General features: G+C 66.1%; 55 protein-coding genes and 1 tRNA gene (2 of these 56 cut by a window edge). 23 read left to right on the top strand and 33 right to left on the bottom strand.

Going from position 1 to position 55,397, the window contains the following annotated elements:
- The 4 genes from HZF05_RS17375 to HZF05_RS17390 form a co-directional block, all read left to right on the top strand.
- Nucleotides 1–218: the 3' end of a TraB/GumN family protein gene (locus HZF05_RS17375; protein WP_160363044.1), read on the top strand. The gene continues 694 nt to the left of window position 1, outside the view; the window shows 218 of its 912 coding nt (coding positions 695–912); its start codon lies off the left edge, out of view; it ends in the stop codon at nt 216–218.
- Between the two features lie 113 nt (nt 219–331).
- Nucleotides 332–964: a 50S ribosomal protein L25/general stress protein Ctc gene (locus HZF05_RS17380; protein WP_160363045.1), complete on the top strand. Its 633-nt coding sequence runs from the start codon at nt 332–334 to the stop codon at nt 962–964.
- A 102-nt stretch (nt 965–1,066) separates the two neighbouring features.
- Nucleotides 1,067–1,636 (top strand): aminoacyl-tRNA hydrolase, encoded by a 570-nt coding sequence (pth, locus tag HZF05_RS17385; RefSeq protein WP_160363046.1) that lies wholly within the window; start codon nt 1,067–1,069, stop codon nt 1,634–1,636.
- Nucleotides 1,637–1,705: 69 nt separating this feature from the next.
- A complete protein-coding gene (locus HZF05_RS17390) occupies nt 1,706–2,014 on the top strand; it encodes a hypothetical protein (protein ID WP_160363047.1) in 309 nt (102 codons plus the stop codon).
- Between the two features lie 9 nt (nt 2,015–2,023).
- Here the strand turns inward: HZF05_RS17390 and HZF05_RS17395 are convergent, their stop codons facing one another.
- A complete protein-coding gene (locus tag HZF05_RS17395; RefSeq protein WP_160363048.1) occupies nt 2,024–2,782 on the bottom strand; it encodes an energy transducer TonB in 759 nt (252 codons plus the stop codon).
- Nucleotides 2,783–2,886: 104 nt separating this feature from the next.
- On the opposite strand from HZF05_RS17395, the gene ychF reads away from it, so the two are divergent.
- Entirely contained in the window at nt 2,887–3,984 is a 1,098-nt protein-coding gene (gene ychF / locus HZF05_RS17400) for a redox-regulated ATPase YchF (protein WP_160363049.1), read from the top strand.
- 108 nt (nt 3,985–4,092) lie between these two features.
- Here the strand turns inward: ychF and HZF05_RS17405 are convergent, their stop codons facing one another.
- Nucleotides 4,093–4,338 carry a hypothetical protein gene (locus tag HZF05_RS17405; protein WP_160363050.1) on the bottom strand — a complete coding sequence of 82 codons (246 nt, stop codon included), beginning with the start codon at nt 4,336–4,338 and terminating at the stop codon, nt 4,093–4,095.
- A gap of 115 nt (nt 4,339–4,453) precedes the next feature.
- Between HZF05_RS17405 and HZF05_RS17410 the strand changes: the two genes are divergently transcribed.
- Nucleotides 4,454–4,900 (top strand): MaoC family dehydratase, encoded by a 447-nt coding sequence (locus tag HZF05_RS17410; protein WP_160363051.1) that lies wholly within the window; start codon nt 4,454–4,456, stop codon nt 4,898–4,900.
- Nucleotides 4,901–5,650: 750 nt separating this feature from the next.
- Here HZF05_RS17410 and HZF05_RS17415 read toward each other — a convergent pair.
- From HZF05_RS17415 to petA, 4 genes are all read right to left on the bottom strand, one after another.
- Nucleotides 5,651–6,190, bottom strand: coding sequence for an adenine phosphoribosyltransferase (locus tag HZF05_RS17415; protein WP_160363052.1), 540 nt, complete (start codon nt 6,188–6,190; stop codon nt 5,651–5,653).
- A gap of 261 nt (nt 6,191–6,451) precedes the next feature.
- Entirely contained in the window at nt 6,452–7,312 is an 861-nt protein-coding gene (locus HZF05_RS17420) for a cytochrome c1 (RefSeq protein ID WP_160363053.1), read from the bottom strand.
- A 16-nt stretch (nt 7,313–7,328) separates the two neighbouring features.
- Nucleotides 7,329–8,597 carry a cytochrome b gene (locus tag HZF05_RS17425; RefSeq protein ID WP_160363054.1) on the bottom strand — a complete coding sequence of 423 codons (1,269 nt, stop codon included), beginning with the start codon at nt 8,595–8,597 and terminating at the stop codon, nt 7,329–7,331.
- Between the two features lie 11 nt (nt 8,598–8,608).
- A complete protein-coding gene (gene petA / locus HZF05_RS17430) occupies nt 8,609–9,202 on the bottom strand; it encodes a ubiquinol-cytochrome c reductase iron-sulfur subunit (protein ID WP_160363055.1) in 594 nt (197 codons plus the stop codon).
- Nucleotides 9,203–9,401: 199 nt separating this feature from the next.
- On the opposite strand from petA, the gene HZF05_RS17435 reads away from it, so the two are divergent.
- The 3 genes from HZF05_RS17435 (at nt 9,402) to HZF05_RS17445 (ending at nt 11,423) form a co-directional block, all read left to right on the top strand.
- Nucleotides 9,402–9,851 carry a tRNA (cytidine(34)-2'-O)-methyltransferase gene (locus tag HZF05_RS17435; RefSeq protein ID WP_160363056.1) on the top strand — a complete coding sequence of 150 codons (450 nt, stop codon included), beginning with the start codon at nt 9,402–9,404 and terminating at the stop codon, nt 9,849–9,851.
- Nucleotides 9,848–10,702: an oxygen-dependent coproporphyrinogen oxidase gene (gene hemF, locus HZF05_RS17440; protein WP_160363057.1), complete on the top strand. Its 855-nt coding sequence runs from the start codon at nt 9,848–9,850 to the stop codon at nt 10,700–10,702. Before HZF05_RS17435 ends, hemF begins: the two co-directional genes overlap by 4 nt.
- Before the next feature lie 121 nt (nt 10,703–10,823).
- A complete protein-coding gene (locus HZF05_RS17445; RefSeq protein ID WP_160363058.1) occupies nt 10,824–11,423 on the top strand; it encodes a GNAT family N-acetyltransferase in 600 nt (199 codons plus the stop codon).
- Here HZF05_RS17445 and HZF05_RS17450 read toward each other — a convergent pair.
- Complete coding sequence (locus HZF05_RS17450; protein ID WP_160363059.1) at nt 11,387–12,187, bottom strand: hypothetical protein; 801 nt, start codon at nt 12,185–12,187, stop codon at nt 11,387–11,389. The genes HZF05_RS17445 and HZF05_RS17450 overlap by 37 nt on opposite strands.
- A 69-nt stretch (nt 12,188–12,256) precedes the next feature.
- Between HZF05_RS17450 and lipB the strand changes: the two genes are divergently transcribed.
- From lipB to HZF05_RS17465, 3 genes are all read left to right on the top strand, one after another.
- Nucleotides 12,257–12,925, top strand: a complete 669-nt coding sequence (gene lipB / locus HZF05_RS17455) for a lipoyl(octanoyl) transferase LipB (RefSeq protein WP_160363060.1) — start codon at nt 12,257–12,259, stop codon at nt 12,923–12,925.
- 50 nt (nt 12,926–12,975) lie between these two features.
- Entirely contained in the window at nt 12,976–13,218 is a 243-nt protein-coding gene (locus tag HZF05_RS17460; protein ID WP_160363061.1) for a hypothetical protein, read from the top strand.
- Between the two features lie 222 nt (nt 13,219–13,440).
- Entirely contained in the window at nt 13,441–14,121 is a 681-nt protein-coding gene (locus tag HZF05_RS17465; protein ID WP_160363062.1) for a hypothetical protein, read from the top strand.
- 27 nt (nt 14,122–14,148) lie between these two features.
- On the opposite strand, the gene queE is transcribed toward HZF05_RS17465, so the two are convergent.
- The 6 genes from queE to HZF05_RS17495 form a co-directional block, all read right to left on the bottom strand.
- A complete protein-coding gene (gene queE, locus HZF05_RS17470) occupies nt 14,149–14,778 on the bottom strand; it encodes a 7-carboxy-7-deazaguanine synthase (protein WP_160363063.1) in 630 nt (209 codons plus the stop codon).
- The gene (queC, locus tag HZF05_RS17475; RefSeq protein WP_160363064.1) at nt 14,775–15,473 is read right to left on the bottom strand and encodes a 7-cyano-7-deazaguanine synthase QueC; all 699 of its coding nucleotides are present in this window, start codon (nt 15,471–15,473) and stop codon (nt 14,775–14,777) included. The genes queE and queC overlap by 4 nt, the downstream gene beginning before the upstream one ends.
- A 39-nt stretch (nt 15,474–15,512) precedes the next feature.
- Nucleotides 15,513–16,415 (bottom strand): Hsp33 family molecular chaperone HslO, encoded by a 903-nt coding sequence (gene hslO, locus HZF05_RS17480; RefSeq protein ID WP_160363065.1) that lies wholly within the window; start codon nt 16,413–16,415, stop codon nt 15,513–15,515.
- A gap of 154 nt (nt 16,416–16,569) precedes the next feature.
- Nucleotides 16,570–17,499 carry an ornithine carbamoyltransferase gene (gene argF / locus HZF05_RS17485; RefSeq protein ID WP_160363066.1) on the bottom strand — a complete coding sequence of 310 codons (930 nt, stop codon included), beginning with the start codon at nt 17,497–17,499 and terminating at the stop codon, nt 16,570–16,572.
- Nucleotides 17,500–17,665: 166 nt separating this feature from the next.
- Nucleotides 17,666–18,850 carry an aspartate aminotransferase family protein gene (locus tag HZF05_RS17490; RefSeq protein WP_160363067.1) on the bottom strand — a complete coding sequence of 395 codons (1,185 nt, stop codon included), beginning with the start codon at nt 18,848–18,850 and terminating at the stop codon, nt 17,666–17,668.
- Nucleotides 18,851–18,988: 138 nt separating this feature from the next.
- Complete coding sequence (locus tag HZF05_RS17495; RefSeq protein ID WP_160363068.1) at nt 18,989–19,834, bottom strand: ABC transporter permease; 846 nt, start codon at nt 19,832–19,834, stop codon at nt 18,989–18,991.
- A 59-nt stretch (nt 19,835–19,893) separates the two neighbouring features.
- Between HZF05_RS17495 and HZF05_RS17500 the strand changes: the two genes are divergently transcribed.
- Nucleotides 19,894–20,586 carry a GcrA family cell cycle regulator gene (locus tag HZF05_RS17500; RefSeq protein ID WP_160363069.1) on the top strand — a complete coding sequence of 231 codons (693 nt, stop codon included), beginning with the start codon at nt 19,894–19,896 and terminating at the stop codon, nt 20,584–20,586.
- A gap of 42 nt (nt 20,587–20,628) precedes the next feature.
- On the opposite strand, the gene HZF05_RS17505 is transcribed toward HZF05_RS17500, so the two are convergent.
- Nucleotides 20,629–21,330, bottom strand: coding sequence for a hypothetical protein (locus tag HZF05_RS17505; RefSeq protein WP_160363070.1), 702 nt, complete (start codon nt 21,328–21,330; stop codon nt 20,629–20,631).
- A 134-nt stretch (nt 21,331–21,464) separates the two neighbouring features.
- On the opposite strand from HZF05_RS17505, the gene parE reads away from it, so the two are divergent.
- The 3 genes from parE (at nt 21,465) to HZF05_RS17520 (ending at nt 26,087) form a co-directional block, all read left to right on the top strand.
- Nucleotides 21,465–23,453 (top strand): DNA topoisomerase IV subunit B, encoded by a 1,989-nt coding sequence (gene parE / locus HZF05_RS17510; protein WP_160363071.1) that lies wholly within the window; start codon nt 21,465–21,467, stop codon nt 23,451–23,453.
- 70 nt (nt 23,454–23,523) lie between these two features.
- Complete coding sequence (locus tag HZF05_RS17515; protein WP_160363072.1) at nt 23,524–25,416, top strand: NAD(P)-binding protein; 1,893 nt, start codon at nt 23,524–23,526, stop codon at nt 25,414–25,416.
- Nucleotides 25,413–26,087, top strand: a complete 675-nt coding sequence (locus tag HZF05_RS17520) for a GntR family transcriptional regulator (RefSeq protein ID WP_160363159.1) — start codon at nt 25,413–25,415, stop codon at nt 26,085–26,087. Before HZF05_RS17515 ends, HZF05_RS17520 begins: the two co-directional genes overlap by 4 nt.
- Nucleotides 26,088–26,099: 12 nt before the next feature.
- Here HZF05_RS17520 and HZF05_RS17525 read toward each other — a convergent pair whose 3' ends face one another.
- The 7 genes from HZF05_RS17525 to HZF05_RS17555 form a co-directional block, all read right to left on the bottom strand.
- Nucleotides 26,100–28,502 (bottom strand): TonB-dependent receptor, encoded by a 2,403-nt coding sequence (locus HZF05_RS17525; RefSeq protein WP_160363073.1) that lies wholly within the window; start codon nt 28,500–28,502, stop codon nt 26,100–26,102.
- Between the two features lie 153 nt (nt 28,503–28,655).
- Nucleotides 28,656–28,732: transfer RNA gene (locus HZF05_RS17530), tRNA-Arg, on the bottom strand.
- Between the two features lie 53 nt (nt 28,733–28,785).
- A complete protein-coding gene (locus HZF05_RS17535; RefSeq protein WP_160363074.1) occupies nt 28,786–29,166 on the bottom strand; it encodes a hypothetical protein in 381 nt (126 codons plus the stop codon).
- A 53-nt stretch (nt 29,167–29,219) separates the two neighbouring features.
- Nucleotides 29,220–29,873 carry an endonuclease III gene (gene nth / locus HZF05_RS17540; protein ID WP_160363075.1) on the bottom strand — a complete coding sequence of 218 codons (654 nt, stop codon included), beginning with the start codon at nt 29,871–29,873 and terminating at the stop codon, nt 29,220–29,222.
- A 112-nt stretch (nt 29,874–29,985) separates the two neighbouring features.
- Nucleotides 29,986–30,720, bottom strand: coding sequence for a 4-hydroxy-tetrahydrodipicolinate reductase (dapB, locus tag HZF05_RS17545; protein WP_160363076.1), 735 nt, complete (start codon nt 30,718–30,720; stop codon nt 29,986–29,988).
- A gap of 188 nt (nt 30,721–30,908) precedes the next feature.
- The gene (locus HZF05_RS17550; RefSeq protein WP_160363077.1) at nt 30,909–33,404 is read right to left on the bottom strand and encodes a TonB-dependent receptor; all 2,496 of its coding nucleotides are present in this window, start codon (nt 33,402–33,404) and stop codon (nt 30,909–30,911) included.
- Between the two features lie 93 nt (nt 33,405–33,497).
- A complete protein-coding gene (locus HZF05_RS17555; RefSeq protein WP_160363078.1) occupies nt 33,498–34,811 on the bottom strand; it encodes an NAD(P)/FAD-dependent oxidoreductase in 1,314 nt (437 codons plus the stop codon).
- Between the two features lie 74 nt (nt 34,812–34,885).
- On the opposite strand from HZF05_RS17555, the gene HZF05_RS17560 reads away from it, so the two are divergent.
- Both HZF05_RS17560 and HZF05_RS22200 read left to right on the top strand, forming a co-directional pair.
- Nucleotides 34,886–35,965, top strand: a complete 1,080-nt coding sequence (locus tag HZF05_RS17560; RefSeq protein WP_160363079.1) for an ABC transporter substrate-binding protein — start codon at nt 34,886–34,888, stop codon at nt 35,963–35,965.
- Between the two features lie 83 nt (nt 35,966–36,048).
- Nucleotides 36,049–36,177: a hypothetical protein gene (locus HZF05_RS22200; RefSeq protein WP_281367532.1), complete on the top strand. Its 129-nt coding sequence runs from the start codon at nt 36,049–36,051 to the stop codon at nt 36,175–36,177.
- A 7-nt stretch (nt 36,178–36,184) separates the two neighbouring features.
- On the opposite strand, the gene msrB is transcribed toward HZF05_RS22200, so the two are convergent.
- Together msrB and HZF05_RS17570 are read right to left on the bottom strand one after the other, a co-directional pair.
- On the bottom strand, nt 36,185–36,634 hold the full coding sequence (gene msrB, locus HZF05_RS17565) for a peptide-methionine (R)-S-oxide reductase MsrB (protein ID WP_160363080.1): 450 nt from the start codon (nt 36,632–36,634) through the stop codon (nt 36,185–36,187).
- A gap of 58 nt (nt 36,635–36,692) precedes the next feature.
- Nucleotides 36,693–37,463 (bottom strand): response regulator, encoded by a 771-nt coding sequence (locus HZF05_RS17570; protein ID WP_246332061.1) that lies wholly within the window; start codon nt 37,461–37,463, stop codon nt 36,693–36,695.
- 160 nt (nt 37,464–37,623) lie between these two features.
- Between HZF05_RS17570 and HZF05_RS17575 the strand changes: the two genes are divergently transcribed.
- The 4 genes from HZF05_RS17575 (at nt 37,624) to HZF05_RS17590 (ending at nt 43,381) form a co-directional block, all read left to right on the top strand.
- Nucleotides 37,624–39,765, top strand: coding sequence for an ATP-binding protein (locus HZF05_RS17575; protein ID WP_160363081.1), 2,142 nt, complete (start codon nt 37,624–37,626; stop codon nt 39,763–39,765).
- Nucleotides 39,766–40,179: 414 nt separating this feature from the next.
- Complete coding sequence (locus tag HZF05_RS17580) at nt 40,180–42,096, top strand: TadE/TadG family type IV pilus assembly protein (protein ID WP_160363082.1); 1,917 nt, start codon at nt 40,180–40,182, stop codon at nt 42,094–42,096.
- Nucleotides 42,097–42,101: 5 nt separating this feature from the next.
- Nucleotides 42,102–42,677: a TadE/TadG family type IV pilus assembly protein gene (locus HZF05_RS17585; RefSeq protein ID WP_160363083.1), complete on the top strand. Its 576-nt coding sequence runs from the start codon at nt 42,102–42,104 to the stop codon at nt 42,675–42,677.
- The gene (locus tag HZF05_RS17590; RefSeq protein ID WP_160363084.1) at nt 42,674–43,381 is read left to right on the top strand and encodes a TadE/TadG family type IV pilus assembly protein; all 708 of its coding nucleotides are present in this window, start codon (nt 42,674–42,676) and stop codon (nt 43,379–43,381) included. The genes HZF05_RS17585 and HZF05_RS17590 overlap by 4 nt, the downstream gene beginning before the upstream one ends.
- A gap of 9 nt (nt 43,382–43,390) precedes the next feature.
- Here the strand turns inward: HZF05_RS17590 and HZF05_RS22335 are convergent, their stop codons facing one another.
- From HZF05_RS22335 to paoA, 9 genes are all read right to left on the bottom strand, one after another.
- A complete protein-coding gene (locus HZF05_RS22335) occupies nt 43,391–44,077 on the bottom strand; it encodes a winged helix-turn-helix domain-containing protein (protein ID WP_181638905.1) in 687 nt (228 codons plus the stop codon).
- A 418-nt stretch (nt 44,078–44,495) separates the two neighbouring features.
- Nucleotides 44,496–46,790, bottom strand: coding sequence for a xanthine dehydrogenase family protein molybdopterin-binding subunit (locus tag HZF05_RS17600; RefSeq protein ID WP_160363086.1), 2,295 nt, complete (start codon nt 46,788–46,790; stop codon nt 44,496–44,498).
- Complete coding sequence (locus HZF05_RS17605; RefSeq protein ID WP_160363087.1) at nt 46,787–47,761, bottom strand: FAD binding domain-containing protein; 975 nt, start codon at nt 47,759–47,761, stop codon at nt 46,787–46,789. The genes HZF05_RS17600 and HZF05_RS17605 overlap by 4 nt, the downstream gene beginning before the upstream one ends.
- Nucleotides 47,758–48,285: a 2Fe-2S iron-sulfur cluster-binding protein gene (locus tag HZF05_RS17610; RefSeq protein WP_160363088.1), complete on the bottom strand. Its 528-nt coding sequence runs from the start codon at nt 48,283–48,285 to the stop codon at nt 47,758–47,760. The genes HZF05_RS17605 and HZF05_RS17610 overlap by 4 nt, the downstream gene beginning before the upstream one ends.
- Nucleotides 48,286–48,378: 93 nt before the next feature.
- Nucleotides 48,379–48,942: a nucleotidyltransferase family protein gene (locus HZF05_RS17615; protein WP_160363089.1), complete on the bottom strand. Its 564-nt coding sequence runs from the start codon at nt 48,940–48,942 to the stop codon at nt 48,379–48,381.
- Nucleotides 48,939–49,865, bottom strand: coding sequence for an XdhC family protein (locus HZF05_RS17620; RefSeq protein WP_160363090.1), 927 nt, complete (start codon nt 49,863–49,865; stop codon nt 48,939–48,941). Before HZF05_RS17620 ends, HZF05_RS17615 begins: the two co-directional genes overlap by 4 nt.
- Nucleotides 49,866–49,901: 36 nt before the next feature.
- A complete protein-coding gene (gene paoC / locus HZF05_RS17625; RefSeq protein ID WP_160363091.1) occupies nt 49,902–52,112 on the bottom strand; it encodes an aldehyde oxidoreductase molybdenum-binding subunit PaoC in 2,211 nt (736 codons plus the stop codon).
- Between the two features lie 3 nt (nt 52,113–52,115).
- A complete protein-coding gene (locus HZF05_RS17630; RefSeq protein WP_160363092.1) occupies nt 52,116–53,066 on the bottom strand; it encodes an FAD binding domain-containing protein in 951 nt (316 codons plus the stop codon).
- Nucleotides 53,063–53,698 carry an aldehyde dehydrogenase iron-sulfur subunit PaoA gene (gene paoA, locus HZF05_RS17635; protein ID WP_160363093.1) on the bottom strand — a complete coding sequence of 212 codons (636 nt, stop codon included), beginning with the start codon at nt 53,696–53,698 and terminating at the stop codon, nt 53,063–53,065. The genes HZF05_RS17630 and paoA overlap by 4 nt, the downstream gene beginning before the upstream one ends.
- 374 nt (nt 53,699–54,072) lie before the next feature.
- Here paoA and HZF05_RS17640 point away from each other — a divergent pair, with 374 nt between their 5' ends.
- Nucleotides 54,073–54,711 carry an MOSC domain-containing protein gene (locus HZF05_RS17640; protein WP_160363094.1) on the top strand — a complete coding sequence of 213 codons (639 nt, stop codon included), beginning with the start codon at nt 54,073–54,075 and terminating at the stop codon, nt 54,709–54,711.
- A gap of 167 nt (nt 54,712–54,878) precedes the next feature.
- Here HZF05_RS17640 and HZF05_RS17645 read toward each other — a convergent pair whose 3' ends face one another.
- Nucleotides 54,879–55,397, bottom strand: the 3' portion of a protein-coding gene (locus tag HZF05_RS17645; RefSeq protein WP_160363095.1) for an efflux RND transporter permease subunit. The gene runs 2,619 nt beyond the window's last position; only the last 519 of its 3,138 coding nucleotides appear in the window; its start codon lies off the right edge, out of view — the gene reads right to left on this strand; it ends in the stop codon at nt 54,879–54,881.

Raw genomic sequence — 55,397 nt, forward strand, 5'->3', positions numbered from 1 at the left:
GCATCGCCCGGAGCTTCGACAAGGACATGAAGAAGTCGGACGCGCTGCGGACCGTCCTGATCGCGCGGCGAAACGCGCATTGGGCGGACGCGATCGTGGCGCGGCTCAACCAGCCCGGCACGCAGCTGGTGGCGGTGGGCGCCGGGCATCTCGTCGGCCAGGATTCGGTGCAAGCGATGCTGGCGAAGCTGGGCTATCAGGCGGTGCGGATCGAATAGCCACGCAGCGCTTGCCGAATCCCGCAATCTCCCCTATGCGCGCCCGCTTGCCGTGCAGGGTCATCCCTGGAGGCCTGTTCGGCATGTCACACTGTTATATTGGAGATTGAGCGATGAGCGATCAGCTGACGCTGTCCGCCGAAACGCGCGATCGGGCTGGCAAGGGAGCCTCCCGTCATCTGCGCCGTGAAGGCCGCGTCCCCGCCGTGATCTACGGCGACAAGAAGGATCCGATCGGGATCAGCGTCAACGAGCGCGAGCTCGCCAAGATGCTGGGTACCGGCCACTTCATGAACTCGATCGTGATGATCGAGGGTGCCGACAAGGCCGCGATCCGCACGCTGCCGAAGGACGTGCAGTTCCACCCCGTCACCGATCGCCCGCTCCATGTCGACTTCTTCCGCGTCGGCGAGCATTCGACCATCCATGTCAACGTGCCGCTCGTCTTCGTCGACGAGGAGGCCTCGCCGGGGCTGAAGCGCGGCGGCGTGCTCTCGATCGTCCGTCATGACGTCGAGCTGATCGTCGATGCCGCCGAGATTCCCGACCAGATCACCGTCAGCCTCAAGGGCTTCGACGTGGGCGAGTCCATCCACATCTCGGCCGTGACGCTCCCCAAGGGCGCCAAGGCCGCGATCGACGATCGCGACTTCACCGTCGCCACGATCACCGCTCCGTCGGCGCTGAAGTCGGCCGAGGGCGCTTCCGAGGCCGAAGCGGAAGCCGAGGGCGGCGAGGAAGCTTAAGCGACCTCCGTCCAGCCTGAGCGAAGTCGAAGGCCACGCGATGCTGTGGCTGCACTTCGACTTCGCTCAGTGCGAACGGATACTGGAACCGGGAACCGGCTGATGCAGATCTGGGCGGGCCTCGGCAATCCTGGTGCGCAATATGCGATGCACCGGCACAATGTCGGCTTCATGGCGGCGGACGCCATCGCCGAAACCTACGATCTTTCTCCGGAGAAGAAGGCCTTCCACGGCTGGGTGCGCGAGGGTCGCGTGGGATCGGAGAAGATTCTGCTGCTGAAGCCCGGCACCTTTATGAACGAGAGCGGCCGCGCGATCGGCGAGGCGATGCGCTTCTATAAGCTCGATGTCGGCGACGTGACGGTTTTCCACGACGAGCTGGATCTGGCCGCGTTCAAGGTGAAGGTGAAAACCGGCGGCGGCACCGCCGGTCATAACGGCCTTCGATCGACAGAGGCGCATATCGGAAACGCCTTTCGCCGCGTGCGCCTGGGCATCGGCCATCCCGGGCACAAGGATCGGGTCACCGGTCATGTCCTTGGAAACTACGCGAAATCTGAGATGGACGATCTTGCCGACATGCTCGGCGCGATCGCGGCCGAGGCTCCCCGCCTCGCGAGCGGTGACGATGTCCGCTTCATGAACGAAGTTTCGTTACGCCTGCAAAACTGAATGGCGGTTCAGAGAGAAACCGTTATGGCTGTTCTTCGTTGATCCGGCGCAACGAAGGAGAGTTCCGTCATGAAGCGTAAGTTCATCCTGGCCGCTATGGCCGCTGTCGTCGCCACCCCGGTCGCGATGCCGGCCCCGGCGCTCGCCCGCCATCATCACGATGACTATTATGGTCGCGACGGCCGCTATCGCTATCACTGCAAGCGTTCGAGCGGCACCACGGGCCTGATCGCCGGCGGCGCGGGCGGCGCGCTGGTCGGCAACGCGCTGGGCGGCGGTACGCTCGGCACGGTGGCCGGCGGCGTCGGCGGCGCCCTGCTCGGCCGCCACCTCGACAAGAAGCACGACGCCGCGCAGAACCGCCGCAACGGCTGCTGAGCGGGTTAGCTAGGGTCCGGACCGCGAGGATTCATCGGAATCCTCGCGGTCCATCTGCCATCCGACACTGTCTATAATCTGGGTCCGAAACGGCGTTCCGTCCTGATCCTTCGCCGGCTTATAGCGGAAATGCTGCTGGATCGCGACGCATGTCGCTGAGTCGAGCGCTGCATTGCCGCTCGTTCCCGTCACCTGGCACGTCCCGATATGCCCGTCGGTTTCGACGCTGTAACGGACATGGACGATCCGCATGGTCGCATCGATCATGTGGCGGACGTCCGGTGGCAGCCACGATATCTTCATGCGGTCTTGGATCGCGCGAGGCGGCGTATCCCCGCCGTCGCCGTCGCCCCCTCCGCCATAGCCGCTGCCCTCGCCGCCAGCGCCCTGGCCGGGGCCGGCACGATCAGACGCGCCGGTTTCCGAGGCCATCCCGACGTTCGGCTTGGGTGCGGCGTTGACCGGCGGCGGGACCGGCGCGGGCAGCGGCGGCGGGGCGACGATGGGCGTCGCCTTGTTCTTGAGATTCGGGGGCGACGGTTTGCCCTTCGCCCGGTCCGTCATCGGGCGGACGATCTTCACCTCGGGCTTCGGCTTGGGCGGCGGCGGTGCCATAATGTCGATCATCCGCAACGCCCGCTGCACGCGCACGAACGGCGAGACCTTCAGCCCGGAGACCAGGCCATAGCCCACCAGTGCGACGATCAGTGCCGAGCCGCCGGCCGACCAGGCCCGCTCCTTGACCGGTGTCTCCGTGACGAAGCTCATGAAGTGCCAACGCCCCATGCGGCTGGCATATCCATCGCACACTCGCTATCTGGCCGGCACGATATGGGCACCCCGCCCTCCTCACGCAAAGGCACGAGCATAATATGGGTTTCCGCTGCGGCATCGTCGGCCTGCCCAACGTCGGCAAGTCGACCCTCTTCAACGCGCTGACCGAGACGGCCGCCGCGCAGGCCGCCAACTACCCCTTCTGCACGATCGAACCAAACGTCGGCAACGTCGCGGTCCCCGATCCACGCGCCGACAATCTCGCAGAAATCGCGCATTCCGCCAAGATCATCGAGACGCAGTTGGGCTTCGTCGACATCGCCGGGCTGGTGCGCGGCGCGTCCAAGGGCGAGGGCCTCGGCAACCAGTTCCTCGCCAACATCCGCGAGGTGGACGCGATCATCCACGTGCTGCGCTGCTTCGAGGGCGAGGTGACGCACGTCGAGGGCAAGGTCGATCCTATCGCCGATGCCGAGACGGTGGAGACCGAGCTGATGCTCGCCGATCTCGACAGCCTCGAGCGGCGCGTGCCGAACCTGCTCAAGAAGGGCGCGCAGGGCGACAAGGAGTCCAAGGCGCAGGCCGCCGTGCTGGCGCCGGTGCTGGACCTGCTGCGCGACGGCAAGCCCGCCCGCCTCGGCCGACCGTCCGATCCGGAAGAGGCCGCGATCTTCGATCAGGCGCAACTGCTGACCGGCAAGCCCGTCCTCTACGTCTGCAACGTCGACGAGGGCGCAGCGGCCGACGGCAATGCGCTGTCCGCCCGCGTGTTCGAGAAAGCCAAGGCCGAGGGTGCGCAGGCGGTGGTCGTCTCCGCCGCGATCGAGGCCGAGATCGCCACCATGGCGCCCGAGGATCGCGGCGAGTTCCTGTCCGACCTTGGCCTTACCGAGACCGGCCTCGCCCGCGTGATCCGGGCGGGTTACGCGCTGCTCGACCTCATCACCTTCTTCACCTGCGGCCCGAAGGAAACCCGCGCCTGGACGCTCGCCAAGGGCAGCAAGGCTCCGCAGGCGGCGGGCGTGATCCACTCGGACTTCGAGCGCGGCTTCATCCGCGCCGAGACGATCGCCTATGACGATTATGTCGCCTGCAACGGCGAGACCGGCGCGCGCGACGCGGGCAAACTGCGATCGGAAGGCAAGGATTATGTCGTCCACGACGGCGACGTGATGCTGTTCCGCTTCAACGTCTGAAAACAGCGCCTAAAATATCCCGTTCGTCCTGAGCGAAGTCGAAGGACGTGCTGCAAGCAACATCGCCTGCGGCACGCACTTCGACAGGCTCAGTGCGAACGGGTTAGGTTACTTCGAGTTCGAATCCACCGCGTCGCCCACCTTGTCCGCCGTGTGGCTGACGCTGGTGGCGGCGCCGGTGATCGCCTTGTCCTTGGCGGTCTGCGCAGGCGCCACGGTGAACAGGTACCAGGCGCCGACGATCACCGCCGCCAGCAGCACGATGGCGAGGATGATCGTCCCGCCGCCGCCGCGCTTCTCGATGATGGTGGTGTGGGTGCCAGGCTCGGCATCCGTGGTGCGATAGTCGGTCATATTCATACTCCCTCGTCCGGCCCCGTAGCGGCGCATCAACCTGCGGCGGACGACGCTTGTTCCGGATTGGGTAGTCCGTTGCGATCTGCTACGCAGTCGCCAAAGGAGATGCAGGATGCCCTATCTGGAGGATTTCGAGGTCGGCCAGACCCACCGTTTCGGCCGCTACGAGGTAACCCGCGACGAAGTGCTGGACTTCGCCCGCCGCTGGGATCCGCAACCCTTCCATCTCTCCGACGAGGCAGCCGCGAAGACCCATTTCGGCTCGCTCTCGGCGAGCGGGTGGCACACCGCCGCGATGACGATGGCGATGACGGTGGCCGAGGCGGACACCCGCGAGGGCGGCACGCTGGGCGCGGTGGGCATCGACGCCTTGCGCTGGCTGAAGCCGGTGAAGCCCGGCGACGTGCTGCGCGTGGAGAGCGAAGTGCTGGAGGTTCGTCGATCCGAAAAGCGCCCTGCAATGGGGTCGGTCCGCAGCCGCACCACCGTGTTCAACCAGCAGGACGAGCCGGTGATGCGCTTCGAGCCGATCGTGCTGTACCGGCGGCGAGCGGGCTGATCGGCCGCTCCGGCGAAGTTGACAAAGTTGACGGGTTGATGGGCAAAAAAAAGACCTTTTGGGTGTTCGAGCCGACGCTGAGAAAGAGTAGCCGCCCGAAGGCGAGTCGGGCAAAGCGTGACAGACGAAATCCTACATTGAAAGGGTCTTTCCCCTCCCTTTCAGGGAGCGGTATAGGGATAGCCCAGCAAATTACATTTAGCGACTACACCCGGCCTCGATGTGGTGAGGGGGAGCAACCGACTCGAAATGCGGACGGCCGGCAATCGCCCCAGTTGTAGCCGTGGAGCGTTCTGTGGCACGCTCCTGAAAGCGGACGAGGAGATCGGCTTGTTTGGGCTTCTCACTATGGCGGCGGCAAGCGCCGTTCAGCCTATGACCTTCAAAGAGGTTCGCAGCCAAACCAAAATATGCGGGCTCATCTTCAACGTTGATGGACCCGGCCCAGCGGGAGATGGCGTCTTTCTCGACAAAGACATGCTCGGCTTGACCCTTAGTAGCACTCGCCCGAAGGATGGCATGGTGTGCATGGCTCGTTGGGCGAAGCAGCGCGGACTGCTCGTGCGATGGAAAGCCTTCTAACGGCCGTTATCCTGCCAAGCCGCGACGAAACCCGCCTGTCGCCAAACCAACCATTCCCGTAATTGCGAGCGCAGCGAAGCAATCCATGCGATAGCCTTTGGATCGCCACGGCGCGTTCCGCGCCTCGCGATGACGGTGGAGGTGCGACGGCCCGCAAGGTCCGCCCCCTCAATCCCCCTCGAAGCTCACCAGCGTCGTCACCGGCACGCCCTCGGCCCGCAGCTTCTCCGCGCCACCCAGATCCGGCAGGTCGATGACGAAGCTCGCGCCGACCACCTCGGCGCCCGCCTGTCGCAGCAGCCGCACCGCCGCGAGCGCGGTGCCGCCGGTGGCGATGAGGTCGTCGACCAGCAGCACCTTCTGGCCGGGCACGCAGGCATCCTCGTGCATCACCACGCGGTCGGTGCCGTATTCCAGCGCATAGTCGACGCCGATCGTGGCGCCGGGCAGCTTGCCGTCCTTGCGGATCAGGACGAGGCCCTTGCCCACATGCGTCGCCATCGCCGAGGAGAAGATGAAGCCCCGCGCCTCGATGCCGGCGATCAGGTCGATGTCCGTGGGCGCAGACGCCGCGAGGCGCTCGATCGAGGCGTGGAAGCCCCTGGCGTCGAGCAGCAAAGTGGTGATGTCGCGAAACTGGATGCCCGGCTTGGGGAAGTCCGGGATCGTGCGGATCAGGGCGGCAAGATCGGGGTTGGCGGTGGTCATGCTGCGTTGCATCGCAGGGAGTGGTGCGGAAGGGAAGCGGCTTTCGTGTCCCCAACCCCGTTCGCCCTGAGGAGGGGCTGAGCGAAGCGTAAGCGCAGTCGAAGGCCCGCCTCGAAGGGTATGCGGCGCATATGCTTCGAGACGCCACTTCGACAAGCTCAGTGGCTCCTCAGCACGAACGGCTTTTCGGAAAACCTTTTGCAAAGAAAAAGGCCGGCCACCTTGCGGCAGCCGGCCCCTTGTCTCAGCCTGAGGCTGGTCTCAGTGCTTCTTGCCGTGCCAGATGTTCCGGTAGGCACCGAAAGCCAGCAAAGTCGCGATCACCAGATAGGCCAGCACCGCGAGGCCGGTGCGATGGCGGTTTTCCAGCTTCGGCTCGGCGGCCCACATCAGGAAGGCGGACACGTCGGTCGCCATCTGCAGCTTGGTCGCCTTCGTGCCGTCGGCATAGGTCACCTGACCGTCGGCGGAGAGCGGCGGCGGCATCGCGATGTTGAGGTTCGCGAAATAGGGATTGAAGTGGAGGCCCGTCGGCGTGTTGAAGTCCGGGAATTCCTTCATCAGCGACTTGCCGTCCTTGGTGAAGGTCTTGGCGTCGGCATAGCCCGTCACCAGCGAGGCGATATAGGCCGGTCCGCCCTCGCGCGCCTTCGCCAGCAGCGACATGTCCGGCGGCAGCGCGTTGTTGTTCGCGGCGCGCGCGGCGGTCTCGTTGGCATAGGGGCCGGGGATGAAGTCCGACGGCAGCGACTTGCGGGTCGCGGGCTCGCCGGTGTCCGGGTTCACCGAGGGCGTCTCGGTCGCCCAGCCCTTGGCCAGCGCCTTCACCTCGGGCTTGCTGAAGCCGATCTCCTCCAGGTCGCGGAAGGCGACGAGGCGCATCGAGTGGCAGGCCGAGCAGACTTCCTTGTAGACCTGGAAGCCGCGCTGCAACTGCTGGTTGTCATATTTGCCGAGCGGCCCTTCGAAGGAATAATGGATGTCCTTCGGCGGCAGGTGAAACTCCTCGGACGCCAGATGGGCGGCCGGCGCGCTCGGTGCGGCGATTACCGCGTAGAGCAGCGCGCAGACGAAGAGCAGGCCGACCAGCGGCGCGATCAGCGGAGCGAAAAAGCGAAGCATCGGTTCGTCTCCCTGATCAGGCCGCGGCCGGTGCGGGATGGCCCAGCACGGCTTCGGTGATGGAATTGGGCAGCGGCAGCGGCTTCTCGAACTTCGAGATCAGCGGGATGATGATCAGGAAGTGGGAGAAATAATAGCCGGCGCAGAGCTGGCTGAGCAGCACCACCGTCGGCGTCACCTCGGCCTGGCCGAGATAGCCGAGGAAGAGCACGTCGGCGACCAGCACCCAGAAGAACCATTTGTACATCGGCCGGTAGCTGGCCGAGCGAATGGGCGATCGATCGATCCACGGCAGGAAGAACAGCAGCAGGATCGATCCGAACATCGCCATCACGCCCCACAGCTTCGCGGCGATGCCGAGGAAGTTGCCGGTGAAGGACTTCAGGATCGCGTAGAAGGGCAGGAAATACCATTCCGGCACGATGTGCGCGGGCGTCGAGAGCGGGTTGGCCGGGATGTAATTGTCCGGATGGCCGAGCGCGTTCGGCGCGAAGAACAGCAGCAGCGAGAAGACGATCAGGAAGACGCCGAGGCCCATGCCGTCCTTCGCCGTGTAATACGGATGGAACGGGACGGTATCCTGCGGGCCCTTCACGTCGACGCCTGTCGGGTTGTTGGAGCCCGGAATGTGCAGCGCCCAGATGTGCAGCACGATCACCGCGGCGATCACGAACGGCAGGAGGTAGTGGAGCGAGAAGAAGCGGTTGAGCGCGTCGTTGTCCGGCGCGAAGCCGCCGAGCAACCACATGCGGATCGGATCGCCGACCACGGGAATGGCGGAGAAGAAGCCAGTGATCACCTGCGCGCCCCAGAAGCTCATCTGGCCCCACGGAAGCACGTAGCCCATGAAGGCGGTCGCCATCATCAGCAGGAAGATCACGACGCCGAGCAGCCACACCATCTCGCGCGGCGCCTTGTACGATCCGTAGTAAAGGCCGCGGAAGATGTGGGTATAGACGACGATGAAGAACATGCTGGCGCCGTTGGCGTGGGCGTAGCGGATCAGCCAGCCCGAGTTCACGTCGCGCATGATGTGCTCGACGCTGTCGAACGCCACCGTGCCGTTGGCGGCATAGTGCATCGCCAGGATCACGCCGGTGATGATCTGGATCGCGAGCGCCGCGCCGGCGAGCACGCCGAAATTCCAGAAGTAATTGAGGTTGCGCGGCACCGGATAGCCGGCGCCCACCGCGTTATAGACGAGGCGCGGCAGCGGCAGCTTTTCGTCCAGATAGCGCATCAGCGGGTGCTTCGGCGCGTAATGCTCAGCCCAGGGGAAGCTCATCTGTTCTTACCTCAACCGATCTGGACGCTGGTGGCGGACTTGAAGCTGTATTCCGGCACGACGAGATTCTTCGGCGCCGGCCCGGCGCGGATGCGGCCCGCCGTATCGTATTGCGATCCGTGGCACGGGCAGAAATAGCCGCCGAACTGGCCGCGATTCTCGCCGGGCGTGATGCCGAGCGGCACGCAGCCGAGATGGGTGCAGACTGCCATGGTGATCAGCCAATTCTCGTGGCCGGGCTTGGTGCGCGCGTCGAGCGTCTCGGGATCGCGCAGCGAATCCACGGGGACCGCCTTCGCCTCCTTGATCTCGGCGGGCGTCAGGTTGCGCACGAAGACGGGCTGCTTGCGCCAGGCGACCTTGATGCCCGATCCGGCCTCGATCTTCGCAAGATCGACCTCGATCGAGGCGAGCGCCAGCACGTCGGCCGACGGGTTCATCTGGTTGACCAGCGGGATCACCACCGCCACGCCGCCCACGCCCGCGAAGGCGACGGCGGCGATGTTCAGGAAATCCCGACGGCGGGGCCCCTGCCCCTCGTCATGCTCCGGGCCGATGACCGGGGGGCGCTGGTTGGGATCTTCGGCAGTCTCAAGCGTCGCCATGCAATCAACCCTCGGCAGTCAGACCTAGTCTCTGCCTGGAGGATGACCCCGAAAACCGGCGCTTTGACCCCCAAGCCTAACCGCGCACCGGTGTACCCCGGATTACGCTGCATGGCCTGATAGCCTCCGATTCCAAGGTTTGCCAACCACGTTTTTGTGGCGCTTGCGAAACAGGGGCCGAATGGCCTAGCGGGCGGGCATGCGGATCGCGCTCTTCCAGCCCGAGATCGCCGGCAATGTCGGCGCCGTCCTGCGGCTGGGTGCGTGCCTGGGATTGCCCGTGGACGTGATCGAGCCGTGCGGGTTCGCCTTCTCCGATCGCGCGATGGCGCGGTCCGGCATGGACTATGCTGAACGCCATGCCGCCGTCCGCCACGCCGACTGGGACGCCTTTCTGGGCGTCAGGACCGGCCGGCTGCTGCTGTTCACCACCCGGAGCGCCGTCCGCCTGCCCGAGGTCGCGTTCGAGCCGGACGACGTGCTGCTGTTCGGCTCCGAAAGCTCGGGCGCGCCGGATCACGTGCACGACGTGGCGGACGTGCGCGTCCGCATCCCGATCGCCGCCGACGCGCGATCGCTCAACCTATCCACCGCCTGCGCGATCGCCGCCGGCGAAGCGCTGCGACAGACCGGAGGCTGGCCGACATGATCCCACTCGATTCGGAACAGCAGGCGGCGCGCGGCTGGTTCGAGAGCCTGCGGGATCGCATCTGCGACGTATTCGAGCAGATCGAGCGCGATGTCGGATCGAGCGCCGCGTTCGAATATACGCCGTGGTCGCGGGTCGACACCTCAGGGGAGGATGGCGGCGGCGGGGTGCGCGGCGTCATGAAGGGCCGCGTGTTCGAGAAGGTGGGCGTCAACGTCTCCACGGTCGGCGGCGCGCTCGAGGGCGAGTTCGGCAAGACCATCCACGGCGCCGGCGACGACCCGCGCTTCTTCGCGACCGGCATCAGCCTCGTCGCGCACATGGCCAACCCGCATGTGCCGGCGGTGCACATGAACACGCGCTTCCTCGTCACGACCAAGCGCTGGTTCGGCGGCGGGGCGGATCTCAACCCGCCGATCCCCTACGCCGCGGACACCGCCGATTTCCACGCGGCTTTCCGCGAGGCTTGCGACGCGCACGCCCCGGTCGGCGACTATCTGCGTTTCTCGCAATGGGCGGAGGATTATTTCTTCATCCCCCACCGGAACGTGGCGCGCGGCGTCGGCGGCATCTTCTACGATCATCTCGATGCCGAAGGGCCGGCCTTCGATCCCGCCTTCGCCTTCACCCGCGCGGTGGGCGAGGCCTTTCTGGCCATCTACCCGCAAATCGTCCGCCGCAGGCTGGGCCTGCCCTTCACCGAGGCGGAGGAGCGGCAGATGCTGGCTTGGCGTGGCCGCTATGCCGAATTCAACCTCGTCTATGATCGCGGCACGCTGTTCGGCCTCAAGACCGGCGGCAATATCGACGCGATCCTGATGAGCCTGCCGCCGAGGGCCATCTGGGAATGACAGCCGAACCGACCACGCCGTTCGCACCGAGCGAAGTCGAGGGACGCGCAGCAGGCGCGGGGCTTGGAGCCCGCACTTCGACTTCGCTCGGTGCGAACGGAGTTCTTTGGACTGGCGGAGTATGAGCCTCACCCGCGTCACCGACGGCGAGATCGCCACGATCGTCACCTCGCTTCAGATGCTGGAGCGGCCGAAACCCCGCCCGATGGCGCCCTCCAATCTGCGCCTCGATCGCTGGCGCGAGCCGGCACCGGATCGCTACCGCACGCTCTTCCGCCGGATCGGCGAGCCGTGGCTGTGGTTCTCGCGGCTGGTGATGGACGAGGCGGCGCTGCTGAAGATCATCCACGATCCGACGGTCGAGATCTATGCCGTCACCGACCGTCAGGGCATCGAGATCGGCCTGCTGGAGCTCGATTTCCGCGAAGCGGGCCAGGCTGAGCTATCGTTCTTCGGCCTGGTTCCCGAACTCACCGGCAAGGGCGAAGGCCGCTGGCTGATGGGCCAGGCGCTGGCGCTATGCTGGCGCAAGGGAATCGAGCGGGTGTGGGTCCACACCTGCACGCTGGATCATCCCAAGGCGCTCAATTTCTACCGCGCGCAGGGCTTCGTGCCCTATGCCCGCGCGATCGAGACCTTTCCCGATCCCCGCGTCATCGGCATCCTGCCTCCAGAGGCCGCGCCTCAGGTGCCGCTGCTGAAACCCGCCAGCCTGCGCTGAAGCATCGCCACGAAAACGGTCCACACCGCCCCGAGCGCGGCGCCTATGCAGGCGCTGACCAGCAGGAGAATAAAATCGGTGACCCGGCCCGCGCCGGTGACGCGGCCGACCACCCTGAGCACGGCACCCACCGGCATCGTGATCGCCATCCAGACGAGCGCCTCGCTGATCCAGGCGATCAGGCGTAGCACGAGCATCAGCGGCGCGCGCTCCCGCGTCGCCGCAAGCGTGGCGCGGACGGTCTCCGCGCTGCCGACCTGCCCTGTCGCGATCGTCGCCCAGACCGGCAGGAGCCTCAGCGACACCCAGATCAAGCCGACGAGCGCGGCAAGATACGCGATCAGGGTGAACGGCCCCGGCTTGCCGTGCACAGACATCTCCACGACGCCCACGACGATCACCGGGACCAGCGCGACGACGACGAGGCCAAGCGCCATGAGCGCGACGGCGATACCCGTCGGCACCCGCCGCAACCCGATCTGCAGCGCCTCGCTGACGCTGATCCCCGGACGCGAGGTCAGCGCCGAGATCGACAGCGTGCCCAGCATGCTGAACAGCGCATAGGGCACGATCCACAGCATCCAGGCGCCAAGCTGGGGCTGGCTGCCGATGACCAGCTTGTCAGGCATCAGAAGCGAGAGCACGACCGCCGGCAGCGCGAAGCCCAGCAGCGCCAGTGGGGTGAGGAGCGCAGCCTCCGCCTTGCAGAAAGCCATTGCCTCTTCCCACACCACACCGAGCGGGATCGTCTTGCGTACCGTCATTCTCCCCCTCTAGCAGAGCGCTGCGCGCCGCCAAGCCGCTTGATCGCGGGCGCATCCCACGCCATCTGCATGCGCGACATGCTGGGCGACGACATCGAATGGCGGGTTTCCGAAGGCCTGCTCCCCTATCCCGAGACGCTGGCCGAGATGGAGGCGCGCGCCTCCTCCGTCCACGAGCGGAGTGCGCGCGAGCTGGTGTGGCTGCTGGAGCATCCGCCGCTCTACACCGCAGGGACCAGCGCCGTGGCGGACGAGTTGATCGCACCGGATCGCTTCCCGGTCTATCCGGTCGGACGCGGCGGGAAATACACCTATCACGGCCCCGGCCAGCGCGTCGGCTATCTGGTGCTCGATCTCGACAGACGTGGCCGCGACGTGCGCTGCTTCGTACACAAGCTGGAAACATGGCTGATCGACGCGCTGGCGGAACTGGGCGTTGAGGCGTGGATCGCGGAAGGCCGCGTCGGCGTCTGGACCAGCGCGCACGGCCGCGAGGCGAAGATCGGCGCGATCGGCGTGCGCGTGCGGCGCTGGGTTACACTGCACGGCTTTTCCGTCAACATCGCGCCCGATCTCACCCACTTCGGCGGTATCGTTCCCTGCGGCCTGCCCGACTATCCGGTGACGAGCCTCTCCGACCTCGGAATGGTTGCCGACGTGAAACAGTTTGACGAGGCGCTGCGATCCGGCTTTGAATCCTTCCTGTCTGGCCTCGGTTCGGCGTGCCCCGCCGCCTGACGCGCCGGGCGCCAACCAGGGGCTGACGCCCGACACAGGAACCTTGTCCCATGCGCATTCTCACCAAGATCGCCACCTCCTCGATCGTCATCGTCGGCGCACTGCTGGTCGCCGCCTGCGGCCACAGCGACAACACCGCCACCGCCGACACCAACATGACCAACATGGACACGATGGACAGCTCGACTGGCATGGCCAACGATGCCAGCGCGCTCGATGCGACCGCCAACGACGCGACCGCGACCGACATGAACGGCGCGGCCCCGGCGGATAATGCCAGCAACGCCATGTAAGCATTGCGAGATTTCGCGGTGACGGCGGGGCCGTCCGGGATGCCGGACGGCCCCGTTCGCATATGTGCCCGACCGGCTTTTCCACAGTTTTGCGAGCCTCTGCTGCGCAGCATGGAACCCCTGATCTTGTGGAGCGTCCCCAAATGGTTAAGGCTGTGTGCAGGCGATCCGCCGTTGATGGCGGCCCTGCATCGGCCCTGAGGGCCTGTCGGAGAGATGATGATGAAGTTCGCTTCGCGCCGTGTATCGGTGGCGCTGCTTGGCATTTCGGGATTGCTGTCCGCCCCCGCTTCGGCCCAGCTCTATTGGAAATCGCCCGACTTCCGGGGATTGCCGGTGACGGGCACGGAACCTGGCATCGTCATCCCGCTGCCCGGCGCGACCTCCCAGGAGGTGAATGCCGAGCTGGTCTGGACTCTGCGCGCCGGCCTCAATTTCGCGGCGCTCCAATGCCAGTTCGCGCCGTCGCTGATGACGGTGGCGAACTACAACCAGCTGCTCACCCATCATTCCAAGGAACTGGCGACCGACTACAAGCTGCTCCAGGGCTATTTCAAGCGGACCGCCGGCAAGGGCGCCACGCAGAACGCGATCAATGCGGCCTTCGACAGCTTCAACACGCGATCGTACAGCAGCTTCTCGACCGTCTATGCGCAGCGCGGCTTCTGCCAGACGGCATCGAGCATCGGCCAGTCGGCGCTGATGGAGCCGAAAGGCTCGCTGCAGATCACCGCGCACGCGCGATTGCGCGAGCTGCGCAACAGCCTGCAATATGTCGGCGACATCGATGCCCGCAAGGCGCCGCCGATCCAGCTGGCGATCGATCCGCAGGTGCCCGCCTTTCCACCCACCTGCTTCGACAGGCGCGGCGATCTCAAGAAGAAATGCATGAGCCGGGATTGAAGCCCCGCTCCCCAAGCGGGAGAAGGCTCAGGGAATGCCCAGCATCTTGTGGGTCTGGACCGAAAGCCGCCAGCCGGGATGCTCCATGACATAGCGCAGTGCCTCGGCGCGCCAGGCATCGCGTCCGGCGCCGTCCATCGGCTGGATTAGGAAGTGATCGAAGGCCCAGCCGCGAAAGGCCTCGGGGTCGATCCCTTTCTGCGGCCAGACCAGCTTGAGCTCCTGCCCGGATCGCTGCACCACCTCGGTGCCCGCCTTCGGGCTGACGGTCAGCCAGTCGATCCCGGGCGCGGCGGGCAGCGTGCCGTTGGTCTCCATCGCCACCTCGAAGCCGGCGCCGTGGAGCGCATCGACCAGCGCGTCAGTAACCTGCAGCATCGGCTCGCCGCCGGTCATCACGATCAGCCTGTCGTCGCCGATGTCGCCCCACAGCGCCGACACCTTCGCCACCAAGGCGCCCAGTTCGTAGCGGCCACCCTCCTCACCATCCAGCCCCACGAAATCGGTGTCGCAGAAGGTGCATTGCGCGATCGCGCGATCCTCCTCGCGGCCCGACCACAGGTTGCAGCCGGCGAAGCGCAGGAAAACCGCTCTACGCCCCGCATTGATCCCCTCGCCCTGCAGCGTCAGGAAGATTTCCTTGACCGCGAAGCTCATGGAATCGTGGCGTAGGAGGTCGGGTCCAGCACCCCCGCCTCCTCGAAGCCCTTGTGGCGCAACCGGCAGCTGTCGCACAGGCCGCAATGCTGGCCGCCCTGCGGATCGTAGCAGGACCAGCTCATGCCCGCGTCGAGGCCCAGCCGCATCGCCTCCCTGACGATATCCGCCTTGGTCATGTGCTGGAGCGGCGCGTGAACCTTGAAGCGATCGCCTTCGACGCCCGCCTTGGTGGCCTTGGCGGCGAGGTTCTCGAACGCCTCGACGAACTCCGGCCGGCAATCGGGGTAGCCCGAATAATCGAGCGCGTTGATGCCCAGAAACAGATCGCGCCCGTCGCAGGCTTCCGCCCAGCCCAGCGCCAGCGACAGGAAGATCGTGTTGCGCGCCGGCACGTAGGTGACGGGAATGCCGGGCTGCACGCCCTCCTTCGGGACGTCGATGTCGTCGGTGAGCGAGGAGCCCCCAAAGGCACGCAGGTCTATCGGCAGGACGATGTGGCGATCCGCCTCCAGTGCGGCGGCGATGCGCCGCGCCGACGCAAGCTCGACGAGATGGCGCTGGTTGTAGTTCACGGTGAGCGCGAGCAACTTGTAGCCCTGCTCCTTCGCGATCGCGGCGGTAACCATGGAATCGAGGCCGCCCGAAAGGAGGACGACCGCCCGGCGCGCGCCATTGCTGTGCATGTCTGTCATACCCTTGCGCTACTCCAGAAAGCCCCTCCCCGAAAGGGATCAGGCCGGCGGCATTGCCACCGGGAAGCTTCTGGCACAAAATTCGCAGTCGACGTGGACGAAGCCATGCCCGTCGGACATCTCGGCGCGCTCCTCGGGCGGGAAGCGGGCGATCACCGACTGGATGTGATCGGGCGAGCAGCGGCATCCGCGCGACAGCGAGGCCACCGGCAGGATGCGCACCTCTTCCTCCTCGTGGAACAGGCGCCAGAGCAACTGGTCAAGGCCAAGCCCGATGTCGGTCAGCTCGTCCGCCTGCGCCGTGTTCGCCAGTGCCTCGACATGCTGCCATTCGGGATGATCGAGCTTGGCGTGCAGCCGCTCGCGCCCTTCCTCGCCCTCGGGCAAATGCTGGACGAGAATGCCGCCGGCGACGTGCGTGCCGTCGCCGAGCGTCTTCACCGCCACGCGCACGAGGCTCGGCAATTGCTCGGACTGGGCGAAATAATGCTCGGCGGCATCGGCCAGCGATCCGCCCTCCAGCGGCACGATGCCCTGATAGCGCTCGCCGGTCGTCTCCTGATCGAAGGTGATCGCCAGATAGCCCTTGCCAAACATGGCGAACAGGGAAGGTTCGGCGGGCATCTCGGCAACCTTGTCGGCATCAAACCGCAGATAGCCGCGCATTTCCCCGCCGCGATAGTCGACGACCAGCAGATCGACCGCACCGCCCTGGGTCTGGGCCTGCAGGGTGAGCTGGCCCTCCTCGTTCTTGAGCGTCGAGCCGAACAACGCGGCCAGCACCAGCGCCTCGGCCAGGACCTTGGCCAGTGCGGGCGGATAGGCGTGCGCGGCGAGGATCGCGTCTAGCGCAGGCCCCAGCCGCACCACGCGCCCGCGCGCATGGCGCGACGCGATGGTGAAGCCGAGCGCGGTATCGAGCGTGGCGATTTCGGTGGTCATTCCATCAACATCCCAAAGTCTCAGCCGTTCGGGCTGAGCTTGTCGAAGCCCTGCCCTTCCCTTCACCAAGGAAGGACAGCACTTCGACAAGCTCAGTGCGAACGGTTCAGGGAAAGTCCGGCCGGATATTGGAAGCGAAGGCCGGAATGTCCACTCACAGCTTCCCGAAGCACCACAGCAGAACCGACTTCTGCGCATGGAGGCGGTTCTCCGCCTCGTCCCAGATCGCGGACTGCGGCCCATCGATCACCGCATCCACCACCTCCTCGCCGCGATGTGCGGGGAGGCAGTGGAGGAAAGTGGCGTTGGGCTTTGCCTTCGCCATCAGCTCGGCGGTGACCTGATAGGGCATCATCGCCGCCAGCTTCGCCTCGGCATGCTTCTGGCCCATCGAGATCCAGGTGTCGGTGACGACGATGTCCGCCCCCGCTGCTGCTTCGGCGGCATCGCGGGTGAGCCTGACCTTGCCGCCCCGGTTGGTGGCTGCACCGATCACGTCGACGTCGGGATCGTAGCCCTCGGGGCATGCGGCGACGACCTCGAAGCCCATCAGGCTGCCCGCCTCGACGATCGAATGGAGCACGTTGTTGCCGTCGCCCAGCCACGCCCATTTGGAGCCGGCCAGCGATCCGCGCCTCTCGATCACGGTCTGCATGTCCGCCATGATCTGGCAGGGATGCGAGGCGTCGGTGAGGCCGTTGATCACCGGCACCGTCGCGTGGCGCGCCATCTCGACGATCTTGGCGTGATCGTCGGTGCGGATCATGATCGCGTCGACCATGCGGCTGAGCACGCGCGCGGTGTCCGCCACCGTCTCGCCCCGGCCGAGCTGGGTGGTGCCGGCATCGAGGATCAGCGTGGTGCCGCCGAGCTGGCGCATCGCCATGTCGAACGAGACGCGGGTGCGGGTGGAGTTCTTCTCGAAGATCATCGCCAGCGTGCGGCCTTCGAGCGGGCGATCGGGGTCCGGCGCGCCCTTGGGCAGCGTGGCCCGGGCGGCCTTGCGGGCCTTGGCATCGGCCAGCATCGCGGTGATCGCGGCGGTACCGGCATCGGAGAGGTCGAGGAAATGGCGGATGGTCATCTCAGGCCACCTTCAAAAAGCATCCCGTTCGCGCTGAGGAGCCGCTGAGCCTGTCGAAGCGGCGTCTCGAAGCATGTTACGCAACACCCTTCGAGACGGGCCTTCGACTTCGCTTACGCTCCGCTCAGTCCCTCCTCGGGGCGAACGGGGTGGGGTTTCGTTCAGGTCAAGCCGGCGGCGTGTAGCTCCGCGCGGCTTCGGACATCAGCCCGGCGAACTCGTCGATATGGCTCTGCTCGATGATCAGCGGCGGCAATACGCGCACGACATTGTCGCCCGCCGCGACCAGCAGCAGCCCGTGCTTGTCGCGGGCGTGGGCTACGAAGGCGCGACTGTCCGACTTCATCTTGACGCCGAGCATCAGGCCCATGCCGCGCACGCTCTCGAACAGATGATCGTGGTTGGGGATCAGTTGCTCCAGCGTCGCGCGCAGGCGCTCGCCGGTGGCCTTGACCTTCTCCATGAAGCCGGGTTCCAGGATAACGTCGAACACCGCCTGCCCCGCCGCCATCGCCAGCGGGTTGCCGCCGTAGGTGGAGCCGTGGGTGCCGATCACCATGCCCTTGGCCGCCTTCTCGGTAGCGAGGCAGGCACCCATCGGGAAGCCGCCGCCGATGCCCTTGGCGGATGCGATGATGTCCGGCTCGATGCCGTATTGCTCGTAGGCGTAGAGAGTGCCGGTGCGGGCGACGCCGCACTGCACCTCGTCCAGCACCAGCATCAGATCGCGCTCGTCGCAGATCTTGCGCAGGCCCTGCAGGAACTCCTTCGAGGCGGGACGGATGCCGCCCTCACCCTGCACCGGCTCGACCAGGAAGCCGGCGGTGTTGTCGTCGACCAGCGCCAGCGCCGCCTCGAGATCGTCGAAGGGCGCGTATTTGAAGCCGGGCAGCAGCGGCTCGAAGCCGTCGCGCATCTTCTCCTGGTTGGTCGCCGAGATCGCGCCCAGCGTCCGTCCGTGGAAGGCGTTGTTGAAGCAGATCAGCGTGTTCTTGTGCGGGTTGCCGCTGGCGAAGTGATAGCGGCGCGCAGTCTTGATCGCGCACTCCACGGCCTCCGCGCCCGAATTGGTGAAGAACACCGTGTCGGCGAAGCTGTTGTCGACCAGCCGCTGCGCGAACGCCTCGCCCTGCGGGCTGCCGTAGAGATTGGAGACGTGCATCAGTGTCGCCACCTGGTCCTGCAGCGCCCTGGTGTAGCTCGGATGGCCGTGGCCGAGCAGGTTCACCGCGATGCCGCTGGCGAAATCGAGGTAGCGCTCGCCATTCTCGCCGAACAGATAGGCGCCTTCGCCTCGGACCGGACGCACGCCACACCGCGGATAGACCGGCATGAGAGGCGTGATGGTCATGGCAGGCACTCCTTCTTCGTATCGTGGAGAACGGCTCCGGGAACGCAAAAAGGCGGCCGTGGGCGGCCGCCTTGTTCTAGGAAAGCGCCTCTAGCCCCGGGCGAAAGGGAGCGCAACCCCGCTCCCTTTCGAAGGGGATCAGTTCTTGATCTTCCAGCCCTTGCGCAGCAGCACGTAGCACAGCACGCCCAATGCTACGTTGATCGCCAACAGCACGACCGCGCCAAGCTCGACGGTCGAATCGGCGACGCCGAGGAAACCGTAGCGAAAGCCCGAGATCACATAGAAGATCGGGTTCAGGTGGCTGATCGCCTGGAAAGCGGGCTTGAGCTTGCTGATCGAATAGAAGGTGCCGGACAGCAGAGCCAGCGGCTGCACCACGAAATTGGTGACGGCGGCGGCGTGATCGAACTTGTCCGCCCAGATCGAGGTCAGCACGCCCAGGAACGCCAGCAGCAGCGATCCCATCAGCCCGAACCAGAGCACCGCGAGGATGTTGGCGGGCATCACATGCACGCCCGGCCACAGCGCCATCGCCACCCACAAGGCGGCGCCGACGAGAAATGCCCGCGTCACCGCCGCCAGCGTCAGCCCGGCGAGCAGCTCCGAGGTGGACAGCGGCGGCATCAGGTAATCGACGATCGTGCCCTGCATCTTGCCCACCAGCAGCGAGAAGCTGCTGTTCGCGAAGGCGTTGGTCATCATGCCCATCACGATCAGCCCCGGCGCCACGAAATCGGCGAAGGGACGGGTCGTCGCGCCCACCGGAACAGGCGCGCGCGCGCCCAGCGCGACGGTGAAAATCACCAGATAGAGCAAGGTCGTGATCGCCGGCGCCCAGATCGTCTGAAGCTGGACCTTGAAGAAGCGCCTCACCTCCTTCACATAGAGCGTGCGCAATCCTCCCCAGTTGACCTGTCTGATCACGGGCTCGCCCGGGGGGGAGAATATGGGCTGCGTAGTGCTGTGGGGCTGGTCGAGCATGAGCCGCGACCTAAGCCTCCGGTGCCGCCCCCGCAAGGGATACGGAGTAGAAACAAACGATGTCGTGGACGGACGAGCGGATCGACAAGCTCAAGAGCCTGTGGGGCCAGGGCCATACCGCCAGCCAGATCGCCGACGAGCTGGGCGGCGTCAGCCGCAACGCGGTGATCGGCAAGGCACATCGCCTCGGGCTTGAGAGCCGCCCGTCGCCGGTGAAGGGCAACGAGGACGCGGGCACGCCCGCTCCGGCGCCCGCCGCGCCGCGTGAGGCTGCGCCGGCGCCGGCCCCGAAGATCGAGAAGGTGGAAGCACCGAAACCGCGCCCGGTCGCCGCGGCCGAGCCGCGCCCCGCGCCTGCGCCTCGTCCCGAGCCTGTCGCAGCCGCGCCGGCGCCTGCCGAGCCCAAGCCCGACCAGCCGGTCTATCGCTCGATCGGCCCCGGCGGCTTCCAGCGCCAGCAGCCAGGTGAGCAGCAGTCGCCGATCCCGCCGGCGCCGCCGCGCCGCCTGGTGCCCGCAAAGCCGGCGGCCGAGTTCGCCGACAAGACCTCGCTGCTCGATCTCAACGATCGCATCTGCAAGTGGCCGCTGGGTCATCCCGGCGAGCCGGATTTCCATTTCTGCGGCGATCCGGTGAACCCCGGCTTCCCCTATTGCGTTCAGCATTGCGGCCAGGCCTATCAGGCGCAGATGCCGCGCCGCGATCGGCGCCCACCGCCGCCGCTGCCCTACGGTGGCCCGCGAGTTCGGTAAAATCGTCCGATCCTCCCCCCGCCACATGGGGGAGGATTTTTCTTACGGGCAACTGGCCTTTCCTTCGCGTAGCGTGCGCTCGACCGCCTGCACCATCGGCTCGGCGATCGCCTGGATCATCGTCGCGCGATCGCGCCCCGCGCTGCTGGTCCGCCCGCAGTGCCGGCTGGCGAAATGGTGGGTGACGCCCCAGTCGACCGCTACTCGAGTCAGACCGTCCGGACCGCCCTCCTCGTCCACCCAGCCGTCGATACGGACGTCGCGCGCACGCCGCCCGCCGATCCGGTCGCGCCAGGTCGCGTTGATGTCGCGCGCCCAGTCGCCGCCGCCGTTCCGCCCGGCCGCGAGCGCGAGCTCGGCTCCGCCGCCTCCCGGGGCCGGGGTGGCCGCGACGCCGGTCGCGTAGCTGTCGATCGCGGCACGGTCCTGCGCCGCCTGGTCGGCGGCCTGCGCGACCTGATCGCCCGCTGCGTGGCCGCCGAACGGATCGGCCCGCGCGACGCCGAAGAAGAGAGTGCCGATCAGCGCCGCCACGAGCAGGCCGCGCAACTGCGACGGCATCGCGGTCCGGCACAGCGTTACGATCATGGCACCCGATGCGAGTCCGAGCGCCGTCAGCACGGGCCACCCTGCCGGCGGTCCTGAGGCGAGCCGCATCCACCCGGCCAGCACCAGACCGGCAGCCCCCGCCGCGGCGATCACCCCCATCCTGCCGATCACCGGCGCTTCATCTCTGGCCAACATGCCGATTACCTCCCGCGCCCGTGATGCGCGCAGCATGGTAAGCAGCCAGTAAGCGACGGCGGGAGATGCATCCGGAACGGATCGAGCACGCGCCGCTTGGCGCGGATGCATCCTCCCGTCTATGCTGCCCCGCGATGGCCAACGACGACGATCTTTTCGCCCCCCCGCCCCGCTCCTCCAACGCGAGCTACGACGCTTCCTCGATCCAGGTGCTGAAAGGGCTGGAGGCGATCCGCCGCCATCCCGGCATGTATGTCGGCGGCAGCGACGAGCGGGCGATTCATCATCTCGTCGCCGAGGTGCTGGACAATGCCATGGACGAGGCGGTCGCCGGTCACGCCAATCGCATTGAGGTGACGCTGAGCGCCGGCAACCGCGTGACGGTGATCGACAACGGGCGCGGCATCCCGATCGACGAGCATGCGGACTTCCCCGGCAAGTCGGCCCTGGAGGTGATCTTCACCACCATCCATTCCGGAGGCAAATTCGCGGCCGGCGGCGCCTATCAGACATCGGGCGGCCTGCACGGCGTCGGAGTCTCGGCCGTGAACGCGCTGTCGATCGAGACGGTGGTCGAGGTCGCGCGCAACAAGGAACTCTACCAGCAGAGCTTCCGCCAGGGCGTGCCGCAGGGGCCACTGGAGAAGATCGGCGCGGCGCCCAACCGGCGCGGCACCTCGGTCAGCTTCGTGCCCGACACCGAGATTTTCGGCGAGCTGAAGTTCAAGCCGCAGCGGCTCTATCGCCTCGTTCGCTCCAAGGCCTATCTGTTCGCCGGCGTCGAGATCCGCTGGAAGTGCGATCCCGCCATCCTGACCGACGACACCCCGCACGAGGCGGTCTTTCAGTTCCCGGGGGGCCTCGCCGATCACCTGAAGGAGCAGGTCGGCGGCCGCGAGTGCGCGACGTCCGATTTCTTCACCGGCCGCCACGATTTCGCCGACGGCCAGGGATCGGCCGAATGGGCGGTGGCCTGGCCGCTCTATTCGGACGGATCGTACAGCTATTACTGCAACACCATCCCGACGCCCGACGGCGGTACCCACGAGCAAGGCCTGCGCGCCGCTCTGGTCAAGGGCATACGCGGTTTCGCCGACCAGACGGGCAACAAGAAGGCCAAGGACATCGCACCCGAGGATGTGATGGTCGGATCCGAGCTGATGCTCTCGATCTTCATCCGCGATCCGCAGTTCCAGAGCCAGACCAAGGATCGCCTCACCTCGCCCGACGCCGCGCGGCTGGTCGAGAATGCAGTGCGCGACCATTTCGATCATTTCCTCGCCGACAATGTCGATCGCGGCAAGGCGCTGCTCGGCTACGTGCTCGATCGCATGGACGAGCGCCTTCGCCGCAAGGCGGAGCGTGACGTCAAAAGGAAAACAGCGACTTCCGGCCGGAAGCTCAGACTCCCCGGCAAGCTGACCGACTGCGCCTCGGATTCGCCCGAGGGCACCGAATTGTTCATCGTCGAGGGCGATTCGGCCGGCGGTTCCGCCAAGCAGGCGCGCGACCGCAAGACGCAGGCGGTGCTGCCAATCCGCGGCAAGATCCTCAACGTCGCCTCGGCGAACAGCGCCAAGATATTGGCGAACCAGGAAATCGCCGACCTGATCCAGGCGCTCGGCTGCGGCACGCGCGATCGCTGCGATGCCAGCCAGCTCCGCTACGAGCGCATCGTCATCATGACCGACGCGGACGTCGACGGCGCCCACATCGCCACCCTGCTGATGACCTTCTTCTTCCAGGAGATGCCCGACGTGGTGAAGAAGGGCCACCTCTTCCTCGCCCAGCCGCCGCTCTACCGGCTGACGGCGGGCGCCAAGTCGCTCTACGCCAAGGACGACGAGGATCGCGCCCGCATCGAGGCGACCGCGTTCAAGGGCAAGAAGGTGGAGGTCGCGCGCTTCAAGGGCCTCGGCGAGATGAACCCCCAGCAGCTGCGTGAAACCACGATGGACCCGAAGACGCGCGGCATGATCCGCGTAACGCTGCCGCAGGAATATGAGGAACGCGCGGCGGTGCGCGATCTGGTCGATCGCCTGATGGGCAAGGAGGCCGCCCACCGCTTCGCCTTCATCCAGGAGAATGCCGCGCGGGTGGACGAGGAGGAGATCGACGCCTGAGACGGTGATTTGACTCGCGCCAAACTGTGATCTTAGATTGCCCTGACAGTATCCGGCGGTGGGGGCTTACATGGCGAGGGACATCACCCGGCGCGATTTCGTGAACGGGGTCGCGGTCGGCGCCGCCGGCCTCGCCTCTGCGAGCCTGCTGGCCGGCTGCTCGCCCTCGAGCAATACCGCCGCATCGGCGAGCGATCCCGCCGCCACCTACCCGCCGCTCCGCACCGGCCTGCGCGGCTCGCATCCCGGCGCGTTCGAGCAGGCGCATGTGCTGCGCGACGGCGGCCATCCCGGCACCGGCAATCCCGTCGATACCGGCGAGCGCTACGATCTCGTCGTGGTCGGCGGCGGCATCAGCGGCCTCTCCGCCGCGCATTTCTTCCGCGAGGCGAAGCCCAACGCCCGCATCCTGATCATCGAGAATCACGACGATTTCGGCGGCCACGCCAAGCGCAACGAGTTTCGCCCGGCAGGTTCTCCCACCCTGCTCTGCAACGGCGGCACGCTGGGCATCGACAGCCCCTATCCGTACAGCGCCGACGCCGATGCCCTGCTCAAGACAATCGGCCTCGACGTCGAGGCGATGAAGGGGATCGAGACCGAGGGCTATTACGCCTCGCGCGGGCTTGGCTTCGGCGTCTTCTTCGACAAGCAGACCTTCGGCACCGACTATCTCGCGACCGGCACGAAGGCGACGCCGTGGTCCGAAATCCTCGCCAAGGCCCCGCTCTCCGACGAGGCGAAGAGCAACATCGCGGCGATCGAGAGCGGCGGCGGCGCGTGGCTCCCCGACCTCACCTCGGCGCAGAAGAAGGACAAGCTCAGCCGCATCTCCTACAAGGCCTATCTGGCCGATTACGCCAAGGCCGATCCGGTGACGCTCGCCTACTTCCAGCCACGCTCGCAGGGATGGTGGGGGGTCGGCATCGATGCGATCACAGCGCTCGATGCATGGGGAATGGGTTTCCCCGGTTTCGAGGGGCTGAAGCTGGATAAAGGCGGCACCGAGCGCATGGGATTCACCCCGCGCGGCTATGCCGACACCGGTGGCAGCTACACGCTCCATTTTCCGGACGGCAATGCCACCATCGCCCGCCTGCTCGTCCGTTCGCTGATCCCCGATGCGTTGCCCGGCAAGGATGCGGCCGATAGCGTGCTTGCGCAGGCCGACTACAGCCGACTCGACCGGCCCGAGCATTCCGTCCGCATCCGCCTCTCGTCGATCGTGGTCGCGGTCCATCATGTCGGCACACCCGATACCGCGCGCGAGGTGGAGATCACCTACGTCACCGGCATGGATCTCAAGAAAGTCCGCGCCGCCCAGGTCGTCATGGCCAGCTGGAACATGATGATCCCCTATATCGTCCCCGAGCTACCCGATCCACAGAAGGCCGCATTGCACGATCTGGTCAAGGCGCCGCTGGTCTATACCTCGGTGGAGCTCGCCAACTGGCAGGCGTTCGACCGGCTGAAAATTCATCGCGTCTCGGCGCCCGGCTGCTATTTCACCGATTACGGGCTGAACGAGGTGGTGGATGTCGGCGGCTATTCCACACCGCGCGATCCCTCCAAGCCGACGATCGTGCGGATGGAGCACGTTCCCTGCCAGCCGGGCCTCACCGAGTTCGAGCAGAACCGCGCGGGCCGCATGGCTTTGCTGCAAACGCCCTTCGAGGAATATGAGCACCATGTCCGCGACGAGATGGGCCGGGCGCTGGCCGGGGGCGGCTTCGATGCGGATCGCGACATCACCGGCATCACCGTCAACCGCTGGCCGCATGGCTATGCGCCCGAGTTCAACCCGATGTTCGAACCGGTCCTGCCCGAAGACCAGCAACCCAATGTGATCGCCAGCAGAAGATTCGGCCGCATCGCGATTGCCAATGCGGATTCGGGTCGCGGAGCCTATACCAGCGTGGCGATCGATCAGGCGCACCGTGCCGTAGGGGAGCTGTTGAGCTGAGCAAGACCGACGACGCCAAAGTCAACGAGCGCGAGCAGGAAGGCGAGGCGACGCTCCGCGCCGGCGTCTATGACGAGCTGCGCCATCGCCTGATCACCGGTCGCATCGCGCCGGGTCTCGGCATCTCGACGCGCGGCCTCGCGCAGCAACTCGGCGTCAGCCAGATGCCGGTGCGCGATGCCCTCTCCCGCCTCGCCGCTGAGGGTGCGGTGGAGATCCGCTCCAAGCGCAAGATCATCGTGCCGGTGATGACGCCCGAGCTGCTGGAGGAGGTGATGCATTGCCGCCTCCTGCTGGAGCCGGAAGCCGCCGCCCTCGCCCTCCCCGCGATCGACGCCAAGCTGGTCCGCCAGCTGCGCGCCGCCGATGCCGCGATCGATGCGGCAATCGAAAGCGGCGACGTCAACAGCTATATGGAGAACAACTACGCCTTCCACTTCCTGATCTACCGCGCGCGCGGCCAAGGCGTGCTGACGCGGATGATCGAGACGTTGTGGATGCGCTTCGGCCCGCTGATGCGCGTCGTCTATGGTCGGGTCGGCACAGCCCGGCTGGTCGACCAGCACCAGCAGGCGCTGGATGCGATCATGCGCGGCGACGCGGCCGGGCTGGCCGAGGCGATTCGCGCGGACATCGGCGACGGCCGGGGGCTGATCGACGTCGAGGAGTAGACCCGGCGACGGTCAGTGAAAGCGCTTGCGCAGCGTGATCCGGAAGGTCCGCCCCGTGGGGTTGAGATAGGATTCGCTGTAGGCAGAAGGCACCACGCCATTGGCATCGTGCACCGTGGCATGCGCGCCGAGGATATTGTCCGCCGAGATATTGAGCTTGCCGCGCAGGAAGGGCAGCGCGCGGCTCAGCCAGCCGATCTCGGTCATGTTGATCTGGAAGCGCAGATCGAGCGTGACACCCTGCGAAAAGCGCAGATCCTCGTCCGCAAGCGGCCCCGCCAGGATATGCGTCGGCGCCTGCCAGTGCGCGTTGATGTCGGCGCTCCAGGTGCGGGTGGCGACCGTCGTCTGCAGCTCCAGCTCGTGGCGCGGCGTGCCGCCCATGTCGCTGATGAAATCGCCGTCGAGCAGGTTCAGCCGGGGCGATCCCTCCTGCAGACGCACGTCATCCTGCAGGCGCCAGGTATCGTATAGCGCGATCTGGAACTGGTCACGCGCGATCGGCTTGCCGCCCCGCCCCGGGGCCGGGTTGGCAGGGCCGAAGGCAGTGGAATAGTTGAGCCCCCAGCGGATACGCTGCTGATCGCGCGAGCCGAGATTGACGGGGCGGTCATCGACGGCCGTCAGATAGCCGTCGGCGTTGCGCGTGAACAGTTGCGGAAAGACGGCCTCGGTCTCGGCAGTGGCGGCGGTAACGCTGAAGATCGGATCGTGGGTGTGCTCGATCGTATATTCGGCCGAGAGCTGGAGATTGGCGAGCGGCGTCACCTGCGCGCGGATATCGGCGATCCGCGATCGCTGCCGGTCCAGCGCGGCGTTGCCGCCCAGCATCTGCTGGACGATCGAGGTCTGGCCGGTGACGAAATCGAATTCGCGCAGGTCCGGCGTGACGAGCAGCCCCTGGGCGAGTTGCAGCAGATCGGGCGCCTGCTCCTCGCGCCGCACCGAGGCGACGATCTCGACAAGCTTGATCGGCGCCCATTGCAGGCTCGATCCGATCGTGGAGAGCGTGCCGAAGTCGGACAGATGCCGCACCTCGCCATTGATCCCGACCGAGAGCTTGCCGATCGCCGATCGCGCGGTGGTGACCGGCAGATCGAGATTGGCCTGAACATTGCCCTCGTCCCGGTTGCGCGTCTCATATTCGTCCGCGCCCGGCGCCTCGCTGCGGATGCCGGAAAAGGCGAAGCCGGTGCGCAACGAAGCGCTGACCGACCCCGCCGGCAGCGGGAAGAGCTTGCCGTTGAGATAAAAGTCCCCCCTCGCGGTCCGCTGGTCGGTGATCACGCATCCGGCGTCGGCCGGGCCATCGCAATGTTCGGCGAGCATGCCCGGCGACGGCAGCAGGATCGTGTCGAACTGCCCCGGCCCGTCGAGCGTATGGATGGCCCGCGTGGTATCGTCGAGCTTGCCGACGAAGGACCAGTGCCAGTCGCTGTCCAGTTTACCGTTGAGGGTCAGGCTGGTCTGCGCGTCGACCGTGCGATCCGACCGGTAACGGGGGCCGGAGATGAGGTTGGGCGAACCCTGCGCGATCAGCAGATCCCCATCGCCGTCCGACAGGCCGAGCCGGCTCTGAAGCGCGTCGAGATCGAGCCGCCCGGTAAGGTCGGCGGTCAGTCCGCCGAATTGTTGCGTCGCATCGCCGCTGATCGTCAGGTCGTCGCTCTGCGTGGCGAGCGTATGGGCGGACACGGAAGCATTTCCGGCCGTTTCGAGGTCGCCGAGCGTCGTGGCGGAATAGATCGGGTCCTGATGCGCGTAATCGAGATCGAGGTTCCAGTGCGAATTCTCGCCGATCCGCAGCAGGTCGGCCTTCGCCCGATAGATGCCGCGCCAGTTCTCCGGCGCTGCGGTGTAGCGGCCGAGCAGGGTCAGCGCATGGTAGTTGGTGCGCAGGACGACGTTCACGACCTTCTGGTTCGCGTCGTAGCCATATTGCAGCGCGACCTTCTCGGGGAAGACCTCGATCCGGCGGATGGCTTCGGGCGGCAGATCCTTGATCGCCGAGAAGCCCGCGATGCGCTGCCCGTTGACCAGCACGATCGGCGTGCTGGCGCCCTTGCCGGAAGCGCTCTCGCCATTCTTGAGCTCGGGCGCGAGAACCTCGAACACCTCGTTCAGATCGGCGGCGCCCAAGGCGGAGATCGCCGCCGAACCGATCGTGACCTGCGGCGGTATGTCGGTCGCGACGGCGCCGTGCTGCTCGTGCGCGGTGACGAGGATCTCGTCCTTCGCCGCCTCGGCAGCCTCGGCCGCATCCGCCTTCGAGAAGGAATCGCTGGAGGCAGGCGGCGCTGCCTGCGCACGCGCCTGCACCACACCCGTCGATCCGACCAGCAGGAACGCCATGCCGCAGCAGCAGGGAAGCCCGGCGGCCGTCATCGCCCGCCGATACACGCCACTCTTCTTCACGCAGGCTCCGCTTGCCGCAAGGTTCCGGTCTTCGCACGCCGGACAAGCGCCGCGCAGCCATCGCGGTGCGCTTGGGCCGCAGAAGGTGTCGGCGAATGTGCGCCGACCTTAACTTTTCGTCATGTTGGAAAGCAGCCTTCGCATCAGGCCTATTGGCGCACCCGACAGGATTCGAACCTGTGGCCTCTGCCTTCGGAGGGCAGCGCTCTATCCAGCTGAGCTACGGGTGCCTGCGAGGGCGCTTAGCAGAGCGTTTCATGCCCCGCCAGCCCCTCGCCCGCGCTTATTTCGGCGCGCCGGTGATCGGCTGGAACTGGCCGAGGCCGCAGGACGCACCGCGCATCGGCGGGCTCGAGTGGAGCACATGGATGATGTCCACGTTGCACAGCTGATCTATGCTGGTCTCGTAGCCGAAGCGCTCCTCGAAGCCGAGCTCGGGGCAGCTGTTCGGCAGCTTGTTGCGATAGACCTGCCCGCCGTTCATGTAGAAATCGATCGTGCTGTCGTCGCGAACGCGCGTCTCGCGGATATTGTGGATCGACACACAGCTCACCGGCGGACCGGACGGCTGGATCTTCGCCTCTTCCTCGGGCTTGAGCGGGCGCGCGACGGCGGGGCCGACGAGAAAGGCCAAGAGAGCGGCGGTGACGAAAGGGCGGATCATGGTAACCTGCTCCAAATGTGTTCTGCGAAAATCAAACGCTTCACACGCCCGGTTTATTCCACCGTGTCGGCCGGAGGTGGTGTCTTCGGCCGATAGCGGCAGAGATCGGCGACGGGACATCGCCAGCATTCCGGTTTTCGCGCCTTGCAGATGTACCGGCCATGAAGGATGAGCCAATGGTGCGCGCCGCCACGGAAGGGCTGCGGCGTCACTTTCTCGAGCTTGTCCTCCACTGCGCGAACATCCTTGCCGGGCGCGAGGCCGGTGCGGTTCGAGACACGGAAGATGTGGGTGTCCACCGCGATCGTCTCGTGCCCGAAGGCGACGTTGAGCACGACGTTGGCGGTCTTGCGGCCGACGCCGGGCAGGCTTTCCAGGGCCTCGCGATCCTCAGGCACCACGCCGCCGAACTGATCGACGAGGATCTGTGCAGCGGCGATGACATTCTTCGCCTTGGTATTGAACAGGCCGATCGTCTTGATGTGGTTCTTGAGGCCCGCCTCGCCCAGCTCCAGCATTCTGGCGGGGGTATCGACATCCTCGAACAGCCGCTTCGTCGCCTTGTTGACGCCGACGTCGGTCGCCTGTGCGGAGAGCGCGACGGCGACGAGCAGGGTGTAGGGATTGGTCCACCGGAGTTCCGTCTCGGGCGCGGGATCATCCTCCGCCAGACGGCGGTAGAATTCGAAGATATCGGCCTTTTTCAACGCCTCTTCCCCCCGTTCATCCTGAGCGAAGTCGAAGGACGGGCAGCAGGCGCTGCGCCTGAAGCCCGCACTTCGACTTCGCTTTGTGCGAACGGAGCGGAGATGGCCGGCGTCACAAGCCCAGCACGTCGACCATCGTGTAGCGACCCGGCGCCCGTCCTTCCGCCAGCCACAGCGCCGCCTTGAGCGCACCGCGCGCGAAGATGCCGCGATTCTCCGCGCGGTGGCCGAGCTCGATCCGCTCGCCGTCGGTGGCGAACACCACCTGATGATCGCCCGCTACCGATCCGCCGCGCAGCGAGGCGTAGTAGATTCCCCCCTCCTCCCGCGCGCCACCCTCCATCCGGTCGAGGCGGTTGAGGCCCTGCCCATCGGCGGAGCCACGCCCGATATTGGCGGCCGCGCCAAGCAGCAAAGCGGTGCCCGATGGCGCATCGACCTTTTGGCGATGGTGCATTTCGACGATCTCGATGTCCCAGTCCGGCCCGAGCCTGCGCGCCGCTTCCTCGACCAGCCCGCGCAGCATGTTGACGCCGAGCGAGGTGTTGTAGGTCTGCACGATCGCGATCGACCTCGCCGCCTCGTCGATCAATGTATGATGATCGGGCGAGAGGCCAGTGGTGCCGATCACGATCGGCGTGCCCGCCGCCGCCGCCGCGTCGAGATGCCCCGGCAGCGCATCGGGCGCGGTGAAGTCGATCAGCACGTCGGCCAGTCCCGCCAGTTCGGGGAGGCTGGGATCGCCCTTGTCGACGCCGCCGGCCACGCCAACGCCGGCCGCCTTGGCCGCCGCGTCGATCGCCTGACCCATGCGGCCGTCGAAGCCGAGTATGCCGATGGAAGTCATGGCGTCGCTCCAGGAGCAGATAGCGGTGCGAGGAGAAGGGACATGGTCATGCCTCGCCTCATGGCATCCGATAACCCCCATTGGAAGCGTTCAGAAGCTGTAGGCGCGCGAGAGCTTCCAGCCTTCCCACACTGCGATGGCGAGGAACAGGATGTCCATCGCACCCGCCGCGCGGAAGGCGAGCGCAACTACATCCGGTAGCTGACCGTGAGTCCGTAGGTGCGCGGACGCCAGGTGCGGTCGGTCAGCGCATCGTCGGCCGAGCTCTGGTGAGCGACGTCGAGCAGCGGCGCGTTGTCGAGCAGATTGTCGACGAACACCGAGGCGTTGAGACCGCCGACGATCATGCCCGCGCGCAACCCCACGAAATGCTGGGCCTGCGAGGGTACCAGCGCCGAATCGTAGCTGGCGAAGGCGTTGGGATCCATTTCCTTGGTGCGCTTGCTGGCGCTTTCGAACTGATAGTCGACGCGCGCGAAGGTGTCGTTGCCCAAGGCCCTGAAATCATATTGCACACCGATGCTGGCCGTCCACGGCGATCCGCCGAGGCTGTCGCCCTTCACCGCGATGATCGACGTCGGGCTCTGATATTGCGCCGTCTTGGTGTAGCGCGCGTCGGTATAGCCCACCGCCATGTCGATGGTGACGCCGTGCACCGGGCTGGCGGTCATCTGGAAATCGAAGCCGCGGGCGCGGGCGCGACCGAGATTGTCGATATATTTGATCTCGCAGCTCGGCAGCGTGACGAACTGCTGGATGCCCTTCCAGTTGATCGTGAAGGCGCTCGCCTCGATCGAGACCTTGCGATCGAAGAACTTGTCCTTGGTGCCGACCTCGAAGCTGTCGACCGTGTCGGACTTGTAGGCGCTGGGCGCGCCGCTGATGCCCAAGGTATCGAAATCGGCCGAGCAGGCATCGAACGGCACGGGCGCGTTGGCGCCGCCGGGGCGGAAGCCGCGCGCATAGGTGCCGTAGAGCAGGTTGTCGGGCGTCGCCTGCCAGCTGATGTTCGCTTTCGGCGTGAAGGGCTTGGAGCCGGTGCCGCCGTTCGCTTCGGTGCGGCCGCCATTCTGTGGGCCGTCGGCGAAGTTGGTGAAGCGGTATTTCACGCTCTGCCAGCGACCGCCGCCGGTGATCGAGAGCTTGGGCGTGATGTGCCAGGTGATGTCCGCGAAGACGGCGAGCTGCCGCTCGTGGCTGATCGACTGGTTGATGTAGCTGTCGCGGCCGGCATAAAGCGGGATCGGATCGGACAGGCCGGGGGCCGTCCCGCCGAAATAGTCACCGAAATACTGCTCTAGCGATTCCCCGAAAATCTGCTGGAAGAGCTGGTTGCCGTGCGGATCGACCAGTTCCTCGCGGCTGAGCTGGCGCTGCTTCTGGTAGAAGGCACCCACCACCCAGGTGACCGGCGCCGACGGATTGCTGGACTGGACGCGCAGTTCCTGCGTGAAGATGCGCTGCGTGTTGGTGACGACGCTGGGGCTCTGATACCAGGCGACGCTCGGGTCCGCGCCCTGCGGATGAATCAGCGGCGATGGGAAGCTGCAATTGACGTAGTTCCCGCCGTCATCGACATCCAGATTGCCGTCGCCATCCTGGCTGCAGGTGTCGAGCTTCGGTAGCGTCTCGTAATAGCTCAGATCGTAGATCGTGCCGTCATAGCCGGAGATGTCGCGGCGCTTGAAATAGCTGGTGTTGCTGACGACCTCGAACGCGTCGTTCTTATAGTCCATCTTGAGCACCGGCATCGTGAAATGATCCGGGTCGCGGCGATATTCGGGGCTCGAATCCTTGAACACGCCGTGGCCTGCGTCGGAGAGAGCGGCGTTGTAATATTCGTCGTCGGCGCTCAGGCGCTTCTGATAGTGGATCGAGGGCGTGATCTGGAAACCGTCCACCGGCTGCCAGGTGATCGCGCCGCGGATCACCGTCACGTCCGATGTGTTGGTGTTCTTGTCGAGCACGTTGCCGAAGAAATCGGTCTTGTCGATCCAGCCCGAATCCTTGCGGTGATAGGCCGAGATGCGGAAGCCCAGTTTGTCCTCGACGATCGGGCCGCCGATCGCCGATCCGAGCTCCCAGCTCATCCCGCCATGCGCGGTGGAGGAGACTTCGGCGCGGCTGTAGCTGGTATATTTCTCGAGGCCCGGCTGCGGCGTGATGTAGCGCACCGTGCCGCCTTCGGAACCGGCGCCGAACAGCGTGCCCTGCGGCCCGCGCAGCACCTCGATGCGATCGAGATCGAAGATGGCGGGGAGCGTATCGTCGGAATCGAAGCCGAGGTTGCGGATCTGGATCGGCGTGTCGTCGATATAGATGCCGGTGGTGCCGGCGCCCGCATCAGACGAGATGCCGCGTACCGCGACCTGGTTGGACGCCTCGTCGAACTGGATGCCCGGCGTGAAGCGGGTGACGTCCGCCAGCGTCTTGGCGCCTTTCAGATCGAGAGCCTTTTCATTGAAGGCGCTGACGCTGACCGGCACCTTGGATAGCAGGGCATCCTGCCGAGTGGCGGTGACGACGATCTCGCCGAACGGGCTGGTGGAGGATGGTTGCGCGCCCGTGGGCGCCGCCGGCGCGGGCGGCCCGGCCTTGTCCTGCGCCACGAGCGGCGCGGGAAGTGCAGCGAGCACGAGGCCCGATGTCAGCAGACGACGAACGATACGCGTGCGAGCGGTCATGCCCCAACCCCCTTGATCTACCCGTTGGTGCCTTCCTGCAATGATGGCGTCTTCCGCGCCTGACCACATGTGATCACAGACGCGGCGACCGAGTCAATAGATACGGTCCCGCAATGCGAGGAACGACATCGCCGCGACGAGGGTCGGCCAGCGCATCAGCCGCCCGCCGGGGAAACGGGGCACCGGCAGGCGGGCGAGCCGCGCATAATCCGCATCGTCGCCATTGAGAGCGTCGGCCACCAGCTTGCCGACATAGGGCGCCATCACCACGCCCAGCCCCGAGAAACCACCGACGGCGATCATGCCGGGCTCGACCTCGCGGACGAACGGCAGGCGGTTCGGCGTGATGGCGAGCGTGCCGCCCCAGGCATGGTCGATCGCGACATCGGCGAGCTGCGGGAAGATGGCGAGGATGTGCTTCCTGACGAAGCCGGCGATGTCGGCGGGGAAGCGGTAGGAGTAATTCTCGCCTCCGCCGAACAGCAGCCGGCCGTCGGGCGTAATCCGGAAATAATAGACGACGAAGCGCGAGTCAGAGACGGCATAGCCGTTGCGGACGATCTCCTGTGCGCGCTCGGCGCCGAGCGGCGCTGTGACAGCGACATAGTTGTTGATCGGCATCACCCGCTGCTCGACCTTGGGCCGGAGCCCGCGCAGATAGCCGTTGCAGGCGAGCACGACGCGGTTCGCGCTGACCGATCCGCTCGGCGTGCGGACGGTCCAGCGATCGCCTTTGCGATCGAGAGACGTCGCGGGCGAAAGCGCGTGCAGCGAGGCCCCCGCCGAGGCGGCTGCGTTGGCGATGCCCAGCGCGAAGTTCAGCGCGTGGAGGTGCCCGCCGCGCGTGTCCAGCATGCCGCCATGATATCCACCCGATCCGACGAGGTGACGCGCCTCCTCCCTGTCCACGAAGCGCACCGGCTCGTAACCGTACCGCTCACGCAGATGATCGACATGGGCGCGGGTGTGGCGGACGTAGCCGGCGCGGTGATCGACATGCAGGTAGCCAGGCGTGAAGTCGCAGGCCGCACCCTGATCCTGCATCAGCCAGTCGAGATGTTCGCGTGCATCGAGCGCGATCCGCCACAGCTCGCGCGCATCCTCCGCGCCGAGATGCTGTTCCAGCCACTCCTGCTCGCGGCGCATGCCGACATGGACCTGCCCGCCATTGCGGCCCGATGCACCCCAGCCCAGCCGATCCGCCTCCAGCAGCACGACACGCTTGCCCGCCCGTGCCAGATGCAGCGCCGCCGACAAGCCCGCATAACCGCCGCCCACCACGCAGACATCGGCCTCCACATCTTTATCCAGCAACGGTTCCGCTGGCCCCTCGATCCGGGTCGCCGCATACCAGCTCGGCGGATAGGCGCCGGCCGCGGATATCCTGTCGTCATCCGTCGATCGCATGCACCCTCCCGTTGACCATCACGCAGTTGCACCATAGCCTGCGATCGCAGATATTCATACGGGAGCCGACGCCGATGCCCCTGCCGTTCGTTTCGCCTTCGCGCCGTGGGTTCCTCGCCGGCATCGGCGCCGCAGCGGTGGGGATCACACTGACCGGCCTCGAAGGCTGCCATCGCGGGCCACCGGGCAAGAGGATCAACTTCTACAACTGGGACACCTATATCGGGAAGACGACGCTCAAGGACTTCAAGGCCGAGACCGGCGTTCAGGTCGACATGAGCCTGTTCTCGAACAATGACGAGCTGTTCGCCAAGCTGCGCGGCGGCAACCAGGGCTATGACGTGATCGTGCCCACCAACGATTTCGTCCAGCGCATGGCGCAGGCCAACATGCTGGAGCCGCTGGATCACGCAAAGATCCCGAACCTCAAGAACGTCTCGCCCGATTTCCAGAACCCGCCGTTCGATCCGGGCCGGAAATGGTCGATGCCCTATACTTGGCTGGTGCTCGGCCTCGGCTATCGCAAATCCAAGATCCAGGGCGTGCCGGACGACTGGAAATGGGTCTTCGATTCACCCCAGTACAAGGGCCGCATCGGCGTGCTGGCGGAGGCCGGCGATCTCGTCCGTCTCGTGCTCAAATATCTCGGCTATCCGATGAACACCGGCGATCCGGTGGCGCTCAAGAAGGTCGAGGACCTGCTGATCAAGCAGAAGTCCAACATCGCCGTCTTCCACGACGACAACGGGCAGGACCTGCTGCTGTCCGGCGATATCGACATCGTCATCGAATATAATGGCGACATCGCGCAGGTGATGCGCGAGGACAAGGATCTCGATTTCGTGGTGCCCAAGCAGGGCAGCCAGATCTCGTCCGACTGCCTGTGCATCCCCAAGGGCGCGCCCAACCCCGATCTGGCGCACGAATTCATCAACTATCTGCTCGATGCGAAGGCCGGTGCCGAGATCAGCGAAACGATCCGCTACCCCACCCCCAACGCCGCCGCGCGCGCGTTGATGGGGGCGGATTACAAGGACAATCCGGTGATCTTCCCGCCGGCCGCCATTCTCGCGAAATGCGACTATGCCACCTACAATGGCGAGGCGCTGTCGCGGCAATATGAGGACATCATCACGCGGGTGCGCGCGGCCTAGTCGGTTCGACGAAGGTCTAATCGTTCCTCCGGCCCGCGCGGCGTAGGCTGAGCGTCCTATCCGCGCGATTCCGGGGGGAAGCGATGCGACTGTTCAAGGCTCCGACAACGCGCCCGAGCGAGCGAGCGGCATTGCTGTTCGCCGTGGTCGCAGCGCTCATCGGCCTGTTCGCGATGTACGGCGCGATGGCGTGGTCGCTCGCTCACCATTGAGCGCGGGTCAGCCGATCTCCTCGACCTGCGGCAGATAGGCGCCGTAGCCCTCGGCCTCCATGTCGTCGCGACGGACGAAGCGGAGCGAGGCGGAGTTGATGCAATAACGCAGTCCGCCGCGATCGATCGGACCATCCGGGAAAACATGCCCCAGATGGCTGTCGCCATGCATCGAGCGCACCTCGGTGCGGATCATGCCGTGCGAAACGTCGCGCAGTTCGGCGACGTTGGCGGGCTCGATCGGCTTGGTGAAGCTCGGCCAGCCACAGCCGGATTCGTATTTGTCGCTGCTGGCGAACAGAGGCTCGCCGGACACGATGTCGACATAGATGCCCGGCTCCTTGTTGTTGAGGAGCGCGCCGGTGCCCGGCCGCTCGGTGCCGGCCTGCTGGGTGATGTGATACTGCTCGGGCGTCAGCGCCGCGACGGCTTCGTCGGTCTTGCGATAATCGGCCATGATAAAGTCTCCCGTTCGGGGAGGTAGATGGGGTGGCTTGCTGCCGCTGTCGAGATGGTCAGCCCTTCGTTACCGGCGCCACGAACATATAGCCTTCGCTGCGCACCGTGCGGACCAGGTCCGCGCCGCCGTCGTGCGTGGTCAGCTTGCGACGCAGGCGCGAAACCTGCACGTCGATCGCGCGATCGTAGAGCTCGCTGTCCTGCCCGCTCGCATAATCGAGCAACTGGTCGCGGCTCAGCACCCGGCGCGGATGCTCGACGAAGGCGCGCATCAGCCGGAACTCGCTGTCCGACAGGTTCACGAGCTGCCCTTTGGCATCGACCAGCGTGCGCCCGACCAGATCGAACGACCAGCCTGCGAAGAGCAGCAGTGCCTCGCGCTTTTCGGCTGCTCCTTCGGCCTCGACGGATGTCGCGGCGGGGCGTTCCGCCGACGTCGTGTTCCGCCGTAGCACCGTGCGGATGCGCGCCAGCAGCTCGCGGGGGTTGCACGGCTTGGCGAGATAGTCCTCCGCGCCCATCTCCAGCCCGACGATGCGATCGACGTCGGTGCCGACCGCGGAGAGCATGATCACCGGTGGCCCGTCGTGCCGTTGCAGCCCGCGCAGCGCTGAGAGGCCGTCCTCGCCGGGCATCATCACGTCGAGCACGATCAGGTCGTAGCGGCGCTGCTTGAGCATCGCGCGCATTTCGGCCGGGTTGCTCGCCGTGTCGGTCTGGTAGCCGTGCTTGCCCAGAAATGACGACATCAAAGTCCGGATACCGACATCGTCGTCGACGACGAGAATGCGGGTGGCGAGGTCCATGTGCAGCAGGATGGCGTTCATGGGCGCCGATTGCCAGCCCCGCTTTGCAGGAAAATCGCAGCGCGAGACACGCCCGCTACGCGCTGACACGAAGCGCAACATGCGCGTGCGGTCGCGGTGCTAGGTGGCAGCATGACGCACGTTTCGCCACCGATGCAGGCCATGGCATAAACCGGGGACCATGAGCACCATCCGCCCCCATCGCACGTGGCGCGAGCCGCCGATCGTCCTCCAGATCCTCGTCCTGCTGTTCGGCGGGCTGGTGGTGGCGCAGATCGTGACGCTGATGCTGACGATGGTGGTGCCGCCCTCCCCGCCCGTGCAGCACGACATGCGCGACATCGTATCGGCGCTGCGCAGCGCGGAGGATGCGGGAGGTCTGACACGCTCCGTGCAGGCCGGCCCACCCGATGTGAGCGGCGCGGGCTGGTTCACGTCCAGCGAAGCGCGCGACAGCCTTGCGAAGTTGCTCGGCCGCTCCGCCGACGACGTGCGGCTCGCCTTCTACGCGCCGCTGCCGTTTGCAGGCGTGGCGGCGGCGCCGCCGCAGACGCGGCTGTCGATCGAAACGGCGCATCCCGCAGGCACCGTCACCGCTCAGCCGATCGCCTGGACGGTCGATCCCGAGCCACTGCTGCCGCGCTCCGAACAACTGTTGCGCCTCGTCGCCGGCCCACCCGGTGGCGGCGGTTATCCGGGTGGATCCGGCGGGAACGGCATGCCCGGCGGCGGCTTCCAGGGGCGGGATTTTCCCGGTGAAGGCTATCCCCGGCAGGGTTCGCCCAACGGCAGCGGCCGTATGGACGGCAACGGCAGGCGCGGTGGCATGTCGAACGGCGCGCCGGGCGGCGGCGGCGCGATCGGCCGCGATCTCGGCGGGCGCGGCTATACGCCCTCGCCCGGCGACCTCGATCGGCAGCCGGTCGGCCCCTATCGACCGGACGGCGACCAGCCGGGATCGATGGGCCGGGGCGATGATCGCGGAGCGTTCGGCCCGCATCCCGGCGAGCGCGATGCCGGGGCGATGCCCGGCCTCGCCGCTCCCAGCGTGGTCGGACGCGACTTCGCGCCTATCCTGCCGCCCTCCGCCTCCGCGCCTGCGACCGCGACCGCGACCGCGACCGGCAACGAAGCCTCGCCACGTCCCATCGTGCCACCGCAGGCCAAGCCGACTATCGTCCCGCATACCTCCGCATCCCCCTCCGTGGCAGCGCCGCAACCGGATCGGCCGCTCCAGGCAGTGGCCCCCTCCGCGACCCTCCCCGCTGTGTCCTCCCCTGATCGAGAGGCGGCGCCGTCAGCCGCCCCGCTGCCGATCCGGCCGCAGGGCAAGGCCCTGTTCGGCTTGGCGCCGGCGCCGTTCGTGGAAGGCGATTTCGTCGCGGCCGTGCGGGGTGACGATGGCCGCTGGACTGTCGTGCAGCCCGCCGCCGACGGCTTCCCCAACGCCTGGCAAAGGCGCGTGCTGCTGTGGTTCGTGGTCGCCTTCGCGATCGTCGCGCCGATCGGCTGGCTGTACGCCCGCCACATCGTGCGTCCGCTCGCGCGCTTCACCACGGCCGCCGAGCAACTGGGCCGCGATCCGTCCGCCGCATTGGTGGCGCTGGAAGGGCCGGCCGAAATCGGTCGTGCCGCGCACGCCTTCAACGTCATGCAGAGCCGGCTGCGGAGCTTCGTCGACGATCGCACCGCGATGGTCGGCGCGATCAGCCACGATCTGCGCACTCCTCTCACCCGCCTGCGCTTCCGCATCGAGGAGGTGGAGGACGACGCGATCCGCGACGGCATGAACGAAGAGGTCGCCGAGATGGAGGCGATGATCACCTCGGCGCTCACCTTCATCCGCGACGCCTCGACACCCAATGCGCGCGAGCGGCTCGATCTCGGCATGCTGGTGGAGGATGTCGCGCAGGACGCGCAGCTGATCGGCAGCGATGTGAAGGTGGAGATGCTCGCCCCCGCGCCCGTGGAGATCGACGTGCTCGGCATGCGCCGCCTGCTCGCCAACCTCGTCGAGAATGCCGTCAAATACGGCGATCGCGCACGCATCCGCATGCGCGTGGAGGAGGATGCCGCGATCGCCGAGATCGAGGATGACGGCCCCGGCATTCCCGAGGACGAGTTGGAACGCGCGTTCGAGCCCTTCTATCGCGCCTCCAATGCGGCAGGGTCGGGCAAGAGCGGCACGGGGCTCGGCCTTGCCGTATGCCGCTCGATCGCGCGGGCGCATGGGGGCGATGTCGTGCTCGTACGCTCCGCAGACGGCTTCGCTGCGCAGTTGCGCCTGCCCTTGGCCTACGATGCCGCGCGGATGGCGGCCTGAATATCCGCAGTCATGTACATGGATCGGATGAATACTCATTAGACGAAGGTCTAATATAGAAGATTGTAGAATCCACCGAGTACCGAAACATTCGGAAATGAATCGAACACAATATCGACTCGATCCGGAACATGAAATTCCTGTCAGAATCCAGTCCATTTAACTTAAAAATAACGACGGGGACTCCAAAAGCGCCGCCACCAGATAGCAAGTTCCTGAAGTTGGCAAACATGACATACAGTTCATCTTCCGGACAGGTGATCCACGCATGACGGATCGGCCGGCCGGACCCCAAGATCCGAGCTGGCTGGGCTTTGGCCGGAGCCGGGCACCCCACCCCCGGTTTCCGGCCACTGATCCCTGCGCGCTGGCCGTCCCAAGCGGCACCAGCGCGCTTTTTATTCGGAGACCGCGATGATGCGCCGCCCCACTGGCCAAGGTTTCCTGACCCGCCTGCGGCGTGATCAGGCCGGCAACACGCTGGCCATCATGGCAGCGGCGCTGATTCCGCTGCTCGCCTTTTCCGGCTGCGCGATCGACGGCGCGCGCCTCTACGTGATCAAGGTGCGGCTCCAGCAGGCCTGCGATGCCGGCGTGCTCGCGGGCCGCAAGTTCATGACGGACCAGTCGACCACCAACACGACGCTCGATCCGACCGCGACCGCACAGGCCAACGCCTTTTTCAAGAACAACTTCCGGTCGGGCTGGTTCTCCACCAACACGGTCAGCTTCACGCCGGTGAAGACCAGCGACGCGCAGGTGTCCGGCACCGCCATCGCGACCGTGCCGATGACGATCATGTCGATCTTCGGCGTCTCGTCCAAGGTGATCAGCGTCACCTGCCAGGCGAATTACGACATCGCCGACACCGACATCATGTTCGTCCTCGACACGACGGGATCGATGTCCTGCCTGCCGGCGGACAGCGACACGACCTGCAGCAATTACGTCAACGCGGCGGGCACCAACAGCTATACGCGGCCGACCGACACGGCGAGCGGCAACACCAGCGTTCCGGGCTATGCGGGAACGACAGCTTATTACGTGCCCGAGAAATCGGGATCGCGCATCGCCGCGCTGCGCAGCGCGGTGCTGAATTTCTACGACACGATGGCAGCGAACGTCGATCCGTCGACCCATATTCGTTACGGATTCGTAACATATACGTCGACCGTCAATTCGGGCGCGGCCATCCAGGCCATCTCGCCGACCTACATGATCGGCGGATCGGGCAATTCCACCACGACGTGGAATTACCAGACGCGCGTGCAGAACGGCGATTCCACATCGTCGAGCAACACGACCTACAACAACGTCACCCAGTCGACCTGTAACGGCTACGCCTCGCCCAAGACGTACAATTCGTCGGGCACCGGCACCGGCAATACCGTTTCATGGACGGCGAACAGCAACGGTTCCACCAGCGGCAAGTGCGTCGTCACCAAGACGACCTACACGCCCAAGTGGAACTACCAGCAGTCGCCGCTCGACGTATCGAGCTTCGTGGCCGGCTCCACCGTCACCGATCCCACCAAGGTGACGGGAGCGACCGCGCAGTGGATCGGATGCGTCGAGGAGCGCAACACCACATCCGGCACCACGTCGTTCGACACCAACAACCTACCGGCGGATCTCGATCCGGACCTGACGCCCACCTCCGACGCGACGCGCTGGCGGCCGATGTGGCCGGAGGTCGAGTACGCCCGCAACAATTACAACAGCACGTCGAGCCAGTCGTCGACCGGGGACAGCAGCAGCATCCCGAACCTCGGTACGCCGACCTATTACCAATATGGCTACGTCACCTGCGGCAAGCCGGTGCAGCGGCTGTCGACACTGACCCGGACGCAGGTCTCGAACTACGTCAACGCCACGGATTTCCGGGCGATCGGCGGCACCTATCATGACACCGGCATGATCTGGGGCACGCGGATGCTCGATCCCAACGGCATCTTCTCGGGCGACACCGCCGCCTGGCCCGGTCGCCAGACGCCGAACCGCGTGATCGTCTTCCTGACCGACGGCGACATGGAGCCGTCCCAGTATCTCTACGGCATGTACGGCGTCGAATATTACGACCGGCGTGTCACCGGCGGCGATTTCACCAACATCAAGACCTACCACAACGCCCGCTTCCTGGCCGAATGCTCCAAGGCGAAATCGATGAATATCGATGTGTGGACGGTGACGATCGGGCCGAGCTCGACCAGCCAGATGCAGTCCTGCGCGACGACCACGGCGCAGGCGCTCTACACGACCGACGGCACCGGCCTCTCGAACGAGTTCGCCGCGATCGCAAAGCAGGTCGCCATGCTGCGGATCACCAAGTGACGCGCATGCGTCGCCTGGCTTCGGACGCGCGTGGCGTCACCATCGTCGAGTTCGCGCTCGTCGCGCCGGTGATGCTGCTGATGATCATGGGCCTCGGCGAGCTCGCCTACGACGCCTATGTGCAGGTGGTGCTGACCGGCGCGATGCAGAAGGCCGGCCGCGATTCCACCATCCAGGGCGCCTCCGCGATCGCATCGACCATCGATGCGACGGTGATGAGCCAGGTCAACGCCGCCGCGCCGCGCGCGACGGGCGCCTCCTCCCGCAAGAGCTACGCGACCTTCGGCTATATCGATCCCGAGCCGTTCACCGACACCAACGGCGACGGCATCCGCGAGAAAGGCGAATGCTTCACCGATATCAACGGCAACGGCATCTGGGATGCGGATCCCGGCATCAGCGGCCAGGGCGGCGCCGGCGATGCCGTAGTCTACACGATGACGATAACCTATCCGCGGCTGTTCCCGCTCTATCGCTGGCTGGGCTGGGGCGCGAACGCGACCACCTCGGCGACCACGATCCTGAAGAACCAGCCCTACGCATCCCAGACCGCGTCCACTCCGGCGACGATATGCACATGAAGCTGCGCCACCTCCTCTCCGCCCTACGCCGCGACACGAGCGGGCTCGCTTTGCTCGAGTTCGCGCTGACGACGCCGCTGGTGCTGCTCGTCGGCGGCTACGGAGTCGAGCTTTCCAACCTCGCGCTCACCAATCTGCGCGTCAGCCAGATCGCGCTGAACCTCGCCGATCACGCCTCCCGCGTCGGCCTGTCGAGCACGCTCACCACCACCCAGCTCCGCGAATCCGACGTCAACGACGTGCTGGAAGCGGCGCGGCTGGAGGGATCGGGGATCGACCTCACCACCCACGGCCGGGTGATCCTGTCGAGCCTGGAGAATGTCCAGCAATCCTATGACAGCACGCCCGTCCAGCGCATCCACTGGCAGCGCTGCATCGGGCTGATGAGCGGCACGGGCTACGATTCCACCTACGGCACGACGTCGTCCACCGCGGGGACGGTCGCGACGTCGGGCTATGCGGGAACGGCCGCGCCCAACGGCATGGGCGACACCAACTACATGGTCACGGCGCCGTCCGGTTCAGGGCTGATGTTCGTGGAGATCAACTACAAGTACCAGAATCTCTTTGGAAGCCTGTTCGTCGGATCGAAGACGATCCACTATATCGCCTCGTTCATCGTGCGCGACAAACGTGATTATTCGATGATTTACAATCCTTCGCCCGCCGCGTCGCGATCGACCTGCAACGTCTACGCGACCTGAGCGCGGGCCTCAGCCCGGCGTCACCGGCGGCAGGAGCATGTAGCCGCGCCCGCGCACGGTGCGGATCAGCTCGTCCCCGTCGATCTCCAGCCGCTTGCGCAGGCGGCTGACCTGGATGTCGATGGCGCGCAGGTTGCGCGTTTCCGGCGCATCGCCCGGTGCCGTCGCTTCGAGCAGAGCTTCGCGGCTGACGATCTTGCGGGGTTGCCGCAGCAGCTGGTCGAGCACCGCGAACTCCGCGACCGGCAATATCTCCGTCGACGCGCCGGGTCGGATGAGGCGACGCTGCGCCCGATCTATCGTCCAGGGACCGAAGGCGAGCATGTCTCCGGTGAGCACCGACGTCACCGCACCTTCGGGTTCGGAAAACGGCCGCCGGCGCCGCGCGATCGCGTGCAGACGGGCGACCAGCTCGCGCGGGCTGCACGGCCAGAGAATGCAGTCGTCCGCCCCCGCCTCCAGCACGAGGATGCGGTCGACCGGTTCGAGCCCTTGGTCGATCACCACCACCGCCGGTCCGCCCGGCAGGCCCATGCCCGCGCGCACTCGGGCCATCAGCGAACCGCTCTGCCCCCGCGCCTCGATGATCACCGCCTCCGGCCCGAACACGGGAGAAGCCGGCAAACCGTCCGCGACGGCGTAGCGCGTCACGCGATAGCCGTAGGTTTCGATCTGTAACGCGATGGCGGCCGCCACGCCTTCCGGCTCCGCCAACATCCAGATCTCGGACGCGGCCGCGGGAATCTGGACACCTGCCAGGAATGGATCGGGGTGTGTCATGACGCAGGCGTGGGCCGCAGACATCATCGCCCGATGTCAAAGTGCAGCGCCAGTCTGTCGGATCATGTCCGTTCCGTAACGGTCGGCCAATCTGTCGCAACATTCCGCCATCCCCATCCATAGCAGCCCGCCATCTCCCGTTCCTCGATAGGGGAGGCCGGCTTGACCGGAATGATGCAGGACCGGTCACGCCTCCGGGATTCTTCGCGCTGGGAACGCCTGTTGTTCCGTCCCGTTCCGTTCTGGGTGCTACTGCCGATCGTCTCGCGTTCGCTGTCTGGAATGGCCGGAATTGCGCGCTGTGCGCCCGTCCGCTGACCCACCCGACAGAGGATCAGAGCAGCTTATCGAGCGTGATCGGAAGTTCGCGGATACGTTTTCCGGTCGCATTGAAGATCGCGTTGGCAACCGCCGCTCCCACGCCGGTGATGCCGATCTCACCGATCCCATGCAGCCCGAGCGGGCTGTGGGGATCAGGAATGTCATTCCAGATTACCTCGATATGCGGCACGTCCAGATGCACCGGAACGTGGTACTCCGCCAAAGACGGGTTCATGATACGACCGGTCCGTTCGTCGAACATGGTCTCCTCGGTGAGCGCAAGGCCCAGTCCCATGATGATACCGCCGCGAAACTGGCTGGCAGCCGTCTTGGGATTGAGGATTCGCCCCGTATCGAACGAGCCGACGAAACGCGAAACGCGCGTTTCACCCGTTGTCTCATTGACGCGAACCTCGCAGAATTGCGCACCATAGCTGTGCATCGAATATTTCTGGACTTCGATCGGTGGCGGCGCCGACGCCTCGATCGCAAGCTCATCACGACCGGCACGCTTGAGGATCGCGGCGTAGTTCTCCGCGCGCGTCGGATCCTGCATCGAGACGAGCCCCCCGTCCCGCGCCTCCAGCTCATCCGCCTTCAGGCCTGCCAGAGGCGAGGAGTTGCCCGCGAGCCGGAGAAGTTCGTCGAACAGCGCGTCACTGGCGGCCCTGACGGCGGCGACGACGGACGCGGTCTGGTTCGAGCCGCCCGCGATCGTGCCCATCGGAAGCGTGGTGTCGCCATATTCGAACGACACCTGGTGGATCGGCAGACCCAGCCGATCCGCGGCATGCTGGACCTGCACGGTCGCCGTCCCCATGCCCATTTCATGGGTGGCAATCTGGACCAACGCATGACCGTCCGCCGACAGCGTGATCCGCGCGCCGGCGCCGGGCATCCGATAATAGGGATAGGTGGCCGTCGCGACGCCATGGCCTATCAACCATTCGCCGTCGCGCGTCGACCGCGGCACGGGGTTCCGACGATGCCAGCCGAACCGTTCGCCACCACGACGATAGGCCTCGATGATATGCCGTGAAGAGAATTCGGCGCCAGATGTCGGATCTTTCTCGGGCTCGCACCGGCGGCGCAGCTCGATGGGATCGATATTCATGGCAATCGCCAACTCGTCGATCGCGGATTCAAGCGCGAAGGTTCCCACGGACTCTCCGGGCGCACGCATGAAGGTGTTGGCGAGCATGTCCATGTCCGCCACCTCCTGCGCGAGCTTGATCGCGTCCGCCGCATAAAGATGCCTCGCCGGAAAGCTGAACTGCTCCGGGCAGCTGTTGTGGGTCGTCATCGCGACCACGCCGGTATGGATGAGCGCTGCCAATGTACCGTCAGCCTTCGCGCCAAGCGCAACCCGTTGCTCGGTGCACGTCCGGCCGCCGACCGAGCGGAATACGCCCTCCCGCGACAGTACGAGCCTCACGGGCCGCTCCGCCAGCTTGGACGCAGCAGCAGCAAGCACCTGGTGATACCACATGCACTTGCCGCCGAAGCCGCCGCCAACGAAGGGCGAGATCACCCGCACCTTGTCCTCGCCGATCCCGAACATGTCGGCGATCGTCCAGGCGGTTTGGTGGACCATCTGGCTGGCATCGTGGATCGTGAGACTGCCATCGTCCCACACGACGGTCACGGCATGGAGCTCGATCGCATTGTGGTTGTGACGAGGCGTCCTGTAGAGATTGTCGACCCTGAATGCGGCTTCAGCGAGCGCGGCTTCCGCATCGCCGGTCTCGAGCGCGGGCGGCTCACCCAGCACGCTTTCGGGCGGATGTGCATGGGCCTTCGCCGCCTCGAATGAGGTAATTGCTGGCTCGACCTCGTAGGCGATGCGGATCAGCGACTTGGCGTAGTCGGCCTGCTCCTGCGTCTCGGCCAGCACGACGGCGACCGGCTGCCCGTTCCAATGGATGCGATCGTCCTGCATCACCGGCAGATTGCTCGGCCCTCCCGCCATCGGGCTTTCGCCCATGATCTTGGGTGCTCCCATGCGCGGCGCGTTTTGGTAGGTCATGACCAGCGCCACGCCCGGTGCGGCTTTCGCGCCGGAGGTATCGAGCGAGGTGATGCGGCCGCGCGCGACGCGGCTGAACAGCACGGCCGCGAACAGCAGGTCGTCGTAAGGGACTTCGGCGGCGAAGCGCGCCTTGCCCGCAACCTTGAGCGGACCATCGATGCGGGAAAGCTGCGATCCGACCGCACCATGCCGGCCGATCAGCGGATCGGGCGGAGCATCGGGGGTCAAGCGCACGATCGCACCCATCATGGCCTGCTTGGCGCTGTCGAGAATGCTCATGCCAATTCTCCCAGCGTGTGGACGATGGTCCGCTTTGCCAACTCGATCTTGAAGCCGTTGCCGCTCAGCGGCGACGCATTTTCCAGCTCGGCTTCGGCAGCCGCCCGGAAATTCGCCTCCGTAGCAGCCTTGCCGACGACGGCCCGTTCGGCCGCCCGCGCGCGCCATGGCTTGGTGGCAACCCCGCCCAGCCCGATCCGCGCGTCGCGGACGATCCCATGCTCGACGTCGAGGGCCGCGGCGACCGAAACCAGCGCAAAGGCGTAGCTCGCCCGATCCCGCACCTTGCGATACGTCGATCGGGCCGCGAACGGGAGGTTCGGAATCTCGATCGCTGTGATCAGTTCGCCCGGCTCCAGGACCGTCTCGATCTCGGGATGCCCGTCGGGCAAGCGGTGCAGGTCGGTCAGCGGGATCGCGCGGGCGCCGGACGCGCCTTGCAGGTGCACCACGGCGTCGAGCGCCACCAGCGCCACGCACATATCGGACGGATGGGTGGCGACGCAGGCCGGCGACGTCCCCAGGACCGCGTGGATACGGTTGAACCCGTCGATCGCGTCGCAGCCCGACTCCGGCGAACGTTTGTTGCAGCGTGCCGCATCATCGTAGAAATAATAGCAGCGCGTCCGCTGGAGGATGTTGCCGCCGACCGTCGCCATGTTGCGGATCTGGCCGCTGGCGCCTGACAGGATCGCGCGCGACAACAAAGGATACCGCGCCCGCACGGCGCGATGCTCGGCCAGCGCGGTGTTCTTCACGCCGGCACCGATCAGCAGGCCGCCGCCGTCGGTTTCCCGGATATCTCCGGAAAGCCCCGTCACATCGACGACAAGGCCGGGCTGCTCGATTTCCTCGCGCATCAGGTCGACGAGATTGGTGCCCCCGCCGAGATAGCGCGCGGTGCCGCGCCCGCCGTGCAGCTGCATGGCCGATGCCGGATCGACCGCCTTTTCGTAGCGAAGCTCGATCATGCTGCAGCCTCCCGCTCCTGTGCGCTTTCCTCGGCATAGGTCGCGCGGATGGCCTCGATGATCCCGTTATAGGCGCCGCAGCGGCAGAGGTTTCCGCTCATCCGCTCGCGTATCTCGTCTTCGGAAAAGCCGATCTGTTCGAGAGCGAGATCCTCGGTGAGGGCGCTCGGCAGACCGCGCCGGATCTCGCCGATCATGGCGACGGCGGAGCAGATCTGCCCCGGGGTGCAATAGCCGCACTGGAAACCGTCATATTCGATGAAGGCGGCCTGCAACGGATGAAGATCACCGATCGTGCCGAGGCCTTCGATCGTCAGGATCTCGCGGTCCTGATACTGCACGGCCAACGCCAGGCAGCTGTTGATCCGCTCGCCGTCGACCAGCACGGTGCAGGCCCCGCAAGCACCCTGGTTGCACCCTTTCTTGGTCCCGGTGAGCCCGAGATGGTCACGCAGCAGATCGAGCAGAGACGTGCGGACGTCGACGTCGGCCTCGATCGAATGCTCGTTGATGATGAAACGCATGGAGCTCTCCCGCCAAGTGGGAGGAGAACGCTATCCTCGCCTTCAGGCTCCGTCCCTTCGATCGACAAGCGCCGGAACGCCCTCGAAACGAGATCAGCCTTGGAAGCGGCCTCTGGCGGCTTCGAGATCCGCGACGCGGTCGACGTCGTGCAGTTCGGCAGGATCGGCGAGCACGATCTCGGCCTGCTCCAGCATCGCGCGCGCACCCCGATCGCCGGACAGCGTTTCCAGAGTGTCGAACCATGCTGCCCCGAACAGCGCCGGAGGCATCCGGATAACGCCGTCGCTCGATGCGACCAGTGTATCCGGGCCGCGATAGCAGGCGATAAGTCGTTCGAGATGCTCCACGCTCACGAAGGGCATATCGGCCAGCGCGATCAGCACGGCGTCGATATCGGTTCGACGCGCGGCTGCGACGCCGAGAGCGATGGAACGCGCCATTCCCGCATCCCGCCGATCGTTCGGCACGACCGTGACATCGGGCCATGCCATGCCGCGCGGGCCAGTGACGACGATATGCCCGGACAGCGGCAGCGCAGCCAGTGTCCGAGCGGCATGGAGGCCGAGCGACAGGCCGCCGAGGGGCGCCGCCAGCTTGTCGCCATCCGCGAACCGTTCCGAGCGGCCGGCCGCGAGCAGCACGGCCGCGATCTTCATTCGCCTTCTCGCGACAGCGCGGCGACCATGCCAGCGGCGACAGAGAGAGCGATTTCGGCGGCTCCGATCGCGCCGATGTCGATGCCCGCCGGTCCCTCGATCCGGTCGAGATTCGCCGGGCCGACACCCGCCTCCGCCAGACGCTCCAGCCGGGCTGCATGGCTGCGTCGCGACCCGAGTGCCGCGACGTAACCGGTCGGCCGGGCCAGTGCGGCGATCAGCGCGGGATCGTCGATCTTGGGATCATGGCTGAGCGTGACGACGGCGCTGGCACCGTCGGGCTTCCACGCCGTGATCGCCTCGTCCGGCCACCGGTCGTCGAGTTCGGTCCCAGGAAATCGCTCTTCGGTCAGGAAGCGTCCGCGCGGATCGATCACGACGGGGCGGATGCCGAGCGTCCGGGCGATGCCTGCCAGGCTCTGCGCGATCTGGACCGCGCCGACGATGAACAACCTCCGGGGCGGGGCGTAGCGATTGACGAAGAGATCGGACGTGTCGGGCGCCGCCAATGCGCTCCGACCTGTATCGAGATCGGTGGCGATACGGATAGTGCTGCCTGCCTCGCGCCCCGCGACAACGGCGTCGAAGAGATCCGGCGCATAGCCGGTCTCGCCGACCGGCTGCACCAGCACCTCGATAATCCCTCCACACGGCAGCCCGACCTCCCAGGCAGACGCATCGGACACGCCATAAAGCCGCCGCTCGGCTTTGCCGGTCGCGATCACCTGCTCGGCGAGCGCGAGCACCTCGCCCTCGACGCAACCGCCCGACACCGATCCCTCGAAGCGGCCGTCGGCATGGACGAGCATGTGGCTGCCGCGTGGACGCGGCGCCGATCCCCAGGTCGAGACGACCGTCGCCAGCGCCATCGGCGCGCCGCGCCATGTGTCGAAAGCGGCGAGTACGGGCTCATGATCCTGCATGATCGCTGAGATAGGCTGCCGCCGACGGCCGGGCAATCAGGTGAGTGTCGGCAATCTGCCGAGATGCTTGTCGAGCGTGATCGGATAGTCGCGCACCCGCACGCCGGTCGCGTTGTAGACCGCGTTGGCGACGGCCGCGCCCACTCCGCACAGCCCGAGCTCGCCGACGCCCTTGGCCTTCATCGGGGAGGAGATCGGATCCTCCTCGTCTAGGAAGATCACCTCCTGATGTGGGATGTCGGCATGCACCGGCACCTCGTAGCCGGCGAGATCGTGGTTCACGAAGAAGCCGAAGCGGGTGTCGACGGCCAGCTCTTCCATCAGCGCCGCGCCGACGCCCATCGTCATCGCGCCGATCACTTGGCTCCGCGCGGCCTTCGGATTGAGGATACGCCCTGCCGCGCAGACCGCCAGCATGCGGCGGATACGGATCTCGCCGGTCGCCGCGTCGACGGCCGCTTCCACGAAATGGCCGGCGAAGGTGGATTGCTGATACGTCTTGTCGAGATCGCCATATTCGATGCCGTCTTCCGCGACGAGTTCACCGCTCCTGGCGGCGTCGCCCAAAGCGATGCTGCGGTTACCCGAGCGGACCTGGCCATCGGCGAAATCGACATCGGCCGCATTCAGGCCGAGCGCCTGCGCGACCTTGTCGCGCAACGTCATGCAGGCGGCGTAGACACCCGCGGTCGAATTGTTGGCGCCCCACTGGCCGCCGGAACCGGCCGAGGCCGGGAAGGAGGAATCGCCCAGCTTCACGATCACGCTGTCGAGCGGCAAGCCCATCGTCTCGGCGGCGGTTTGCGCGATGATCGTGTAGGTGCCGGTGCCGATGTCGGTCATGTCGGTTTCCACCGTCACGATCCCATGGCTGTCCAGCCGCACACGCGCGGCCGATTTCATCAGCAGGTTGTTGCGGATGCCGGCGGCGACACCCATGCCGATCAGCCACCGCCCGTCGCGCACGCTACCGGGTTTCGCCACGCGCTTGTCCCAGCCGAAACGCTCGGCGCCGAGACGCAGGCATTCGACGAGCTGGCGCTGGGAGAATTCCCGGCTCGGCTGCTCGGGATCGACCTGCGTATCGTTGAGGATGCGGAACCGGACCGGGTCCATGCCCAGTTTCTCCGCCATCTCGTCGATGGCGATCTCCAGCGCCATCAGGCCGGGCGCCTCGCCCGGCGCGCGCATCGCATTGCCTTCCGGCAGATCGAGCACGGCGAGCCGCGTCGCGGTCATCCGGTTCGGCCCGGCATAGAGCAGGCGCGTCTGGTTGACCGCCGTCTCCGGCCCGCCGCCCGGCAGATCGCCGGACCACCCTTCGTGGCCGATCGCGGTGATCCGGCCATCCTGGCCGGCGCCGATACGGATGCGCTGAATCGTCGCCGGGCGATGCGTGGTGTTGTTGAACATCAGCGGCCGCTGCAGCGTCACCTTGACCGGCCGTCCCGCCGCCTTCGCGCCGAGCGCCGCCATGATCGCGTCGGCGCGGACGAACAGCTTCCCGCCGAAGCCGCCGCCGATATAGGGCGAGATGAGGCGGACTTTCTCCGCCGGGATGCCGAGCGTCGCCGCGACATCGCCCTTGCTCCAGTTGATCATCTGGTTGGAGGTGTAGATCGTCAGTTGGTCGCCATTCCAGCTTGCGATCGAGGCATGGGGCTCCATCATCGCGTGCGAGTGGACCGGCGTGGTGTAGGTCGCGTCGAGGCTGACCGGCGCCTGGGCGAAGGCGCCGGCGAAATCTCCCACGGCGGTGTCGGGCTTGCCGCCGATGCCGCCGGCCTTGGGAGGCTGGGCGCTGCTCTTGGCTGCCGCCAGATCGAAGTTGCCCCTGGTCCGGGCGTAATGGACATGGACCAACGCGGCGGCTGCGCGCGCCTGCTCGAATGTCCCCGCCACAACGAGTGCGATCGCCTGATGGTAGTGATCGACTTCCGGCCCGCCGAGCAGCTTGGCGGTGTTGAACTTGCCCTTGCCGAGCTTGCCGGCATTCGCCGCCGTCACGATCGCGATCACGCCCGGCGCGGCGCGCGCGGCGGCGAGGTCCATTGAGACGATCCGTCCCTTCGCGATCCCCGCGCCGACGATATAGCCGTAGGCGGGATCGGCCACCGCGTCATGGCGCTCATAGGCATAAGGCGCGGTGCCCGTCGTCTTGAGCGGGCCCTCGATCCGGTCCGTCGCCTTGCCCACGACCTTAAGCCTGTCGATCGGATTGGTCGTCGCGGGGGTGTCGAATTTCATGGCTCAGGCCCTCGCTTGCGCCATCACCGCGCCGAGCGTGCGCTCGACGAGGGTGAGCTTGAAACCATTCTCCTGCGTTGGCCGGGCGCCGGCCAGTAGCCCGTCTGCGACCGCCCTGGCGCCGCCCGGCATCGCCGCCTCGGCAGCCTCGACGCGCCAGGGCTTCGGCGCGATGCCGCCCACCGCGACCCGACCGCTGCCATCCTTTTGGATGATCGCGCCGATCGAAACGAGCGCGAAGGCGTAGGAGGCCCGATCGCGGACCTTGTGGTAGATATGCGTGCCGCCGATCGGCTTCGGCAGCGTCACGGCCGTGATCAGTTCGCCGTCGTCCAGCGCTGTCTCGATCTGCGGCGTGGTGCCGGGCAGCCTGTGCAGGTCCGCGATGGGGACGCTTCTGGCCGTGCCATCCGGCTTCACCGTTTCCACTGTCGCGTCCAGCGCGCGCATGGCGATGGCCATGTCGCTGGGGTGGGTAGCGATGCACTCCTCACTCACGCCGATCACGCCCAGCGGCCGGCTGAAACCGCCGATCGCCGCGCAGCCGCTTCCGGGCTTGCGTTTGTTGCAGGGCTGGTTTGTGTCGTAGAAATAGGGGCAGCGGGTCCGCTGGAGCAGGTTGCCGGCGGTGGTCGCCTTGTTGCGCAGCTGACCAGACGCGCCTGCCACCAGCGCACGGCTGAGCAATGCGTAATCGCGCCGCACCCGCATGTCGGCGGCGAGATCGGTGTTGCGGACCAGCGCGCCGATGCGCAGGCCGCCATCGGCCGTCGGCTCGATCCGGTCGAAGCCGAGGCCGTTGACGTCGATCAGATGCGCCGGGGTCTCGACCTCGATCTTCATCAGGTCGAGCAGGTTGGTGCCCCCCGCGATGAACTTCGCGCCCGGCGTCCGCGCGGCCCTGGCCGCGGCATCCTTGGCCGTCGCCGCGCGCTCGTAGGTGAATGGCCTCATGCCTGCTCTCCCGCCACTTCGGCCATGGCTTCCGCGATGTTGGAATAGGCGCCGCAGCGGCAGATGTTGCCGCTCATCCGCTCGCGCATCTCCATATTGGTCGGCCGGATCGTCGCGGTGATATCGTCGGTGACGTGGCTCGGGATGCCCGCCTCGATCTCGCCCAGCACCGCGACCGCCGAGCAGATCTGGCCCGGCGTGCAATAACCGCACTGATAGCCGTCATGCTTGATGAAGGCGGCCTGCATCGGATGCAGCCGGTCGGGCGTGCCGAGACCCTCGATGGTGGTCACCTTGTCTCCGTCATGCATGACGGCAAGCGTCAGGCAGCTGTTGATCCGCCGGCCGTCGACGATCACGGTGCAGGCCCCGCACTGGCCGTGATCGCAGCCCTTCTTGGTGCCGGTGAGATGGAGATGCTCGCGCAGCGCGTCGAGCAGGGTCGTGCGCGTATCGAGCTGCAGGTTGTGGCGCTGGCCGTTCACCTCGAGGCTGACCGGTAGCGTCGGCGGTTCGGACGCCGCTCGGACCGGCGCGCCTTCCGCATGGGCGATCGCTGGCAGTGCGACTGTCGCCGCCCCTCCGACGAGAATGCTGCGGCGGGAAAATTCTAGGTCGGCGTGGTCGCTCATGGATCACCATTCGCTGCGTGGGCGCCGAACAGGATATGCGCCGGCACAGCCCCAGGCAAATGCTCATGCCGAAAGCCGAGGCTTTCGTCGTTCAATCGGCAACATCCGCGCCGGTGAGAATGACGACCTAGGATCCGCCCGACACCTGTAGTTTTTCCATCGCGATCCCGATGAGGAAGCTCCGATAATGACGGATCAGGCGGACACCATCCTGAAGGGGTTGGCCATCGCGAAACACTTCCAGAGCCTCGCCGGTCACGATAACCTGGAATTCGCCCGAGGATGTCGGCAACGCAAGGTTCTGATATCTCATCAAGCCGAGGTGTCGCCCTTCCCTGGATTGGTCAAAATATCTTGCAAGAACAGGGGACACGATGATCAGGCTGCATGCGGTACAGACCGGTCGGATCGCCCCCCTCGGACCCGATCAGGTGCCGAGCGGATATGTGAAGTGGCCGACCGAAGGACGCGCGCGGGTCGGCGCTTTGGGACTCGCAGGCGACGAGATCGCTGACCTGTCGGTCCACGGTGGGCCGGAAAAGGCGGTCTACGGCTACTCGCTCAGCCATTATGCCAAATGGCAAGAGGAGTATCCGCAACATGCCGTTCGGCTGCAGCCTGGAGCGTTTGGCGAGAACCTTACGATCGATGGCCTGGCAGAAGAGGATATCTGCCTGGGAGACATCCACAGGGTCGGGACCTCCCTTCTCCAGGTCTGCCAGCCCCGTCAGCCTTGCTTCAAGTTCGCCTTGTTCTTCGAGGATAAGCGCATGCTCAAGGCCATGGTCCGTTCGGGCCGTGCAGGATGGTATTACCGCGTCCTGCAGGAGGGCGAGCTCGGGCCGGGCGACGAGGTTGTCGTTGTCGATCGCCCGCAGCCCGACTTCCCTTTTTCGCGACTGGTAGAGATCGTTTATGGCGGACGCGCTACGCGAGACGAGCTGCTTGAGCTGGCCGCCATGGATGAGATAGCTTCTTCACTGCGAGCGGCCGCCCGGGAAAGCCTGAGATAATGGCCAAAAACGCGTTTGAGAACGAACTGACCGTCAGCTTCGGGAAAATCGAGCGGGCCTCGAACGACGACGATCGGACGCTTTTCGGAAAGGCGTCCGATCAGTCGGTAGCCGACCACGGACGGTCACTCGTGCGCGACCCTTTGAACACAATTGCACCGATCCCGCTACATCGCACCAAATTGAGGCTCGCGAAGTTCGTTGCCGGTCCCGTAGTGCCGCTCCCCTCTCGGCTTGATCCTATACCAGAGAGCGTAGAGCGCCGGCAGAAAGACAAGCGTCAGCACAGTGCCGCCGACCGTGCCACCGATTAATGTGAACGCCAGCGATCCCCAGAACACCGATTGCGTGAGCGGGATGAAGGCGAGCACCGCGGCGAGCGCCGTCAGGATCACCGGCCGCGCCCGCTGGACCGTCGCCTCCACTACCGCGTGATACGGATCGAGTCCGTCCGCCTCGTTCTGGTGGATCTGCCCGATCAGGATCAGCGTGTTGCGCATGATGATCCCGGCGAGCGCGATCATCGCGAGGATGGCGTTGAACCCGAACGGCTGATTGAAGATCAGTAGCGTGGGCACCACGCCGACCAGCGCCAGCGGTGCGGTCAGCAGCACCATCGCCATCGCCGAGATCGATCGCACCTGGAAGATGATCACCACCATCATCAGGATGATCATCAGCGGGAA

This window comes from Sphingomonas chungangi, assembly GCF_013778325.1.
Classification (GTDB): domain Bacteria; phylum Pseudomonadota; class Alphaproteobacteria; order Sphingomonadales; family Sphingomonadaceae; genus Solisphingomonas; species Solisphingomonas chungangi.

Excerpts from the sequence above, each read along its gene's own strand:
- HZF05_RS17580 (WP_160363082.1), top strand. The coding sequence starts at position 40,180 with ATGATGCGCCGCCCCACTGGCCAAGGTTTCCTGACCCGCCTGCGGCGT.
- HZF05_RS17610 (WP_160363088.1), bottom strand. The coding sequence starts at position 48,285 with ATGCGTTTCATCATCAACGAGCATTCGATCGAGGCCGACGTCGACGTC.
- HZF05_RS17435 (WP_160363056.1), top strand. The coding sequence starts at position 9,402 with ATGCGGATCGCGCTCTTCCAGCCCGAGATCGCCGGCAATGTCGGCGCC.
- HZF05_RS17410 (WP_160363051.1), top strand. The coding sequence starts at position 4,454 with ATGCCCTATCTGGAGGATTTCGAGGTCGGCCAGACCCACCGTTTCGGC.
- HZF05_RS17575 (WP_160363081.1), top strand. The coding sequence starts at position 37,624 with ATGAGCACCATCCGCCCCCATCGCACGTGGCGCGAGCCGCCGATCGTC.
- HZF05_RS17445 (WP_160363058.1), top strand. The coding sequence starts at position 10,824 with ATGAGCCTCACCCGCGTCACCGACGGCGAGATCGCCACGATCGTCACC.
- argF (WP_160363066.1), bottom strand. The coding sequence starts at position 17,499 with ATGACCATCCGCCATTTCCTCGACCTCTCCGATGCCGGTACCGCCGCG.
- HZF05_RS17495 (WP_160363068.1), bottom strand. The coding sequence starts at position 19,834 with ATGCTCGACCAGCCCCACAGCACTACGCAGCCCATATTCTCCCCCCCG.
- paoA (WP_160363093.1), bottom strand. The coding sequence starts at position 53,698 with ATGAGCGACCACGCCGACCTAGAATTTTCCCGCCGCAGCATTCTCGTC.
- parE (WP_160363071.1), top strand. The coding sequence starts at position 21,465 with ATGGCCAACGACGACGATCTTTTCGCCCCCCCGCCCCGCTCCTCCAAC.
- HZF05_RS17630 (WP_160363092.1), bottom strand. The coding sequence starts at position 53,066 with ATGAGGCCATTCACCTACGAGCGCGCGGCGACGGCCAAGGATGCCGCG.
- HZF05_RS17585 (WP_160363083.1), top strand. The coding sequence starts at position 42,102 with ATGCGTCGCCTGGCTTCGGACGCGCGTGGCGTCACCATCGTCGAGTTC.
- pth (WP_160363046.1), top strand. The coding sequence starts at position 1,067 with ATGCAGATCTGGGCGGGCCTCGGCAATCCTGGTGCGCAATATGCGATG.
- HZF05_RS17640 (WP_160363094.1), top strand. The coding sequence starts at position 54,073 with ATGATCAGGCTGCATGCGGTACAGACCGGTCGGATCGCCCCCCTCGGA.
- HZF05_RS17515 (WP_160363072.1), top strand. The coding sequence starts at position 23,524 with ATGGCGAGGGACATCACCCGGCGCGATTTCGTGAACGGGGTCGCGGTC.
- HZF05_RS17405 (WP_160363050.1), bottom strand. The coding sequence starts at position 4,338 with ATGACCGACTATCGCACCACGGATGCCGAGCCTGGCACCCACACCACC.
- HZF05_RS17450 (WP_160363059.1), bottom strand. The coding sequence starts at position 12,187 with ATGACGGTACGCAAGACGATCCCGCTCGGTGTGGTGTGGGAAGAGGCA.
- dapB (WP_160363076.1), bottom strand. The coding sequence starts at position 30,720 with ATGACTTCCATCGGCATACTCGGCTTCGACGGCCGCATGGGTCAGGCG.
- ychF (WP_160363049.1), top strand. The coding sequence starts at position 2,887 with ATGGGTTTCCGCTGCGGCATCGTCGGCCTGCCCAACGTCGGCAAGTCG.
- queE (WP_160363063.1), bottom strand. The coding sequence starts at position 14,778 with ATGAGCTTCGCGGTCAAGGAAATCTTCCTGACGCTGCAGGGCGAGGGG.
- HZF05_RS17415 (WP_160363052.1), bottom strand. The coding sequence starts at position 6,190 with ATGACCACCGCCAACCCCGATCTTGCCGCCCTGATCCGCACGATCCCG.
- HZF05_RS17425 (WP_160363054.1), bottom strand. The coding sequence starts at position 8,597 with ATGAGCTTCCCCTGGGCTGAGCATTACGCGCCGAAGCACCCGCTGATG.
- HZF05_RS17505 (WP_160363070.1), bottom strand. The coding sequence starts at position 21,330 with ATGTTGGCCAGAGATGAAGCGCCGGTGATCGGCAGGATGGGGGTGATC.
- HZF05_RS17555 (WP_160363078.1), bottom strand. The coding sequence starts at position 34,811 with ATGCGATCGACGGATGACGACAGGATATCCGCGGCCGGCGCCTATCCG.
- lipB (WP_160363060.1), top strand. The coding sequence starts at position 12,257 with ATGCGCGACATGCTGGGCGACGACATCGAATGGCGGGTTTCCGAAGGC.
- HZF05_RS17395 (WP_160363048.1), bottom strand. The coding sequence starts at position 2,782 with ATGAGCTTCGTCACGGAGACACCGGTCAAGGAGCGGGCCTGGTCGGCC.
- hemF (WP_160363057.1), top strand. The coding sequence starts at position 9,848 with ATGATCCCACTCGATTCGGAACAGCAGGCGGCGCGCGGCTGGTTCGAG.
- queC (WP_160363064.1), bottom strand. The coding sequence starts at position 15,473 with ATGACAGACATGCACAGCAATGGCGCGCGCCGGGCGGTCGTCCTCCTT.
- HZF05_RS17500 (WP_160363069.1), top strand. The coding sequence starts at position 19,894 with ATGTCGTGGACGGACGAGCGGATCGACAAGCTCAAGAGCCTGTGGGGC.
- HZF05_RS17390 (WP_160363047.1), top strand. The coding sequence starts at position 1,706 with ATGAAGCGTAAGTTCATCCTGGCCGCTATGGCCGCTGTCGTCGCCACC.
- paoC (WP_160363091.1), bottom strand. The coding sequence starts at position 52,112 with ATGAAATTCGACACCCCCGCGACGACCAATCCGATCGACAGGCTTAAG.
- HZF05_RS17420 (WP_160363053.1), bottom strand. The coding sequence starts at position 7,312 with ATGCTTCGCTTTTTCGCTCCGCTGATCGCGCCGCTGGTCGGCCTGCTC.
- HZF05_RS22200 (WP_281367532.1), top strand. The coding sequence starts at position 36,049 with ATGCGACTGTTCAAGGCTCCGACAACGCGCCCGAGCGAGCGAGCGGCA.
- hslO (WP_160363065.1), bottom strand. The coding sequence starts at position 16,415 with ATGACCACCGAAATCGCCACGCTCGATACCGCGCTCGGCTTCACCATC.
- HZF05_RS17620 (WP_160363090.1), bottom strand. The coding sequence starts at position 49,865 with ATGCAGGATCATGAGCCCGTACTCGCCGCTTTCGACACATGGCGCGGC.
- HZF05_RS17460 (WP_160363061.1), top strand. The coding sequence starts at position 12,976 with ATGCGCATTCTCACCAAGATCGCCACCTCCTCGATCGTCATCGTCGGC.
- HZF05_RS17465 (WP_160363062.1), top strand. The coding sequence starts at position 13,441 with ATGAAGTTCGCTTCGCGCCGTGTATCGGTGGCGCTGCTTGGCATTTCG.
- HZF05_RS17550 (WP_160363077.1), bottom strand. The coding sequence starts at position 33,404 with ATGACCGCTCGCACGCGTATCGTTCGTCGTCTGCTGACATCGGGCCTC.
- msrB (WP_160363080.1), bottom strand. The coding sequence starts at position 36,634 with ATGGCCGATTATCGCAAGACCGACGAAGCCGTCGCGGCGCTGACGCCC.
- HZF05_RS17535 (WP_160363074.1), bottom strand. The coding sequence starts at position 29,166 with ATGATCCGCCCTTTCGTCACCGCCGCTCTCTTGGCCTTTCTCGTCGGC.
- HZF05_RS17570 (WP_246332061.1), bottom strand. The coding sequence starts at position 37,463 with ATGAACGCCATCCTGCTGCACATGGACCTCGCCACCCGCATTCTCGTC.
- petA (WP_160363055.1), bottom strand. The coding sequence starts at position 9,202 with ATGGCGACGCTTGAGACTGCCGAAGATCCCAACCAGCGCCCCCCGGTC.
- HZF05_RS17380 (WP_160363045.1), top strand. The coding sequence starts at position 332 with ATGAGCGATCAGCTGACGCTGTCCGCCGAAACGCGCGATCGGGCTGGC.
- HZF05_RS17600 (WP_160363086.1), bottom strand. The coding sequence starts at position 46,790 with ATGAGCATTCTCGACAGCGCCAAGCAGGCCATGATGGGTGCGATCGTG.
- HZF05_RS17605 (WP_160363087.1), bottom strand. The coding sequence starts at position 47,761 with ATGATCGAGCTTCGCTACGAAAAGGCGGTCGATCCGGCATCGGCCATG.
- HZF05_RS17615 (WP_160363089.1), bottom strand. The coding sequence starts at position 48,942 with ATGAAGATCGCGGCCGTGCTGCTCGCGGCCGGCCGCTCGGAACGGTTC.
- HZF05_RS17490 (WP_160363067.1), bottom strand. The coding sequence starts at position 18,850 with ATGACCATCACGCCTCTCATGCCGGTCTATCCGCGGTGTGGCGTGCGT.
- HZF05_RS17590 (WP_160363084.1), top strand. The coding sequence starts at position 42,674 with ATGAAGCTGCGCCACCTCCTCTCCGCCCTACGCCGCGACACGAGCGGG.
- HZF05_RS17560 (WP_160363079.1), top strand. The coding sequence starts at position 34,886 with ATGCCCCTGCCGTTCGTTTCGCCTTCGCGCCGTGGGTTCCTCGCCGGC.